A 42,878-nucleotide genomic window follows, 5' to 3' on the forward strand; every position below is an offset into this window, starting at 1 on the left:
ACCGTCATGCGGAAATCTCGGTGCGGCGCAGCACCGGCATATCCGCGACATTGGCCGGCTGCGGCTGCCGGTGATGCGCAACCAGTGCTTCCGGGGCATATCGCGGACGGAAACAGAGCACGCGCTCATGTCCGGTAATCGGGATATCCGGCGGAGCCATGTGATGGCAGGCCGTCTCGGCCTCCCCACAGCGTGGAGCGAAGGCGCAGCCGGCCGGCAGATTCCAGGGCTCCGGCACACTGCCGGGGATGGCGGCCAGCCGTTCGCGCGGCCCGTCCAGTGCCGGCAGCGCGGCCAGCAGCCCGCGGGTATAAGGATGCCGCGGCCGCTCGAACAGATGTGCGGCTGCAGCCGTTTCGACCAGCCGACCGGCATACATGACGCAGACCCGCTCGACATTCTCGGCCACCACGCCGAGATCATGGCTGATCAGCACCATGGCCATGCCGCTGTCGCGACGAATTTCCTGCAGCAGCCGCAGAATCTGCGCCTGCACCGTGGCATCAAGCGCAGTGGTGGGTTCGTCGGCGATCAGCAGATCCGGCTCGCCGGCCAGCGCCATCGCGATCATCACCCGCTGGTTCATGCCGCCGGACATCTCGTGTGGATAATCCTGCAGCCGGCGACGCGCATTGGCGATGCCGACGCGATCAAGCAGCCGACCGGCCTCGGCTTCGCCTGCAGCGCCGGTCAGGCCGCGATGCAGCCGCAGTGCCTCGCCGATCTGGCGGCCGATCCGCATCACCGGATTGAGGCTGGAGGACGGGTCCTGGAAAATCATGGCAACCCGGCGGCCGCGAACCGCATCGAGCTGACGGCCGGCAACGCCGATCAGTTCCATACCGTCCAGTTTCACAGAACCACGGATGCGCGCCCGCCCCGGCAGCAGGCCGAGTGCCGCCAGCCAGGTGACGCTCTTGCCCGAACCGGACTCACCGACCAGGCCGAGAGCCTCGCCAGGCGCAACATCCAGGTCGATTCCATGCAGGGCCCGGGTGACGTGACGGCCCTGATCGAAATCGACCGTCAGCCCGCGCATCTGGACAAGGGGGGTAATTGTCATGCCGCCTCGCTGTCTGGAAAAGAAAGGCCGCGGCGGGATGTCACCATCCCGCCACGTTACAGGCAATCAGCTGATCTTGAAATTATGGTCGCGGAAATCCATGGCAAAAGCCGGCGCTGACTTCCACTGGATATCCTTGCGCTTCGCCGTGAAGGTGGCGTTCTGATGCAGCACCGTGTAGGCGGGGTCTTCGCGCTCGCAGATTTCCAGCATGCGTCTGAACATGGCCTTGCGCCTGCCCATGTCGACCTCGGTTTCCATGGCCACAGACAGCTTGTTCATCTCGTCATTCGACCATTCCTTGGCCTGCTGCTGCTGGCCATTCGGGCCATGCTGGTTGACGATCGAGGAAACCGGATCGGTGAAGGGCGCGCTGTTCGACCAGTCGCGCACCGCACGCTGCCCGTTATTCTCGAAAATCTGCTGCCAGTTTTCCTTCATTTCGATCTGTACGTTCAGGCCAGCCTGGCGCCACATTTCGAGCAGGATCTGCGCGGTTGACACCTGGTTGGTGTAGTAGTTGTTGAGCACGCGGAACGGGATCGGATCGCCCTTATATCCTGCCGCCTTCACCAAATCCTTGGCCTTCTGCGGATTGAATTCCGGTACCGTCCAGCCCTCGACGAACATCGGGCCGTAGAATTCCCACTGCAGGCCGGCTGGCACCCGGGTACGCCCAGCCCACAGGCTGTCGACGATCGCCTGACGGTCGATCGCATGGGTCAGGGCCTGGCGGATGCGCGGATCGATCAGCTGCGGATGGTGTTTGTCGAACACGGTCAGACGGTGATTGGCGATTAGGCCGCCCTGCACTTCGAATTTGGCATTCTTCTCGATGCCCGGGATCTGGTCCGGCGGCATGTCGCAGATGAAGTCGAACTGCCCAGAAAACAGGCCGTTGACGCGGCTGGCAATCTCGGGGACGACCATCATGCGCACGGTCTCGAGCGGCGGCCGACCGCCCCAGTATTCGTCATGGGCTTCGAGAATCAGCTCTTGATCCGGTTTGAATTCGCGCACCTTGTAGGGGCCGGTGGTTATCGGCTTGCGTGCCCAGTCGATCCAGGTCTTGGCTTCCTCGAAGCCGCGGCGTGAAATGATCTCGCTGCCATAGCGGGCAATGCGGCCCTCCATGGTGACATCCGGTGTGCGGTTGACGAAACGCACCGTGTATTTGTCGACTGCCTCGACCTTTTCCAGCGCCGGCCACGAGCGCTTGGCCACGGCCATTACTTCCGGCGGCAGTGCTTTGCCCTCGATACTGTCGCGCACCACCACGTTGGCAAACAGCGTCTTGTTGCTGCTGATGTCGTAATCGGGACCGAACATGCGTTCGCGGCTGAATGTGAAGACAACATCGTCGGCGGTCATTTCGTCGCCGTTGTGGAACTTAACGCCGGGCCGCAGCGTCAGTTCGACGGTCCGCTCGTTGATGCGCTTCCAGGCCGTGGCGAGACCGGGGATCGGCTCCATCTTGCCCTGGCGGTTGCGCATGATCAGACCTTCATAGAGGAAGGAGAAAGTGCGCTCGCCGACATTCGACTGCTCGCGCAGCGGTTCCAGCGAGGCGCTGTTGGAAATCTGCTGCACCGCGATGGTAATGCTCGGCCGCTTGCCGCCCTGGGCGATGGCGAACCGCGGCAGCGCAAGACTGCCGGCGGCGATGCCGGTTCCGATCAGGAAATTTCGGCGATGGATATGCATGGGTCCCCTCCTGGTCTGCAGGCAAGTCTGCGGGTTGGCTGACTGCGGGGAACGCTAGGGCATGCTCCGTGACGCAATGGTGACGCGCACATGACCCGACCATGAACTCTGCCCGGCGACTCGCACGGTAACTGCACCTGTGGCCGAATTGTTGAGGACCGTTTCAGATACGGAATGGCCTTGCATCCCGTGATCCGCACTCCCATGTCCGATATGCAGGGTTGAGGCAGACCAGTCATCAGGAGGCCGCCATGCCACAGGAACAGATCAAACGACCCGGGAAGCCGGCACTTTCCAGGCGACGCGCCAAGATTGCCGAACGCCGGAAGCAGGAGGATCAGCTGAATGCCGCGCTGCGCGATTCATTTCCGGCCAGCGACCCGGTCTCGATCAGCCAGCCGCCGCCCCATGCGCCGGAGGAGGTTGACAAGGCATGACCCGGCGGATCTGAGGGCGCCGCAGAATCTTTTGGGCTCCGCGCCGTTCACTGGCCGGCAGCTGCTCGCCTGCTCTTGAAAACCCGCCTGAACTGACTGCAGAAGCAATCCTTTCCGGACAGCGGCCTCACGCGCCATGGCGGGGAATGCGGGGCTTCCGGGAATGTTATGCGATCCTGCCGGGCCACCGAGACCCCGCTTTGCGGCTGTCGCCGTCAGTATTTCGGCCGCCGCTTCTCGCGGAAGGCCTGCAGCCCCTCGGCCAGATCGCGACTTGCCAGGTGGGTCTGGAATGCCCGCAATTCGGCACGCATGCCGGTCAGGACCGTATCGTCATGCACCGCACGGGCAAGCGCCTTGATGTGTCGCAGCACCGCCGGGCTCTGCCGGGAATAGCCCTGCGCGATCTCCATGGCCCGGTCGCCAAGCCGCTCTGCCGGCACCACTTCATTGACCAGTCCCCAGTCCATGCATTGCCTGGCCTGGAACAGCTCGGCACTGAACAGCATATGCATGGCATGCACGCTATGCATGCGGATCGGCAGCTGGGCCGTTGATCCGGCAGCTGGAACGATGGCGTATTGCGCATGACCGTCGCCGATCCTTGCCGCCTCCGCCGCGATGACGACATCGCAGGCAAGGATCAGCTCCAGCCCCCCGGCCACCGCCACACCATTGACCGCAGCGACGACGGGCATGGGCAGGGCTGCCAGTTTACGCAGTACCCGCTGGTTATAGGCCAGCGTATCGAGCAGCGAGGGCGGGTCGAGCTCCAGCTCCCTGCCGAACTGCAGCAGGTCGCCACCGGCGCAGAAGGCGCGGCCGGCACCTGTAATAATGACGGCCCGCGCCGAATCCTCGGCATGCAGCCGGTCCAGTACGCGATCCAGCGCCTGCATGACCTCGGCCGACAGCGCGTTCATGGCGGCTGGCCGGTTCAGGGTGATGGTGGCGACATGACCCGACCGATTCAGCAGTACCGGGTCGGTGGCCGTCCCGGCCGCCGGCAGCTCGGCCGGCGGCCGTGCGACAACATCGTATTGCTGCGGCAAAGGCTCCAGTGCGGCCTGCAGCGCCCGGACAGCAGCGCCGTCCGAAGTTGTGATCTCGATCCGCACCACCGTGTTCAGCCGCTCGTCCCTGGCCACCGTTATCTGTGGCTGCACGGTGGCCCCGAAGAGCTGCATGACTTCGGCCCGTGCCTTTTCCGCGATGGCGCGGTCGCGCAGGTCTGCCTTGACGATCTTGCCGACCGCCGTGGTCGGCAGGGCGTCGATCCGGAAAATCCGCTTCGGCTTTGCCGGCGGTTCGGCGATCGCCGCGGCAAGATGGCTTTCGAGGGCATCGATATCGAGGGTGGCGCCCTCCGCTGGTACCACGAACAGCACCGGGACCTCGCCGGCATAGGCATCCGGCATCCCGACCGCGGCACTGATCTGTACGCCAGGAAAGATATTGGCAACATCCTCGATATCGGCCGGATTGATGTTGTGGCCGCTGCGGACGATCAGGTCCTTCTCGCGGCCGGTTAGGACAAGGCGCTGGTCCGCGGTCAGATAGCCGACATCCCCGGTGATCAGCCAGCCATCGGCGCTGCGGATACCCCGGTTATGGGCAGGATCGACATAACCCGGGAATACCTGCGGTCCCGTGACCTGGACCACGCCGCTTTCCAGCGGCGCGCAGGACGCACCCGCGCGCGCGGGGTCAAGGCTGGTGATGCGGGTCCGGGCGAAAGGCGCGCGGAAGCCGACACTCCCCTGTACCGGCGTGATGCGTCCGGGATTGAAGGCGATGGCCGCCGCGGTTTCGGTCATCCCGTAGGTTTCATAGAGCGGAATGCCGGTACGGGACTGGAAGCGGTCGCTGACCGCCTTCGGGCAGACGGCCCCGCCGGTCAGTCCCATGCGGACGGATGAGACATCGGCCCCGCCCATGGGAATGTCGGTGATGGCCGCAATCGAGGTCGGCACGCCACCAACAATGGTCACCCCGAAGGCCTCCACGATCTTCCAGTAGGTGGAGATGACGCCCTTGTCACGCAGGCCATAGGGCGACGGCACGATCATATGGCCGCCGGCTGCCAGAACCGACAGCCCCGCCGTGATGGTGCCGCCGACATGGAAGAAGGGAAAGCCATTGATGACGACGTCCCGCTCGTCCAGCCCGTGCACCTGAGCGAAGCTCCAGGCGGCATGGATCTGGTTGCCATGCGTCAGCTGGACAAGCTTCGGGCGGCCGGTGGTGCCGCCGGTATGAAACAGGGCGCAGACCGTATCCCGGCCGGCCGTGCTGGCGAAATCAAGGCCGTCGTCCCGGCATGCCTGCTGCTCGGTCTGGAAATCCAGCAGGCCTGGATCGAGGCCGTCGGCGGCGCCCAGCACCACGATGTTCCGCAGGGTCGGCGTCAGCGCGATGACCTCCTGCGCTTTCCGCCAGATTTCGGCATCCAGCGCCTCTGCCGGAATGACCAGGGTCGCGGCAGCTTCCGAGACCAGCAGATCGGCGATGACCCGCGCGTTCAGCAGGTAGTTGATCGTGCTGGCCACGCCACTGGTCTGCGCCCCCAGCAGTGCCTCGGTCATCCCCTGCAGGATCGGCGTCAGGAAGGCGACCGTGCTTCCGCCCACCCCGGCGCCGGCCTCGGCATTGAGCCGGTGGAAGAAATTGGCCGCGCGGATGATCGCCCTGTACAGATCGGCATGGGACAGCGTCGCCGACCGGCCGGCATAGCCGCCGGCAGGAATAGTCGTCAGGGCCGGCCGGTCCGGATGCTGCTCCGCCGTGGCACAGAACAGGTCGAGCAGGGTTTGCGCCGGGATCAGGTCGTCGTAGGGCTGCGCCTCCAGCGCCTCGATATCCGCAATCGACGTGATGGTCCCGACCGCTCTGGTGGTCTTCATGCGCTGGCTCCAGGGGGCTCAGTGAACCGCTGCATACATGATGGTTTCCTCGTCGGTCTCGCCGCCGGTGAATTCCTCGACGATGCGGCCCTGGCGCGACACCAGAATGCGGTCGGACAGGTGCAGGATCTCCGGCAGGTAGGAGGAGATGACCACCACGGCCATGCCCTCATCGGCCAGGCGGTTGATCAGCTGGTGGATCTCGGCAATGGCGCCGACATCGACGCCCCTGGTCGGCTCATCGAAGATGATCAGCCTGGGCTTCTGTACCAGCGCCTTGCCAACCACCACTTTCTGCTGATTACCGCCGGACAGTTCGATGACCTTGGCATCCGAATTGATCACCCGGATGTTCAGCGTTCTGGTCCAGTCATCGGCGATCTGCCGCATCTCAGCCATGCTGACGATTTTCGACCGACTCTGCCCACCGGCCATGGCGGCGATATACATGTTCTCGGCCACCGACATGGTTTCGAAGAAGCCTTCCAGCTTGCGATCCTCGGTGACGTAGATGATGCCGTCGCGGATGGCGGGGCGCGGCACGCGATAGCGCACCGGGCGGTCATCCAGGCGAACCTGCCCGCCATGGAAAAAATCCCGCTTCATGATACCGGCAATCACCTTGGCGGTTTCGGTGCGGCCCGAACCGATCAGGCCGAAGATGCCGGTGATCTGGCCGGCAAACACCGAGAATGTGTTGTTGCGCACCATGGTGCCCATCGACAGATTCTGCACGCTCAGAACCTTGCGGCCGGCCGGCCGTACATGCTGTCGCCCGCCCCTGCCATAAAGTTCGGCCGACAAGGTGCGGCCGACCATGTCACGCACGATACGGTCGCGATCGAAACTGTCGGTACGGTCGGTGACAACATGCTCGCCGTCGCGCAGGATGGTGATGCGGTCGGAAATCTGCAGCGCCTCTTCCAGCGCATGGGAAATGAAGATGATCGATACGTCGCGTTCCCGCAGCCGTTTGACCAGCGCGAAAAAATGGTGTTTTTCCTCGGGCGTCAGCGTGCCGGTCGGCTCGTCGAAGATGATCACCCGTGCCTTGTGATGCACCGCGCGGGCGATTTCCACCATCTGCTTCTGTCCGGCACCGAGGCTGGAAACCAGCGCGGTCGGATCCACCGGGAAATTCAGCGACTGCAGGAACTGCTGCGCCGCGATATAGATGCCGCGCAGACGATTGAACCAGCGGGCATCACCGAGATACAGGTTCTGCGCCACCGTCAGGGAGGGCACCAGGCTGGTCTCCTGGTAGACCATGGCAATACCCTTGCTCAGCGCATCGGACGGGCTGCTCAGTTCCACCGGCTGCCCGTCGATCAGGATCGCGCCGGCCGTGGGCGCGACAACGCCCGCCAGCATCTTGGTCAGGGTTGATTTGCCGGCCCCATTCTCGCCGAGAAGCGCATGCACCTCACCTTGCTCAAGTGTGAAAGTGACATCCTTCACAGCAGGAACGCCACGATATTCCTTGGTGCCTTGCCGGAGTTCGAGAATTGCCGTCATTGCCGGACCCTGCCTTTACGAATCGAGATCGAGTCTGACCACGACATCGTCGCCGCGCGATGCCGCATAGACTGAATTGCCGATCACGACAGCACCGGTAATGCCATGCGTCGCGCCATCGGCACGGCTCTGGAAGCTGTCACAGGGCAACCCCTGCCCGTCGAGCAGGACGACCATGCCAAAGGACAGGGTCGGCGCCCACGGCTTGAGGATGCCCAGATGCTTGACGCCGCCGCCCTGCAGCGGCTCGTAGAAGGACCGACCGCTGCGCCAGGTGGGCGCGACCCAGTAGGCCGGTTCGATTTCCGCCATCATCCGGCGTCGATAGGCATTCTCGCGCAGGATGAATTCCACCAGCTGGTTGCGCGGAGCGAACATGGTCATGACATAGCCGCCGGGCCGGCCGCCGATATGGCCGGGATAGCCGGGCAGATCGCCCTGCAATTGCCGCCGCACCGCGCCGCTGTCACGGTCCAGCAGGATGATCCGGTGCCGCCAGCTCTCCGAAACGATCAGACCGTCGTCAGACAGGGCGATGCCGGCCGGATAGGCAAGGCCGCCGGCAATGCGGTGATGACGGCCGCTGCGCAGGTCGAGACGCCAGACCGATCCCGATGCATTGCGCTCCATCAGATCGCGCTGCCAGGCGGTCGGCAGGTTCTGCGCCGATCCGTGACAAACATAGAGGGCGCCGTCTTCCTCGGTCAGCGCCGTCGGGCAACGCGCGCCATCCACGGCCGGAAAGACAACTCCATCGAACTCGCCGCCGGCGATAACGATCCGGCCATCCTCGAGGCCCATGGCGATGCCGCCGGCGGCTGGCGCCAGGCAGCTGATAGCCGCACCGGCGCGGTGCAGTATCCGGCTCCGGTCGCCCGCGGCCAGCAGAAGCAACTCGTTGCCGGAGCCTGCCACGAGACCGTCATGGCTGGCGACGATGCCGGACGGCGCCGCCACGGGGATACGCTCCGGTGCGTCGTCGAGCCGTCGGTTCGGCCGCAGCACGCCGTCCAGCGCCGGAACGGTGATCGCGCTGTCGCCGCGACCGAGAAAGGAATCGAGCGCCCGGGTGAAGAAAAACGTCATTTGCCGCCCCAGTAGGATTGCGGGCCGGTCCACTGCGGATCGGCGTCCGGCAATGGCAGCCTGCCGATCCGGTTGTTGAAGATGCCGCCGATATAGAGATGCCCGCGGTGCTCGCGCATCGAGGTGATCATCGGGTGATTTTCGCCGCCGAGATCCCAGAGCACGTCGAGGATGCGGCCGCGTTCATCGAAGCGGACGACGCAGCCGGTGTTGATATTGGGAAACAGCCACTCGTCGGGCGCCACCCGCCGCGCCATCCGCCGCCGGAAGCCCGGCATCTTCAGTGCCAGATCCATGCTGGGCGTGCGCACGCCAACCAGCGCCAACCAGTAGGTGCCATCAGAAGCACGGTTGATATTGTCGGGATGGCCGGGCAGGTCCGGGATCACCGTTTCGACCGTGCCGGCCTTGGGTCCACCAAAATAGTAGCGGCTGACGCTGCAGCTCCAGGTTTCGGCGAACAGGAACGATTCGCCGTCATGGGTCATGCAGATGCCATTCGGAAAATTCAGGTTCCGCAGCACCGTGCGCGTCGTATTCGTGCGCGGGTCGTAGCAGATGATGCGGCCGTTGCCGCGCGACTCGAGACCATCGATCGGCCATTCGTGCATCTCGTAGCGGATCGTCGCCTCGCTGAAGAAAATGCGGCCATCGGGAGCGATGTCCAGATCGTCGGCCAGCCGCAGCCGCGCATCATCAATGATCGAAAATGGCGTGCGGTTGGTCTCGTCGGTCAGCTTGCTGATCTGGCGGTCGGGGCCGATGCGATACAGACCCATACCGCCGATGCAACAGATCAGCGCACCGTCGCGGGCGAAAGCCATGCCGAGTGGCCGGCCACCGACATGGGCGAAGACTTCCTGCCGGCTGTAGTCGGGCGCGAAGAAACGGACGATGTCGCCGGTACGCGTACCGGCATAGATGTGATCGTTCTCATCGAGGATCACATCTTCCGGCCCGTCGACCTGGTTCAGGCCGACCAGCGACACGTCGCGCAGGCGATCGTTCAGCGCATAGGGCGAGGCCGATCCCCGTTCGGTGCCGGGCGGTTCGGGCAGGCTGCGGAAGGCGGGCGAGACATAGACCTTGGCCAGCACCTTGTGGCGGTTCTTCAGCCAGCGCACGTCGATGGCCACGGCAGCCAGCAGGATGATACCGAGGATCAGTGAATTGGCGCCGCTGCCGGCACCTACGCGCACCAGGCCGTTGATGATGATCATCACGGTGATGGCGCCCAGCACGGCTTTGGCTGCCGAGCCGCGGCCGCCGCCGAGGCTGTTGCCGCCGAGCACCGCTGCCGTCAGCACGGTGATCTCCAGACCAATCCCGACATCGGATCCGGCGCCGCCGAGGCGGGCGGCGAACAGGAAACCGGCCAGCGCCGCCAGTGTGCCCGACACCACATAGGTCAGGCAGACGGTGCGGCGGACATGGATCCCGACATTGTGAGCGGAGCGACGCGAGCCGCCGACCGCCATCAGGTGCCAGCCCGGACGGGTGCGGCTGAGCACCACATGCACGACGATGGCGATAACGATGAACAGTGCGAAACTGAACGGTACCTGGGCGATCTTGCCGTCGCCGATGAACTCCCAGAGATCGGAATCGGGGAAACCGGCCGAAATCTGCACCGCGTATTTCAGCAGCAGCATATCGACGATGGAGCGCACGATGATCAGGGTGACCAGAGTGGTGAGGAAGGCGCGCAGCCGCAGGTAGCCGATCAGCAGGCCGTTGACCAGGCCGACGCCGGCACCGACCGCCAAGGTAACCACGAGGGCGGCCCCGACCGGCAGGCCGAAGATGTTCATCATCGCCAGCGCGGTGATATTGGCCAGCGCCAGCACCGAGCCGACGCTGAGATCGATGCCGCCGGCCAGCATGACGATGGTCATGGCCACGACCACCAACCCGAACTCGCCCAGCTGCCGCGTCAGTGCGGTCAGGCTGCCGATGCTGAGGAAATCCGGCACCGCGATACCAAAGCCGGCCAGAACGATGACGAGGATCGAGAACGGGATGGCGTTGTCGATCCATCTTTTCGCGAGGATTTCACCGACGATATGGTCAGGGACCAACCGGTAGCGCCAGTAGGCAAGGGTATCTGTTATCGACATCTGCGGGCCTGAATCTGGGAATCAGAATCCGGACCGGGCGCCGCTTCCGCGCATCCCGGTCCGGAGTGACGCGATTACTTCTTGGCTTCCAGCGTCCAGCAGGCGCCGGGCTTCATATTGTCCTTGGTGATGAAGGTCAGCGGCGAGAACAGCGTCGTCTTCGTTGCGCCGGGCTTCGATTTGTTCTGGAACAGCGACTTGATGATGTTGGCGATATCGCGCGCCTGGTTCGGTACGTCGTAGCTGACCACCTCGCTGTAGACACCCTTATTCAGATTGTCGCAGGCGGCCTGGTTGCCCCCGCCCTGGGTGATCCAGTAGACGTTTTTACCGGATTCGCGGATCGCCGCACCGGTGCCGACATCCATCACATCCCAGAAGCCGACGCCACCGCACAGATCGGGGTGCTGCTGCAGCACAGTGGCCATGATGCTGCGGGCCTTGGTTGCATCCCAGTCGGCCGCCTGGTTGGAGACGACCTTCATTTCCGGATGCTTGGAGAGGACGTTGTTAAGGCCCTTCATCTGGTAGGCGCTGGCCGCGGCGGTCAGCACGCCCTGCATGATGGCGATCTTGCCGTTGCCGCCATTGGCGGGCGAGCATTTCTGCACAAGGCGGTTGGCGATCTGCTCGCCCATGCCGACATAGTCGGCCCCGGCGAAACCGTCGGTCGAATAGCTGGAGCGCATGTTGACCTGGATGACATGGATGCCGGCTTCCTCGGCGCGCTTGAGCAGGCGGGCATAGGATTGCACATCCGGATTATGCACCACCATGGCATCGGGCTTTTCCGCGATCAGCGAGGTGATCGCCTGGGCGCCGGCATCGGTGTTCCAGTTCGGATCGCGGATCTCGAATTTGACACCGAGCGGTTCGAGCGCGGCGCGGATGCCGGCCGCCCAGCCTTCGGTAAGGTCGAAGCCCATGGCAATGGGCACGAAGGCGACGCGCTTGCCCTTGAAGGCGTCGTAATAGGATGCCCGCGCGGGATCGTCGATCCCCTGCGCGGCGGCCGAGGCCCCGGCCGCCACGATCGCGGCGGCAGCGAGCAGCGCTGTAATACCCTTCATGGTTTCCTCCCGTTGGGTTTGTTTATGTACTGACTTCAGATATCGCCCTGCTGCGCGGTCTGTTCGTCCCTGGGATTGATGACGGTGTCAGCGACAATGGCCGCCAGCAGGATCAGGCTCTTGATGACATTCTGGACCGTATACTGCACATCCATGATCGTCATGCCGTTGATCAGAACGCCGATCAGCAGCGTACCCACGATGACGTTGCGGATACCGCCCTTGCCACCGGACAGGCCAATGCCACCCAGCACCACGACGAGGATGACGTCGTAGACGAAGGTGGAATTGGCGACGCGGATGTTCATGCTGGCCACCGATGTGGCGGTGACCAGGCCAGCGACGAAGCCGATCAGCGCGGACAATGCATATTGCATAACGATGATCGGCCGTACCGGAATGCCGGTGATGCGAGCGGCCAGCGGATTGTCGCCGATGGCGCGGATATAGCGGCCGGCGCGGACATAGCGCAGGAACAGCGCGCCGAGGATGCAGGCAGCACCGAAGACCAGCACCGGCACCGGAATGCCGAGGAAAGAGCCGCTGCCGATCCACATGATCGAGCGTGCCGCGTCCGGCAGGTAGACGACATCCAGCGTGATCAGAAAATAACGGCCGAAGCCGTAGATGAAAGTGCCCATCGCCAGTGTGGCGAAGATCGCCGGGATTTCGACATAGGCCACCAGGAAGCCGGTGATGATGCCGCTGAGCAGGCAGAAGCCCAGGCCCAGCAGCAGCGCAACACCCAGCGGCGTGCCGGTGTCGACCAGGTGCAGCGTCCAGGCCAGCGACACCGCCATCACGGCGACCAGTGACAGGTCGATGCCGCGGCCGATGACCACCAGCGCCATGGCGATGCCGAGCACGCCCAGTACCGAGACGCTGCGCACCAACGCCAGGAGATTTTCGGCTGTCAGGAAACCCGGCAGAGATATGGCGAAGGCTGCCGTAAGGACAAGCGCCAGCACCAGCACAATGCGCTCCTGGGTCAGATTCGCCGCACGGAGCATAAGTTGTTTTCCTCCTGACTGATTTGAGCGGCAGGCCGGGCTGCCACTGCGGCCTTCCTATCACTGCCGGGGCAACGGTTCTTTCCCTTGAGCGCAAGATTCTTGCCTATCCGTGCACTGCCGGGCGCGATACCGTTTTCCTGTTGCTCGCTTCGCGGGATTGGCGAAGAATGCAGGCGGTCCACCGTTCAAGTCAGAACGAGAATAAAAAACCGCCGCCGGCTTCACACGGCAGGCCGCCATCCGCCGGATGGCGCGGGAGGAATTCATGGATCTGGTATTCTCGACCGACGCCCTGGATCGGGCCAAGCGCTATGCCGCCTGGCGCGACGCAATCTGCGACGTTTACGTTCACGTCAACGTCAAGGCCGACGATCCGGACAACTACGACGGGTTCATCCGCGAAACCCAGTTCGGTGCTGTCGCGATGACCGAATGCCTGGTGTCGCAGCAGCTGATTTCGCGGCAGAAATCACACCTCTCGAAGCTGGACAAGGATTGCTATTACGTCCAGTTCATCCAGTCCGGCAGCGTCAACGTGCTGCAATCCGGCGACTCGTTCCGCACATCGGCGGGGGTGGGCGCCCTGTTCTGTGCCTCCGAGCCCTATCACCTGGAATGCATGGGCAAGGTGCAGTCCTATTATCTGGAGATTCCGCGCCAGGCCTTCGGCAGCCGTTTCCCGGGCGGCCAGGCACCGCTGGCCGCCACCATGAGCACCGGCCGCGGGCTCGGGCGCATCGCCGTCGAATTCTGCTCGATGCTGGCCAGCCAGGGGACGCCGCTGGACGCCGGCATCCGCGCACGGCTCGGCGAAGAGCTGATGGATATCCTCGCCCTGGCTTTCGATTCCGCCCAGCGGGACGAGCCGATGAGCGAGCGGGTCGTCCAGAAGGCGCGCCTGCGTTCGGTCAAAGCATGGATTGAGGACCACCTGTGCGATCCGGCACTCAGTCCCGAGATGATCGCGAAGAATAACGCCATCTCGCTGCGCTACCTGCATGCGCTGTTTCGCCTGGAAGGCCGGTCGGTGTCAAACTGGATCTGGAACCGGCGGATCGAGCTTGGCCACGACATGCTGCTGCGATCCGACCATGATGCCCGCTCGCTGACGGAAATTGCCTATCGTGTCGGGTTCAGCAGTTCCTCGCATTTCAGCACCATGTTCCGCCGCCGCTTCGGCATCCGCCCGTCGGACGTGATCCGTGGCAAGACCGTCTAGGTGCGGCAACAGATCCGGCTGAGATGATTTTCCTGCCGGGATATAAAGTCCTGCCGGGCGAGCGTCCGGTCAGGCCGCCACCGGCCCGTGCACAACCAGATATCCGTCATGGATGGCCGCCTCGACGGCGAAGACCTCCGATAACAGGGCCGGCGTGAAAACGGCATGTGGCGTTCCCAGGCCGGCCACACTGCCATTCCGCAAGACCAGGACCCGGTCGGCGTAACGCCATGCCAGCCCGAGATCGTGCAGCACCGCGACAACTGCCACGCCGTTATTATGAGCGAGGCCCCGGGTCCGTTGCAGCACCGCATGGGCATGGGAGAGGTCGAGGCTGGCGGTCGGCTCGTCAAGCAGCAGGATCGGTGCCGGCCGGCTGCCGGTATCCAGCTGCGCGATGGTCCGGGCGAGCTGGGTCCGCTGCTGCTCGCCGCCTGACAGGGCGGCATAGCTGCGGCCGACCAGGTGCCGGACGTCGGCCGCGACCAGCGCCGCATCAATGGCCGCGTCATTGACTGTCCTGTCGCGGATGTCCCGCCATGGCGAGCGCCCCAGGGCCACCACATCGCGCACTGGCAGCGGAAAACCGAGCTGGTTGGCCTGCCGCAGCACGGCCCGCCGGCGCGCCAGATCCAGCGGTGTCCAGTCGCGCAGCGCCCGCCCGTCGAGCCAGACCTGCCCGTCCGTCGGCCGGAGATCTCCTGCCAGCAGCGACAGCAGGCTGGTCTTGCCGGCACCATTGGGCCCGACGACCACCAGAAATTCGCCGGGTTCGATGGACAGGGTCACGCCCCGCAGCACCTGGCGGCCGCCGCGCCGAAGCCCGGCTCCCTGCAGATGAAGATTCATCGCCGTCATCGCCCGCGACCTCAGCCGACGAAGCCGCGCCGGTGGCGCAGCAGCAGGCTGATGAAAAACGGCGCCCCGATCAAGCTGGTGATCAGGCCGATCGGCAGTTCCGCCGGCGCCACGACCGTGCGGGCGCCCAGATCGGCTGCGATCAGCAGGCAGGCGCCGGCAATTGCCGACAGGGGCAGCACCCTGTGATGCTGCGGCCCGGTCAGCAGACGAACCAGATGCGGCACCAGCAGACCGACAAAGCCGATGGTGCCGCTGACCGAAACTGCGCCGCCCACCGCCAGTGCCGTGCACAGACAGGCCAGGCGCTTCACATGCTCGACCCGGTAGCCCAGATGCTGCGCCTCGCATTCGCCGAGATTGAGAGCATCCAGGGCACCGGCGAACCACCGCATCGCCAGTAGCGGCGTCGCCACGAAAGGGATCAGCGGCAGGACATTGCCCCATTGGGCGCCGCCGACGCTGCCGAGCGTCCAGAACGAGATATCCCGCAACTGGTTGTCGTCGGCGACAAAAACCATAAAGCCCGTGCCCGACATGGCAATGGCATTGAAGGCAATGCCGGCCAGCAGCAGCATCGGCACCACCGTCTGCCCGTCGACCAGCGCCAGCCGATAGACCAGCAGGATCACGAGCAGTCCCCCGGCAAAAGCACCGACCGGCAGCAGCACCGGCATGAAGGCCGCCGAGACCAGCAGGCCGCCGAACACGATGACGAGCGCCGCGGCAAACGACGATCCGGCCGAGACCCCGATCAGGAACGGATCCGCCAGCGGATTGCGGAACAGGCCCTGCATAATCGCACCGGACATAGCCAATGCCGCGCCGACCAGCGCCGCCATCAGCAGCCGCGGCAGGCGCAGATGCAGGACGATGGCCTCGTGCCGCGGCTCTGCCGCCTGCCCGGTCAGGACCGACAACACTTCACCGACGCTGAGCGGTACCGCGCCGATTGCCAGAGCGGCCAGAGCCAGCAATGCCAACAGGCCAAGGCCGCCACCGATCTGCAGGGCGAAGCCCGGCGGACGCCAGCGGGAGGTCACGGCGAGGCCATAGCTGTTCATTCCCCGGCCGTCCATCGACGCTCTGGCAGCCCGGGCAACACCGCACCGGGATGCAGCAGGACGGCAAGATCGCGCCCGGCATGGGCGATACGCGGGCCAAGACCCAGAAGGTAGAGCGTGTCCATGGTGTGGACACGGCCGTTGCTCACCGCGGCCGTGGGTGCCAGGGCCGGCAACGCTGCAACGCCGGCCATTCCTCCCAGCGCGTCGACGGAATGCCTGGGCAGGATGATGATCTCCGGATCGGCCGCCATGGCCGCCTCAGCTGTCACTGGCTTGTAGCCGGAATAGGCATTGGCGACATTGGTACCGCCGGCAAGCTCCAGCATCAGATCGGCCGCTGTTTCACGGCCAGCTGCCATGATGCGGCCATTCGATGCACTCATCACGAACAGGACGCGCGGCCGGCGCGGCAGTTGCGCAACGGCAGCAGACAGCGCCGCAAGATCGGCCGTTATTGCCAGCGTCATCGCGCCGCCGGCACCGGTCTCGCCAATGGCATCCGCCACCGCCGCAACCTTGCCGGCGATGGCCCCGGCCTCGTGGATCTCGGGTACCAGCACCACGCGCAGGCCGGCACGCCGCAGCTGGCCAACCAGACCCGGCGGGCCGGCCTGGTCGCTGGCCAGCAGCAGCGCGGGGTCCAGCGAGAGGATTCCTTCGGCGCTCAGCGTGCGCAGATAGCCGATCCGGGGGAGACGATCGACGATCGCATGCGGATACAGGCTGGTGGTATCCACGCCGGCAATACGGGACGCGGCGCCCAGCGCAACAACGATCTCGGTCAGCGCCCCGCCAGCGACGACAATGCGACCCGATCCGGCTGCCGCCCGGACCGTCTGCGGCAGCAGGCCTGTCGCCAGCGCCGCCAGCAATGCGCGGCGATTGATCATCGCGCGACGTCCCCGGCGAAGGATTCGGCCAGTTGCCGCCATTCCGCCAGTTCGGGGATTCCGGGCTTGCGCTTGCCGAAGAAGGAGACGGTCAGATCGCCGGTGCGGTCGAATACTTCCAGCGAGGTGACGATGCCCGCTTCACTCGGCTTGCGGACCAGCCAAGTCGACGCGATCGCATCTTCCCGCAGATGCAGGTTGAACATGGGGTCCAGCACGTTGAACCACGGGCCCGTGGCAACCAGCTTCTTCACCGGGCCGGTATGGATCTGAATCATGCCCGGGTTGCCGACAAAGACCATGATGGGCAGTTCGCTCGCCGCCGCCGATTCCAGCATACGCCGGGTGGTATCGCTGCCGACCGGTACCGCGAAATCCCGGCCGGCGAGGCGGAAGGCCTGTTCACGCACCACGCCGAATTTCCGCAGCATCGGGAAGAAGTCGTGGGTATCCTGCAGGGTCGACCACGCGGCGCGGAGGCCGGCGGCATCAATCTCGCTGTCCGGCCGCGGCGCGTTGCGGGTGCCCGCCGGTTTCACCTGGATTCCGCCCGTCCGGTCATCACTGGCATAGGCCTGGCAAAGTGCATCGAAGGCCACCATGTCGGTCCGGTCGGTGGCATAGATCTTGTGCACGGCGGTGCCATCTGCCGCGAAGAATTGCAGGCTGCGACGCGAACCTGCGCCGGTATCTTCGGTCACGGCGAAACCATGCGCCCAGGGTCCGAAGAAAATCCGCAGATCGATGTCTTCGCCGACGATCAGTCCGACATGCCCGTCCAGCGACAACTCGCCATAGGTTCCGTGCCGCTCATGCACGACCATGTCGTTCCGCGTCAGCGCCATTACCGGACCAAGACGGCCGGCATCGCGAATGATGTCCGGCCACGGACCGCGCAGGCGGATCACGCCGCGGCCGAGCCGCGTGGCGACCAGTTCCGCCTCGGACACGCCAAGGCGCTGTGCGGCGTCGCGAATCCGCAGTTTGGGTTCGGCCGCCAGAAGGGCGGACCAGCGGCCGGAGAGCGTCTCCGCCGCTGGGGCAGATATGGGGCTGGTCATGGTGCAGGTCTCTCAGATGATCGGTGTCGTTCGGTTGGGGCTTCAGTCCGGGGCAGGCATTGTCCGGCCGGCGCGGGGCCGGCCGGGACATACTTCAGAATCCTTTCGTGTAGCTGACGGCGATGCGGTAATCGCGACCCTCCTCGTAGAGGCTGGTCATGTGCCGGCGATAGGTCGTATCGAAGATATTCTCGACCCCGGCATCGACCCGGAATCCGGCCAGCCAGTCCTGTACCGGCAGCCACGACATGAAGACGCCGTGTACGACATAGCCGCTGGTCGCCAGCACGGCTCCCTCGACGCCGCCGGTGGTGTCGGTGCCGCTGACCCGGTTCTGATCGGCGACGAATTCGCTGCGCCAGCCGAAGCGCAGGCCGTAATCCTCCAGCTTGCCGCCGATGGTCGCAGTCACCTTGTCGGCCGGGATCGAATCGAGAGGGTTGCCGGTGACGTTGTTGTCGCCGCGAATACGGGATGCACCGAGCCCGAAGAAGGCCTGGCGCATATCGTATTGCAGCTCGGTCTCGAAGCCCTTGATCGTGGCGTCGGCCGTATTGGTGTATTTCGAGGTGGTCGAGGTGACGATCAGCTCGATCAGGTCCTTCGCCTCGGTATGGAAATAGGTGGTATTGAAGCGCAGCTGGTCGCCGGCAGTCGCGATATCGTCGAATTTCAGCCGCACGCCGCCTTCCGCGGTCTTCGCCTTTTCCGGCCGGAGACCGGGGTTTGAAATAAAGTTGTTGCCGAAGAAATGCGTGCCGGCAACGAATGCCTCGGTCATCGACGGGGCACGGAAGGCCTTGCCGTAGGAGGCATACAGGCCGAGCCAGGGCAGCGCCCGCCAGTTCGCCGCCAGCTTGGGCGACAGCGCACTTTCCTCGAAATCGGAGATCGTGCTCGAATCGCGATTGTAGGTATCGTAACGCAGGGCCGGGGTCAGCGTCAGGCCAGGCAGAAGCGACAGCTCGTCCTGCAGATAGTAGCCGACCACCTGCCCTTCGGCTTCGGGGAAGGTCGATCGCTCGGCGGTACCCGTGGCTGTGGTCCGCGCGCCCTTCTGGCTGTCGTTGAAGAAGTCGATGCCGGCCGTTACTGCATGATCGACATCGCCGGTACCGAAGCGGGCGGTGTTGTAGACGTCGAAACCGTTGGTGACGAGGAATGATTCGTCGACCCGCAAGGTAGCCGGGATAATCCGGTTCTCGCGAACGCTTAGTTCGTTGCGGTATACCTTCACCGTCGGGCTGAACAGCGGCATGTCTGGATTTTCATAAGTGTAGTTACCGGCCAGCGTAGTCATCTTGGTATCGCGCTCGACCACCGGATTGCTGGTGGCGTTCGGCGCGGTGTCCGAGTTGGTTGGCTGGGTGCCGCTGCCGTTGAACTGGATGAAACTGAGGCTCAGTTTCTGGTTCTCGTCGGGCCGTATTGTCGCCTTGAACAGTCCGTTGGCTATGTCCTCGGCAGAGTAGTCGAGTTCACGCCCGCCACCCTGCTTCATCGTGCCGCTGTCGCGGTAGGTGAAGTTGGCGAACAGGTCGATCCGGTCATCCAGGCGGGCGAAGCCGCCGACGCTGTATTGCGGTTCGCGCGCTACCGAACTGTAGCCGAGCTTGGTGCGGAAGCCGGCGGTCTGTCCGGGTTGCAGGAAGTCGGAGGCACCCTTCGTTTCCATGGCAATGACGCCGCCGATGGCGCCCGAGCCGTGCAGCGCCGAATTGCTGCCGCGCAGCACTTCCACGCTGCGCAGAAGATCCGGGTCGACGAAGAAGCGGCCCTTGTGACCGGCATCAAAGTTCTGCCGCGCCCCGTCCAGGGTGACCACCACCTGCTGGCCGCCGAAACCACGAATATTGACATCCTGGCCGGCGCGACGCGGACCGCCTTCCATATCGACCCCGGGCAGGCCGCGGAGCAGATCCTCCACCTTCGACGGGCTGCGGCTTTCGATATATTCCCGATCAAGCACGCTGACATTGGCCGGTACGTCGTCGACCGCATGCGCGGTCTTGGTGGCCGTCACCGTCACCGGCGCCAGGATCACCGGCCCCGCTTCATTTTTCTGTCCCGCTGGTGCCGTCCCGGTCGTCACCGGCTTTTCGATCACAACGCTGCGGGTATCGGTGAAACGAAAGGTGGCTCCGGTCCCTGCCAGCAGGCGCGCCAGTGCGTCGCGGGAGGTCAGCCGTCCGGACACGCCGGGGCTGCGCAGACCGGCCAGGCTCGCCTGGTCAACCGACACCTGATAGCCCGCCTGCACCCCGAAGGCCGTCAGCGCACCGGTCAGGGGCTGGGCCGGGATATCGAAAGCGACGACGGCACCCGCCTGGGCAACCACATTGCCCCGGTCCGGCTGAACCTGAGCCTGCGCCAAGGCCGGCACCGCGACGAAAGCCAGCACCGTCGTCAGCAGCAGATACCGCCCAAGCCGCTGGAAATCCTTGTCAAATCCCACGACATCCGCGATTTCCGCCCGATTCAAAGCTGAACCCATTGCCCGTCCCCTGATCCTGTCCAATATGCGAGTGAATATCACTTGCAGTCATGTCCAAGACGTAGGCCGGCGGCGGTCATCTCACGGTTTTTGTTTTTTTCAGGAGGCCGGCGACAGAACGAGCAGAAACGGTGTGTATTGCGTGACCGTGGCACCATAGGTGCCGGCCAGCATGCGCAGGGCGCGGGCGGGATCGCCCATGTCGTAGACGCCGGTCACCCGGCGCTCGGCCAGGGCATCGCTGGGGACCAGGATAAAGCCGCGATACTGGCGGCGCAGCGCGTCCACCACATCGGCGAAGGCCATGTCGCGCACCACGAGCCGGCCGCTGCGCCAGAGTGCGACTTCCGCCGGATCGACACTGTCCCGCGCCATGGTGCCGCTGGCACGATCGACGGTCACGCGCTGTCCCGGCGCCAGCCCGATCTCCGTCATGCCGCCCGGTTCGCGCAGGGCCACCCGAACCGAACCGCTGGCGACCGCAACACGGTAGCTTCGGTCGCTGACGGCAACGTCGAAGGCCGTGCCGGTTACCGTCACCGTCAGCGCGCCGGCTTCCACCACAAAGGGGCGGGCGGCATCCGGCCGCACCTCGAAGAAAGCCTCGCCCCGCAGCAATGACACGCCACGGCGACCATTATCGAACGCCGCATCGATGGCGCTGCCGGCGCCCAGCATGACCGCCGATCCATCCGTCAGTGCTATCCCGCGCTGCTCATGCCGACCGGCGGCATAATCGGCACCCCAGTCCGGCAGCAGTGGAAGCAGCATTGCCGCCAGCGCCAGGCATGCCGCCACAGCAAAGAAGCCCTGGCGGATCCGGTTCCGGCCGCCGCGCTGCTGCATCCCGGTTGGCCGCATGAAATCCGGCGCTGCGGTCATCTGCACGGCCTCTCCGGTCAGCGCCCAGGCCTTCTGCGCCAGTGCCCAGGCATGCGGATGCAGGGGATCGGTTTCCAGCCAGTCCTGCAGTGCATCGCGCAGCTCAGGGTCGCGCGGGCTTTCCTGCAGACGGAAATACCAGTCGGCAGCTGCATCCATGGCCTGGGCAAGGCCATGATCGGCTGGAGCGGCGGGCGGCGGGCGGCTGGTCATGGGCGGCTGGTCACGGGTGCTGGTCACGGATACGGGGCACAGGCTGCGGGTCTCGGATATCTTGCAGAACTGCAAGCATGTGCGCACTCAAGACTGAGACGGAGGCGGCAGACATCCATCTCAGCTTTTTTTGTACTGCCCCAGCGGACGCGAAATCCAGCATTACGTCGTCCGCCGGTGCAGCCGGCGCATCACATGGGTCATCGCCTCGCGGGCCATGCGGTGGGCAGTGGCATGCGACACACCGAGAATGGCGCCGATCTGCTGGAAGGTCATGCCCTCCAGCCGGTGCAGTTCGAAGGCGCGGCGAATATCCGGTGCCAGTTCCGCCAGCGCGGCCCGGACATGGAGCAACTCGTCGCGATGGATCAGTTCATCCTCCGGCGACGGCGCAGCGGCTTCGGGCACGGCAATGACGGCACGGGCGCGGTCACGCCGGGATTCGGCTGCCAGCCGGCGCAGGCCGTCCATCGCCAGGTTGCGGACGATCCGGTAGAGGTACGAGGCCGGCTGCTGCAGGATATCGGCATCGGCCTTCTGCTCGACGAAGCGGATATACGCTTCCTGGACGAGGTCCTCGGCCTGGGCACGGCCGCCGACCAGCGGCGCCGCATAGTCGACCAGCGCCGCCCGGTGCGCCAGGAAGACCCGCAATCTGCCGTTATCCTGCTGCAAACCCGCCCCGCTCCGCCCGGCTGTCATCTTCATGGCGCCACACCCGATGCCGCCACGACGCGCCGAGCGCACTTCCGTTGATCTGAAAACCCAAGAATCTAGCGACCCGTATACCCGGCAACGCGCGGCCGGACGTCGCGGGGGCTGACCCCGAACCGCCGCTTGAAGGCGGTCGCGAAATTGGCGGCACTGGCATAGCCGGCAATATAGGCGGCCTCAGTCACGCTGACTCCGTCCCGTTCCAGCAATCCGCGGGCCCGTTCCAGCCGCCGCGCCCGCACCTGCTCGAAGATCGATGTGCCGTGGACAGCGCGGCATATGCGCTGCAGCGCACTCACGCTCACGCCGACATGGCCGGCGACATCATGCAGGCTGGGCAGGTCCTCGCCCCGGCCCTCGATGAAATCGCAGGCCTCGGCAATGCGCAGCCGGTCGCGACCCGACGGCTGGCGAATGCCGCCGGATACCTCCCGGGCAGCCACCAGGCCGAGGGCCTCGGCAACAATCTCGATTGCGTGACTTTCCGTATGCAGCCGCCGGAGCAGGGCATTGTATGGCGCCGATGCCAGAATCTGCTCCGCCAGCTGGCGGTGGCGCGCCGAAGGTTGCCAGACCAGATGGCCAGTATGCGCCTGCATCAGGCGGTGCAGCGCCGCCGCATCGAAACCATCCGCCTCCGCTCCCTGCTCCATCCAGTCCGGCGGTATGTTGACACAGACCTTGCGGACCCGGTTCCCGGGTATGCCGCGGCGCACGAAACAGTCCGGCTCGGCATAGGACAACAGGAAAGCCTCGCCCCCTGTCTCCGGCCGGTTGCGCCAGCCCGTACCCAGCTTCAGATCCTGCCGGCCGACAGAGATGTCGGCCCGGCCGCAGAGGAAAATGCCGACCGTCAGGCCGGCCTCATGCTCGACCTCGGTGATCAGATTCCGCCTGTCGACGGCATCCGTGGCATGCAGGACCAGACCGGATTTCAGACGCAGCAGGCGGAAATCGCCGTCCAGCACGATATCGTCGCTGGCAACCGATGACGCTGCAGTGCGAATGCCCCGGCCGGTGGCCGCATTGGCGGACAATATGGTGCCGAAAGACACCCCTCCGGCACCGGGCTCTGCCCGGCAACGGCTGCCGCTGCCTGTGTCCATCCTCTCGCCCCTGTGATCCCCGGCTGCGATCCCCGGACTTGCCGCCGGTCCGGCAATCTGGATGTTCCGCAAACGAACTAGACCATGACGCAAAAGCATGCGCCGCCGCAGGCATGTATGTAAAAGCCGACATCCGGACGCTATCCGGCTCCTACATGCGAATGCTTCTCATTTTCTCTATCATAAGAGAAAGAAGCCGTCCAGTGGGGCCGTGGCCCGGCAATCAGACCAAGTCCAACGTCCAGATATTCAAGGGGATAGAAGAATGTCGCACCGGGTTCATGGCCAGACCGCGTCGAAGGTGGCGCTGCTGGGTGTTTCCGTCATTGCCCTGCTCGCCACGGGCGCAGCCTGGGGACAGCAGACCGCGACCACGCTCACCCCCGTGAAGGTCGAAGGCCAGAAGCCGCTCGACCTTGAAAAGAAGGATGTTCTCGATCAGGAGCAGATCGACCGCGAGCAACCGATGTCGCTGAAAGAAGTTTTCCGCGACGAACCGGCGATCACGGTTCCCGGCGGCAGCACGGCCGCGCAGAAAATCTATCTGCACGGCATCGACCAGAACAAGCTGAATGTCACCGTCGACGGCGCGCCCCAGCGCAACAATATCTGGCACCATAACGGCAATACCAGCATCGTCCCGCTGTTCCTGAAGACCGTCGAAGTCGAATCCGGCGTGTCGGCCGCGGATTCCGGACCCGGCGCGCTGGGCGGCAGCATCCGGTTCAGGACCAGGGACGCCCGCGACATGCTGCTGCCCGGCCAGACCACCGGCGGCACGGCGATCCTGGGATATGACACCAACTCCGAAACCTTCCGCACCACCGGCGCCGGCTATACCGCACAGGACGGCTTCGATCTGCTGGGCATCGCCACCCTGGCCCGGGGCAGCAACTACGAGAATGGCAGGGGCACCGACGAGCCGGGCACCGGCACCGGCCTGACCAGCGGCCTGGCAAAACTCGGCTTCGAGGCGCTGAGCGGGCACCACCTGCGGCTTTCCACCGAATATGTCGAGGATGACAGGACCCGCCGCCTGCGCCCGAATATGGGCCTGGTGACCGGCAACCCTACCGGCAGCCTGCTCAACAGCAACCGGGCCACCCGCATGACCACGGTGCTGAGCTACGAGACGGCGGAGCCGACCGATCATGTCGATCCGAAAGTCGACATCTACTACAACCACAACGCCCTGGAACGGCCGAACGACAACAACCGCACCACGGCCCATGGCGCCTTCAACTCGCAGGTCAATTCCTGGGGCGGCAAGCTGCAGAATGCTTTTGTCATTCCCGGTGGCAGCCTGACGGTCGGCATCGACTACAACCGTGACGATGCCGATGTCGAACGCTTCCACTTCTCACCCAATATCAGCGAAAGCATCCGCAATATCGGTGCCTATGCCCAGGCCCGGGTATCCCTCCAGGATGACTGGCGCGTCTCCACCGGTCTGCGCGGCGACAGTCAGCATTACGAGGCGGTCGACAACCAGACCTTCGACAATGCCGGCGTCAGCCCCAACCTGTCGACGGAGTATGACCTGACCGGCCGCATCACCGGCTTCGGCGGCTACAGCTACAATTTCGGCGGCATCGAGATGGCCGAAGTGGCACAGTTCCATGCCGGCAACTACACCTATGATCCGAACCTGAAGCCCAGCCACGCCCACAACATGAAGGCCGGCCTGCGCTACAGCGATGGCGGGCTGGCCCTGGAAGGCACGGTTTTCCGCACCGAGATCAAGAACCCGACGGCCTTCAACTACACCTCGCGCATCCGCATCAATGGTGACGATCTGGTATCGAAGGGCTTCGATCTCGCCGCCGGATACCAGTGGCAGAATGCCTATCTGGGCGCCAAATACACCTATACCGACGTGCGTTACGGCGACCGCATCGCGCTGCCCAGCGACTACAGCAGCGCGGTACCGGTCGGCAACCTGCTGACCCTGCGCGGCCATTACACCTTCGAGGATTACCGCCTGACGCTGGGCGGCTCCAGTGAGATGGCGAGCCGGATCGACGACAGCGCCCTCGCCGCCAACAGCTTCGATGCGGTCAACGGCTATGCGGTGTTCAACCTGTTCACGGAGTGGCAGCCGCTGGCCAGCATGCCGCACTGGAGTCTGCGTCTTGAGGCCAACAACCTGCTCGACGCCGCCTATCTCGCACGGTCGAGCTATCATCAGACCGGCAGTGTAACTCCCGTGCTGGAGCAGGGCCGTTCCTTCTACCTCTCGACCACGGTAAAGTTCTGACACTACCGGTCGCAAACCGGCAGACGGAGGGTTCGTCATGCGTAGATTGCTGTCGGTTTTCTGCCTGCTGCTTGCCGGCCTGCTTCCGCAGGCCGGCAATGCCGCCGAGGTGACGGACCTTGCCGGCCGCACGGTGCGGCTGGACCGGCCGGCGGAGCGGATCCTGCTTGGCGAGGGCCGCTACCTTGCTGCTATCGCGATCCTCGACCGCGATGCCCCGCTGCGGCGGATTGCCGGAATGATGGGGGAATTCCCGCTGCTCGATCCCGGCGGCTACGCGCAATGGACCGCGCAGTTCCCGGCGCTGACCGGCATTCCCCTGGTGGGCAAAGCGGCGCCGGACAGTTTCAGCATCGAGAGTGCCATTGCCCTGAAGCCCGATCTGGCGGTTTTCGGTCTTGCCGGCCATGGCCCCGGTCCGCAGCAGACCGAAACCATTGCTGCGCTGGAGGCGGCAGGGATCCGCGTCGCCTTCATCGATTTCTTCCTCGATCCCGTTGCCCATACCACCCGCAGCATCGCACTGCTCGGCGCGCTGATGGGGCGACAGGCCGAGGCGACCGCCTTTGCCGCCGCCTACGAAACCGAGTTGCGGCGGGTGACGGCGCCGCTCGCCGGCGTGACACGCCGGCCGCGGGTCTTCCTCGAGAACCGCGTCGGCCTGCAGGAAGCCTGCTGCGCCAGCGTCGGCAACGGAGTGATCGGGCGCCTGGTCGAACAGGCGGGCGGACGCAACATGGCGGCCGACCTGATCCCGGGCCAGATCGGCACCGTCAGCCTGGAATACCTGCTGGCCAATCAGCCTGACATCTACCTGGGCACCGCCATCGGCAGCACCTGGACGGCGGAAAAACTGCCGCAACGCATCGCCATGGGCCCCGGCGTGCCTGCCGCGATGGCGCAGGCCAGCCTGCGGCACAGCCTGCAGCGCACCGGCATCGCCGACCTGCAGGCCGTGCGGCAGGGCCGGGCCTATGCTCTCTGGCATCATTTCTTCCATTCGCCCTTCAACGTCGTGGCCCTGCAGGCGATGGCGACCTGGTTCCATCCCGATCTCTTTGCCGGCCTCGACCCGGCCGCAACGCATCGCGACCTGGTCCGCCGCTTCCAGCCGGTACCGCTCGAAGGAACCTACTGGACCACGGCCCGATGACCCTGACCGGCGATCGCCCCTCGCTGTCGGCACAGTATTCCCGCTTCGTCATCCGCCGGACCCTGCTCCTGCTGGCGCTGGCCGCGGCCGTGCTGGCGGCCTTCGCCCTCGACCTCGCGACAGGTCCCTCCGGTCTGTCGCTGGGGAACCTGCTCGCCGCCCTGATGCAGCCGGGAGAGGAAGACCGGGCCGCGGCGGTGATCCTGTGGTCAATCCGCCTGCCCCAGGCCCTGCTGGCGCTGGCCGTCGGCGCGGCGCTGGCACTCGCCGGCGCGGAAATGCAGACGGTGCTGAACAACCAGCTTGCCAGTCCCTTCACGCTCGGCATCACCAATGCCGCCACGCTGGGCGCGGCGCTGGCGATCGTCTTCGTGCCGGTGCTGTCCTGGCTGCCGGTCAACTACGTGGTGCCGCTGTTCGCTTTCCTGCTGGCCATGGGTGCGATCCTGCTGATCCAGGCCCTGTCGCGACTGCACGGCACCGGCGCCGACACCATCGTTCTGTTCGGTATCGCCATGGTGTTCACCATGAATGCATTGCTGTGGCTGGTGCAATATGTCGCCAGTGCCGATGCACTGCAGCAGATCGTGTTCTGGACCATGGGCAGCCTCGGCCGCGCGACGCTGGAAAAGGTCGCCATCGTGGCAGTGGCGGTGGCGGTCTGCCTGCCGCTGTCGCTGCGTGGTGTCTGGGCAATGACGGCCCTGCGCGGCGGCGAGGAGCATGCCCGCAGCTTCGGCATCCGTACCGGGCGCCTGCGCATGCTGGTGCTGCTGCGGGTCGGCATCCTGTCCGCCGCCGCCGTCTCCTTCGTCGGCACGATCGGCTTCATCGGGCTGGTCGGGCCGCACATCGCCCGCCTGGCACTGGGCGAGGATCACCGCTTTTTCCTGCCCGGCGCCGCACTCGCCGGCGCGCTGGTGATGTCGCTGGCCTCCACCGTCAGCAAGGCCCTGGTGCCCGGTCTGGTCCTGCCGGTCGGCATCGTCACCGCCCTGGTCGGAATCCCGCTGTTCATGGCACTGATCCTGTCGCGCCGGAGAGGCATATGAGCAGCGGCCTGCTTGTTCGCGGCCTTGCTGCCGGCTACCGGCGCCGCCGCGTGCTGGGCGACATCGACCTGCCGGCCCTGGCGCCGGGCAGTCTGGCGGCCCTGATCGGCGCCAACGGGGCCGGCAAGTCAACCCTGCTGAAGGCACTGGGCGGATTACTGTCGGCCAGTGGATCGGCACGGCTGGACGATGCCGAACTGTTCGCCATGCCGCACCGGCAGCGCGCACAGATGGTCGGTTATCTGCCGCAGGCCCTGCCGCAGGGCAGTTCGCTGGTCGCCTACGAGGCCGTGCTCAGCGCCCTGCGCGCCATCCGCGACGACCTGCCGAAAGCCGCCGCCGAATACGAGGTCGCCTGGGTATTCGACACCCTCGGCCTCACGCCGCTGGCAATGCGGCGGCTGGACGAACTGTCGGGTGGCCAGCGGCAGATGGTCGGCCTGGCCCAGGCGATCGTGCGGAAGCCCCGCCTCATGCTGCTGGACGAGCCGACCAGCGCGCTGGACCTGCGCTGGCAGCTGACGGTGCTGCAGCAGGTCCGCGACATTGCAGCGGCGGCCGGCAGCATTGCCCTGATCGCCTTGCACGACATCAACCTCGCCCTGCGCTTCTGCGACCAGGTGGTGGTGCTGGGCGGCGGTCAGGTGCTGGCGGCCGGACCGGGCCGCACGGCGCTCAGCCCCGCGATCCTGCGTCGCGCCTTCGGTGTCGACGGGCGGATCGAAACCTGTTCCCTCGGCTTTCCCGTGGTCATCGCCGACCGGGCGATGGCAGCCAGCCTCGACAACCTACGGAGCCCCTCATGATTGCCGTGCGTGCCGTCGTGCAGACCCCACTGGCCAGCCGTTATCTGGTCCAGCTCTGCAAGCATTTCGCCCACAAGATCGCCGTGACCTACGACACGGAACGCGGCCATGCGGATTTCCCCTGGGGCATCTGCGACATGACAGCCGGAGATGCCGCGCTGGACCTGTATTGCGAGGCCCCCAGTGCCGAGGATCTCGAGCGGGTGAAATTCGTGGTGACAGACCATCTGCAGCGCTTCGGCTGGCGCGAGAAGCTCAGCCCCGACTGGCAATCGGAAACGCCGCGCAGCTCCTGAGCCGGGCGGGCAGGATGGATACGAGAGAAAATTGGAAGCGATGGCTGGGGGACTAGGATTCGAACCTAGACAACCAGAGTCAGAGTCTGGGGTCCTACCGTTAGACGATCCCCCAGCAGGGATCGGGGCCGGGTTGTAACGCGCCCGTCCGGGCTTTGCAACCCCTATCCCGGATTTCCCCTAACGCCTGAAAATGCCGAGCATTTCCAGGTGCGGCGACCACCTGAACTGGTCGATCGGGGTCACCCGTTCAAGCCGCCAGCCGGCATCGGCCAGCACCCGGGCATCGCGGGCGAAGGAATTGGCATCGCAGGCCGCCATCACCACCAGCGGCGGCACCGCCGCAGCGCCGGCCGCCACGCCGCCCGGCCCGGCCGCGGCCGCCTCTGCCAGCTGCTGCACCTGGGCTTTCGCCCCTGCCCGCGGCGGATCGAGCAGGATCGCATCGAGCTTCCTGAATTCGGCGCGGGTCAGCGGCTGCCGCTCGAGATCGCGCATCTCGGCGGTCACCCGGCCGGCCAGGCCGGGCGCGGCCTTTGCCGCCGCCTGCAGGGCGGCAATTGCCGGCCGGTCGGCATCGGCGGCCAGCACCGTCTTGCCGGCGACCGCCAGCCTGAGTGCAAAGGCGCCGCAGCCCGAAAACAGGTCGGCCACCCGCTTCGCATCCTGCAGGGCATCGAGGGCAAGATCCGCCATCGCGGCCTCGGCTTCCGCCGTGGCCTGCAGGAACCCGCCCGGCGCCAGGGTCACCGCCGTCCCGCCGAACCGCACCAGCGGCGCCTGCGGTCCCTGAAACAGCATCTCGGGGTCGCTGCGCGGATCGAAGCGCCAGCTGAGCCGGCCGAGGCCGGCCGCCTTGGCGGCACGGCTGAGGGCGATCCGCTCCTGCACCCGCATCTTCAGCTTGCCGGTAATCAGCACATCGGGCCCGGTTTCCGTCTCGGTCACCTTCACGTCCACGGCCCAGCCGTCGCCCAGCACATCGAGCAGCATGCCGCGCAAAGCCGGCAGCAGGGCCAGCAAAGCCGGCCGCAGCACGTTGCAGGCCTCGAGATCGACGATCTTGCGGCTGGCCGCCTCGTGAAACCCCATCAGCACGCCGGCCTTGACGCGGCGGGCGATGAATTCGGCCCGGCGCCGGCTGTGATCCGGCACCGTCACCAGATCGGCCACCGGCGGCGCCGCGAACCCGCGCCGCTGCAGCGCGGCCACCAGGGCATCGCGTTTCCAGGCACGGTAGGGCGCATCGGCCCAGTGCTGCAGGGCACAGCCGCCGCAGGCCTGGAAATGCGGACAGGGCGGCTCGACCCGGTCGGGCCCGGCTTCCTCCAGCACCACGAGCTGCGCCGCGAAACCGTCGCCGCGCGCCTCGCCGACCCGGGCGGCGATGCGGTCGCCAGGCACGGTGAAGGGCACATAGAACCGCTCGCCGTCATGATCGAGCACGCCATGGCCATGCCCCCCCATCCGTGCGATCACGCCTTCGACATCACGCATGCCGGACCCCGTCAGCCATGGCCATATTCCGCCGCTATGAGAAACTCGCGATTGCCTTCGGGACCGAGGATCGGGCTGGGCTCGATACCCAGCACCCGCCAGCCGGGCAGCCCGGCCCACCAGTCGCCGATGCGGGCGCAGACCTCGTCATGCAGGGCCTGATCGCGCACCACACCGCCCTTACCGACCCGCTCGCGGCCGACCTCGAATTGCGGCTTGATCAGCGCCACCGCCCAGGCACCCGGCTGCGCCAGCGCCAGCGCCGCCGGCAGCACGGTCTGCAGGCCGATGAAGCTGGCATCGCAGACCACGGCATCGACAGGATCCGAAATCTGCGCCGCCGTCAGATGCCGGGCATTGGTCTTTTCCAGCACCACGACGCGGGGATCATTGCGCAGCTTCCAGTCGAGCTGGCCCTCGCCAACATCGACGGCATAGACCCTGGCCGCGCCATGCTGCAGCAGCACGTCGGTGAAGCCGCCGGTGGAGGCGCCGACATCGATGGCGATGCGGCCGTCCGCCGGCAGGCTGAAATGTCCGACGGCATGGGCCAGCTTGACGCCGCCGCGGCTGACCCAGGGATGCGGCTTGCCGCGCAGCTCCAGCGGGGCATCGGCAGCGATGCTGTGGCCCGGCTTGTCGAGCCGCCGGTCGCCGGAAAACACCAGCCCGGCCATGATCGCCGCCTGTGCCTTGGCCCGGCTTTCCGCCAGGCCGCGTTCCACCAGCGCCTGGTCGAGGCGGATTTTCGCGGGCTTCATGGCGCCTGCTCCTGCCGGCCCGGCCGCAGCCTGTGCGTCCACCAGCCGAAGCGCCAGACCAGCAGGAATGCCGCCATCGCCAGCCCGACAACCAGGCCGAGCCACACGCCCTGCCCGCGCAGGGCGGTGCTGAAGCCGAACCACAATGCCGCCGGCAGGCCGCACAGCCAGTAGCCGACCGCGGCAAACACCATCGGCACACCGGTATCCTTCAGGCCGCGCAGCGCGCCGTTGGACACGGCCTGGGCACCATCGACCATCTGGAACAGCGCTGCCATGCCGAGATAGGCCACCGCCAGCGGAAACACCGCCGACTGCATGTCGGTCACGAACAGGCCAATCAGCTGCGGCGCGAAGATCCAGAAGATGGCGCCGGAACAGGCGCCGAAGCCGACCGCAATGGCAATGGCCACCCAGCCGGCGCGGATCACGCCGGCCGCATCGCGGGCGCCGGCGGCAAGCCCGACCCGCACGGTGGCTGCCTGCGACAGGCCCATCGGCACCATGAAGGCGATGGTGGCCCATTGCAGGGCGATCTGGTGCGCCGCCACCTCGTCGGCGCCGAGCCGGCCCATCAGCTGCACCGCCAGCGAGAACAGGCCGACTTCCGAGGCGAAAGTCAGGGCGATGGGGCCGCCGATTTTCAGGTAGGCCTGCAGCCGCGGCCACGAACTGCGCCAGGATGACGACCAGATGCGGTAGATGCGGAAACCCGGATCGACGCTGACAAAGATCGCGAAGGCGATGAAAACCGACCAGGTCGCCAGCGCCGAGCCGATGCCGGCCCCGAGGATGCCCAGCGCCGGCAGGCCGAAGGCGCCGAAGGTGAATCCGTAAACCGCCAGCGCATTGAACAGCACGGCCCCGATCATGAAGACCAGCGCCGGGCGCGGCCGGCTGAGGGCCGCGGCAAAGGACCGCAGCACCGAGAACCAGATCGACGGCAGATAGCCGAGGCACAGCAGCCGCAGGAACAGCACGGTATCGGGCACCAGTTCGGGGGGCTGGCCGAACCAGATGAGGAAATCCTCGCTGAACCACAGCAGCGCGATGCTGGCCGCCGCCGCAAAGCCGGTGACGATCAGCCCGTCATGCACGGCCTCGCGCACCCCGCCAAGATCGGCGGCATTGCGGCCGACGCTCTGCGCCACCAGCGCAGCCACCACAATGCCCAGCCCGATCCCCAGCATCCAGAAGAACGAAAACAGCGAGAAGGCCAGCGCCCCCGCGCCCAGCGCATGGTCGGACAGCCGCGCCAGCAGCAGCACGTCGGTGGTATGGATGGCAATCTGGGCCAGCTGGGTGCCGACAATGGGCAGCGCCAGCGTGAGCATGGCCCGCGCTTCTCGGAGGATCATCGGAAATGTCCTGCCTAGGCGCGGGCGGGCAGTTCGGCGGCACGCCCCAGGGCCGAGAGGGCCATGGCGACGATCTGCGGCGCGTTCAGTCCGGCCTCGTCATACTGCTTCGCCGGGCTGTCATGGTCGATGAAGCGGTCGGGCAGCACCAGCGGCCGCACCTTCAGCCCATGATCGAGCAGGCCGTCGAGGCTGAGGAACTGCAGCACCTGGCTGCCGAACCCGCCGACCGACCCTTCTTCGAGGGTGATCAGCACCTCGTGATGGCGGGCCAGCTGGCGCACCAGGTCGGTATCCAGCGGTTTGCAGAACCGCGCATCGGCCACCGTCGCCGGCAGGCCGCGGGCGGCCAGGTCCTCGGCCGCCTTCAGCGCCTCATGCAGATGCGCGCCAAAGGACAGGATCGCAATCGATGCGCCCTCGCGCAGCACGCGGCCTTTTCCGAGCGGCAGAACCTCGCCCCGCTCGGGCAGCACGATTCCGGTGCCTTCGCCGCGCGGATAGCGGAAGGCGCTGGGCCGGTCGTCGATGGCGGCGGCGGTTGCCACCATATGCATCAGCTCGGCCTCGTCGGCGGCGGCCATCAGCACCATGTCGGGCAGGCAGCCGAGATAGGCGATGTCGAAACTGCCGGCGTGGGTCGCGCCGTCGGCGCCGACCAGGCCGGCACGGTCGATGGCGAAGCGCACGGGCAGCTTCTGGATCGCCACGTCATGCACCACCTGGTCATAGGCACGCTGCAGGAAGGTGGAATAGATCGCGCAGAAGGGCTTGAAGCCCTCGCAGGCCATGCCGGCAGCAAAGGTCACCGCATGCTGCTCGGCGATGCCGACATCGAAGGTGCGGTCGGGAAAGCGCCTCCCGAACAGATCGAGCCCGGTACCCGAGGGCATCGCCGCAGTAATCGCGACGATCCTGTCGTCGCGCTCGGCCTCGGCAACCAGGCTCTGGGCGAACACCTTCGTGTAGCTGGGCGGGCCGGCCTTGGGCTTGGCCTGGGCGCCGGTGACGACATCGAATTTGGCAACGCCGTGATACTTGTCGTCGGCCGCCTCGGCCGGGGCATAGCCCTTGCCCTTCTGGGTGACGGCATGGATCAGCACCGGGCCGGGCGGCTCGTTGTCGCGGATATTCTTCAGCACCGGCACCAGATGCTCGAGATTGTGGCCGTCGACCGGGCCGACATAATAGAAACCCAGCTCCTCGAACAGGGTGCCGCCGGTGACCATGCCGCGGGCATATTCCTCGGCCTTCTCGGCGGCCGAAGCCAGGCTGCGCGGCAGGATCTTGTTGCCGAACTGCTTGGCCAGCTGGCGCAGGCCCATATAGGAGCGCGAGGACAGCAGCCGCGACAGATAGGCGCTCATGGCACCCACCGGCGGCGCGATCGACATGTCGTTGTCGTTGAGGACGACGATCAGCCGCGAATCCATCGAACCGGCATTGTTCATCGCCTCGTAGGCCATGCCGGCCGACATGGCGCCGTCGCCGATCACGCAGATGACGTTGTTCTTCTCGCCCTTCAGGTCGCGCGCCACCGCCATGCCGAGGCCGGCCGAAATCGAGGTCGAGGAATGCGCGGCACCGAAGGGATCGTATTCGCTCTCGCTGCGGCGGGTGAAGCCGCTGAGGCCGCCACCCTGGCGCAGCGTGCGGATGCGGTCGCGCCGCCCGGTCAGGATCTTGTGCGGATAGGCCTGATGGCCGACATCCCAGATCAGCTTGTCGTCGGGCGTGGCGAAGACATGATGCAGGGCCACCGTCAGTTCGACCACGCCCAGCCCGGCGCCGAGATGGCCGCCGGTCACCGAGACGGCATCGACCATCTCGCGACGGACCTCGTCGGCAAGCTGTTTGAGCTGGTCGATATCGAACTGCCGGATATCCGCCGGCGTCCGCACCAGATCTAGCAGGGGTGTGCGGTTGCTGATCATCGCTGATCCGATCGTCTCACGAGCGGCGGGTTATAACAAACTCGGCCAAGGCCTGTAAAATGGCCGCGGCCGGACCAAATTCGGCCAGTCTGGCCGTCGCCGCATTGGTTAACGTCTGCGCCCGGGTCCGGGCCTCGTCCGGCCCCAGCAGGCCCACGAAGGTGGCCTTGCCGGCGGCGGCATCCTTGCCGACCGCCTTGCCCAGCTCGGCGGCCGAGCCCTCATGGTCGAGAATATCGTCCGCGATCTGGAAGGCGACCCCCAGATCGGCGGCATAATCGCGCAAAACCGCCCTTTCGTCGGGCCCGGCCTGGCCCAGAATGGCGCCCGCCTCGGCGGCAAAGCGGATCAGGGCCCCGGTCTTCAGGGCCTGCAGCTCGGCGATTTCCGGGTAATTCAGCGGTCGTCCGCCGGCCGCACGCGCCTCGGCGGCCAGATCGATGGCTTGGCCGCCGACCATGCCGCGCGAACCCGCCGCCCGGGCCAGGCCCGCCACCAGATCGGCCTGCACCGCCGGGTCCGGATGGGTAGCCGGGTCGGCCAGCACGGCAAAGGCCAGGGCCTGCAGCCCGTCGCCGGCCAGCACGGCCGCCGCCTCGTCGAAGGCACGGTGGACGGTCGGCCGGCCACGGCGCAGGTCGTCGTCGTCCATGCAGGGCAGGTCGTCATGCACCAGCGAATAGCAATGCAGCATCTCGATGGCGGCACCGGCCCGCAGGCTGCGGCCGCGCGGCACCCCGAACAGGTCGGCCGCCGCCACGGTCAGGAAGGGCCGCAGACGCTTGCCACCGCCAAGACAGGCATAGCGCATCGCCTCGTCCAGCCACGCCGTGCCGCCGGCCGGCTGCGGCAGCAGGGCATCCAGCTCGGCCTCGACGGCCGCCGCAATTTCCTGCATCGCCGCCGCCAGCGCCGGCGACGTTGCCGTGGTCATGGGTGTCAGTCCGCCTTGAAGGGCTGGGTGCCGGCAGCCTGGCCGTCGGCACCGACGACGATCTTCTCGATCTTCTCTTCGGCGGCCTTCAGCTTGGCCTCGCAATGGCGGCGCAGCAGGGCACCGCGGCCATAGAGGGCGATCGATTCCTCAAGATCGACGCGGCCGCTTTCCAGCTTGCCGACGATCTCGTCCAGCGCCTTCAGCGCCGCCTCGAAGCTCATCGCCGCGATGTCGGCGGGAATCGCCTCTGCGCCGCCTTCGGCTGTCTCCCGGGCCTTCGACATGCCGCCTCCGTTTCACAAAGCCGCCACAGTTTACGGGTTGGCTGGTCCCCGAACAACCCGCCCTGCCGCAGATCGCTGCTGCGGGCGGGCCGCCGAAGCAATATCCTGCGGGTCCGGCTTTGCCAACCCGCCGGACGTGACATCATGGGGACCGCCATGCAGACCCGCCGCACGCTTCTCGCCTCCGTTGCCGCCGGCAGCGCCATGCTGCTGCTGGCGCCGGGCATCGCCCGCGCCGCCAACGACCAGGGCCTGATCGACCAGGCCCGCGTCACCGTCGGCGACTTCACCGCCGATTCGCAGTTCACCGACATGCGGCGCCGGCTGGCCCGTGCCAAGGGTGTGCTGATCATTCCGCAGCTGCTGAAGGCCAGCTTCATCATCGGCGGCGAGGGTGGCTCCGGCGTGCTGCTGGCCAGGGGCCAGGCCGGCTGGAGCGAGCCGGCGATCTACACCCTGGGGGCCGGCTCGATCGGCCTGCAGATCGGCGGCGAAGCCTCGGAAGTGATGCTGCTGCTGATGTCGGACAAGGCGGTGGATGCCATCCTGCGCAACGAGTTCAAGCTGGGCGCCGACGCCACCGTGGCGGCCGGCCCCGTGGGCGCCGGCATCGAGGCTGCCACCACCAGCAACCTGGGCGCCGATATCCTGTCCTATTCGCGCAGCAAGGGGCTGGCCGCCGGCGTCGCCATCGAAGGCGCGGTGATCACCGCACGCCACAGCCGCAACACCGCCTATTACGGCAAGGCGGCGCATCCGCGCGCCATCCTCTACGAGAATGCGGTTGCCAATCCGGGCACCCAGCCGCTGCGCCAGGCGCTGGCCGCCGCCGAGATGCCGTGATTTCTGCCGCTACCCTGCGCGGCTATGCCGCCACCACCTATGGCATCGGCGGCAGGGGCGGCACGGCCATCGGCCTGCGCCTCGGCGCCGCCTGCCCGGATGCCGATGCGCTGCTGCGCCGGCTTGGGGCTGCGTCGCTGACCTGCCTGAATGCCTGGAATCCGCTGAGCCGGCCGCGGCCCGTCACCCGCAACATGGCGGCGCATCTGCGGCTGCAGCGCGACCTTGCCGCCCGCGGCCTGCGCGCCCTGCCCCATACCGGCGTGCCCGACAGCCCGCACTGGGCGCCGGAACCGGGCTTTGCCGTGCTGGACCTGGATGAAGAAAAGGCCATAGCGCTGGCTGAGCGCTATGGCCAATTCGGCATCGTGCAGTATCGGCGCGGCGGGGTGGCAGACCTGCTGCTCACCCGCCACGCCAGACGCTAGAGGATCACGCGACCTCGAAGAGGCCGGCGCCGCCCTGGCCGCCACCGATGCACATGGTGACCACCACGTATTTGACACCGCGGCGCTTGCCCTCGATCAGGGCATGGCCGGTCATGCGCGCGCCCGACATGCCGTAGGGATGGCCGATCGAGATGGCGCCGCCATTGACGTTCAGCCGCTCCTGCGGGATGCCGAGCTTGTCGCGGCAGTACAGCACCTGCACGGCGAAAGCCTCGTTCAGCTCCCACAGGCCGATATCGTCCATCTTCAGGCCGAAACGCTGCAGCAGCTTAGGCACGGCATAGACCGGGCCGATGCCCATCTCGTCCGGCTCGCAGCCGGCCACCGCCATGCCGCGGTAATAGCCGAGCGGCTTCAGCCCGCGCTTCTCGGCCAACTTGGCTTCCATCACCACGCTGGCCGAAGCGCCATCCGAGAGCTGGCTGGCATTGCCGGCGGTGATGAAATGGCCGGGACCACGCACCGGCTGCAGCGAGGCAAGCCCCTCGAGATTGGTCTCGGGCCGGTTGCCCTCGTCCTTGGCCAGCGCGACATCCTTGTAGGAGACTTCCTTGGTTTCCTTGTTGACGACCGCCATCTTGGTCGGCATCGGCACGATCTCGTCGTCGAACTTGCCGGCCTGCTGGGCCGCCGCGGTGCGCTTCTGGCTTTCCAGCGCGTATTCGTCCTGCGCCTCACGGCTGATGCCGTAGCGCTTGGCCACGGTCTCGGCGGTGTCGATCATCGCCATGTAGATTTCCGGCTTGTTCTTCATCAGCCATTCGTCGCGGGAGCGGAAGGTGTTCATATGCTCGTTCTGCACCAGCGAGATCGACTCGAGGCCGCCGCCCACCGCGACCGGCACATTGTCGTGGATCACCTGCTTGGCCGCGGTGGCGATCGCCATCAGGCCCGAGCCGCACTGGCGGTCGAGGCTCATGCCGGCAACCGAGACCGGCAGGCCGGCGGCGACGGCGCAGTGCCGCGCGATGTTGCCGCCGGTCGAGCCCTGCTGCAGGGCGGCGCCCATCACCACGTCGTCGACCTCGGCCGGGTCGATGCCGGCGCGCTTGACGGCCTCGCGGATCGCATGGGCGCCGAGGCTGGCGGCGTCGGTGTTGTTGAAGGCGCCGCGATAGGCCTTGCCGATCGGGGTGCGGGCGGTGGAGACGATGACGGCTTCACGCATTTCGGGTTTCCTCCGTTATACCGGTCTGGCCGGCACGCTAGCGCCAAACTTTTTGCGGCGCAAACCTTCCGCAGGGCTGCCGTTACGGCAGGTGACGCCCGCGTAAACCTGCCTGCGTAAACCTGCCGCTTACGCGGCCGGCCAGCGCTTGGCGATTTCCTCCAGCATCACCTCGGTGGCGCCGCCGCCGATCGGGTGGATGCGGGCATCGCGGGCCATGCGCTCGATCTCGCTCTCCCGCAGGTAACCGGCGCCGCCATGGAACTGCAGGCAGTCATACATCACCGCCGTGACCAGCTCGCCGCACAGAGCCTTGACCATCGAGACCTCGCGCACGGCATCGCGGCCCTGATCGCCGAGCCAGGCGGCATGATAGACCAGCTGACGGGCGGCCTCGGTGCGCGCCTCCAGCATGGACAGCCGCTGGCGGATCGCCTGCTTGTCGGCCAGCACGCCGCCGAAAGCCTTGCGGGTGACGACATACTGCCGGGTGATCTCCAGCGCGCGGCGGCATTCGCCCACCGCCATCGCGCCCAGCACCAGCCGCTCGTTCTGGAAGTTGCGCATGATGGCGTAGAAGCCGCGGTTTTCCTCGCCAAGCCGGTTCTCCGCCGGCACCCGGCAGTTGTCGAACACCAGCTCGGCCGTGTCGGAACACAGCCAGCCGTGTTTCCGCAAGGAGCGGCCGACGCTGAAGCCCGGCGTGCCTTTCTCGACGGCGAAGATCGAGATGGCGCGCGAGCCTTTCGCCTCCGGATCGGTCTTGGCGGCGACGAAATACAGGTCGGCATGCACGCCATTGGTGATGAACATCTTGGCTCCGTTCAGCACGTAATGGTCGCCGTCGCGCTTCGCCCGGGTGCGGATCGCCGCCACGTCCGAGCCGGCATCGGGCTCGGTGACGGCCACCGCGGTGATCAGCTCGCCGGCGATCACCTTCGCGAACCAGCGGTCGAGCTGCGCCGGGCTGCCGGCATGGGCCAGATGCGGCGAGGCCATGTCGGTATGCACCAGCACGGTGGCGGAAAAGCCGCCGAAGCCCGAGCGGCCGCATTCCTCGGCGAGAATGGCCGAGGCGATCAGGCCCTGCTCGCTGCCGCCATAGGCTTCCGGATACTTGATGCCGAACAGGCCGAGCGCGCCCATCCGGCGCAGCACGTCGCGCGGCACCATGCCGGCCTCTTCCCAGGCGGCGCCATGGGGCCGCACCTCGTTGTCGATGAAGCGGGCGATCTGCTCACGCAGCGCGGCGTGGTCCCCGCTTTCGTAAATCAGCATCATGGTTCCTCCGGATCATTTTTATTCTCTTTTGCTGTCTTACTTCAGATGCGGCACCAGCCGCTCCAGTGCCTGCGACAGTTTCGGCAGCGAGGCCGCGTAGCACAGCCGGATGCGGCCCTCGCCGGCCGGTCCGAAGGCGATGCCCGGCGCCAGGCCGACCTTGGCCTTCGGCAGCAGGTCGAGGCAGAAGCGCAGCGAATCCTTCAGGCCATCCAGCGCGAAGAAGGCATAGAAGGCGCCTTCCGGTCTGCCGAGCCGCACGCGCGGCAGCGGCGCCAGCGCCTGGTAGACCAGGTCGGCGGCGCGGCCGTAGCGCTCGGCCAGGCTGTCGACATAGGCATCGCCCTCGTTCAGCGCCGCCACCGCGCCCCACTGGGCGAAGGCATTCGAGCAGGAGACGTTGAACTCGGTCATCTTCTCGATGGCCTCGGCAAGATCGGGCCGGGTGACCACCCAGCCGAGCCGCCAGCCGGTCATCGACCAGCTTTTCGAAAACGAATTGATGACGATCACGGCATCGTCGGGTTCGGCCAGGGTGTAGAAGCTGGGCGCGTGGCTGCGGCCCGGCACCCGCGCGGCGCCATAGGCGATGCGGCCATAGACCTCGTCGGACAGGATCCACAGGCCGCGGGCGCGGGCGAAATCGAGGATCGCCTTCAGCTCGGCCTCGCTCGCCACCCAGCCGGTGGGATTGCCCGGGCTGTTCAGCATGATCAGCTTCGTCGTGTCGTCGCAGGCGGCGAACAGCCGGTCGAGATCCAGGGTCCAGCGGCCGTCTTCCTGCTGCTGCAGATAGACATCATGGACCTGCGCGCCCAGCGCCCGGATCGCCTCGCAGCCATTGGGCCAGATCGGGCCGATCACCGCGGCGCTGTCGCCCGCCTCCAGCAGGCATTGCAGGGTGATCATCAGCGCGCTCATGCCCGATGCCGTGGCGACGATGCGGTCCATCGGCACGTCGACGGCATAGGCGCGCTGCAGATAGGCGCGGATCGCCTCGCGCAGCGGCAGGATGCCGCGGTTCGGCGTGTAATAGGTCTCGCCCTTCGCCAGCGCGGCTGCTGCGGCATCGCGGATGAAGGCCGGCGTCGGCTCGTCGCCCTCGCCGGCCCAGAGCGGGATCAGCCCCTCGATGCCCTGGCCGGCATTGTAGACGGCGCGGATGCGCGAGGCCGGCAGGTTCAGGATGGTCGGGCGGATACGGGCTTGCCTCATCGGATCGCGACTCATGGGTGCGGGTTGTCCTGCAGCAGGGTCATCATGCGCGACAGCGCGGTTTCGGTATCGACGGCACCCGACAGCAGGTCGTCGGCAAGGGCATCGATGGTGCTGTCCGGCAGGCCGAGGATGCGGCGGCGCAGCGCATCCAGCGCCAGCGCCTGCAGCAGCCGGCGGGTGCGGGCGCGCGGATCGGGCCGCTTGCGCCGGCCGATGGCGGCGATGGCGTCGGCCAGATCGGCGACGCCGCGGCCGGTGCTGGCCGCGGTCTGCAGCACCGGCACCGGCTTGTCGCCACGTTGCGCAGACATGGCGGCAAGCTGGCGGGCCGAGCGTTCGGCGAAGGGCAGGTCGGCCTTGTTGACCACCAGCACGTCGGCGATCTCGAGGATGCCGGCCTTGATCGCCTGCACGTCGTCGCCCAGGCCCGGCGCGTTCACCACCACGCGCACATCGGCGATCTCGGCCACCTCCACCTCCGACTGGCCGGTGCCGACGGTCTCGACCACCACCACGTCGCGGCCGGCCGCGTCGAACACGTCGATCACCCGCGCGGCGGTGCGCGACAGCCCGCCGAGATGGCCGCGGCTGGCGAGGCTGCGGATGAACACGCCGGCATCGCCGGAATGCCGGGTCATGCGGATGCGGTCGCCGAGGATGGCGCCGCCGGTGAGCGGGCTGGAGGGATCGACGGCAACCACGCCGACGGTCTGGCCGCGCGCCCGCAGCACGTCGATATAGGCCGAGACCAGGGTCGACTTGCCGGCTCCCGGCGCGCCGGTGAAGCCGACCACCAGCGCATGGCCGAGCCGGTCGCGGATCGCCTGCAGCACGGCGCGCGCCGCGGCGGTCTCGTTCTCGACCGCGGTGATCGCCCGGGCCAGGGCCGACCGCTCGCCGGCCAGCAGGGCGGGCAGCCAGTCCGGCGCCGCAGCGGCAGCGGAGCCGGCGGTTGCCGGGCCGGCGGTTCCGGGGCCGGCGGTGGCGGAATCGGCAGGCGGTTTTTGCATTCCGGCACCTTACGCGCTATGTAGTCGCCCGAACAAGCCGGCTCCCCCTGAGCCGTCCCCGGCCCGGATTGTCCCATGCAGAATACCAGCCTCCGCCATGCCCCCGCCGAACCGCGCCGCTACGGCGCCGTCAACTGGATCGGCCTGTGGACCCTGTATGTGAAGGAAGTGCAGCGGTTCGTGAAGGTGATCACCCAGACCGTGCTGGCGCCGGTGGTGACCACCCTGCTGTTCTTCGCCGTCTTCGCGCTGGCGCTGGGCGGCGCGGTGCGCCATGTGGGCGACCTGCCCTTCATCACCTTCCTGGCGCCGGGCCTGATCATGATGGCCACCACCCAGAATGCCTTTGCCAACACCTCCTCCTCGATCATGATCTCGAAGATCCAGGGCAACATCGTCGACATGCTGATGCCGCCGATCTCGGCCGGCGAATTCCTCGTCGCCTATGCCTTTGCCGGGGTGACCCGCGGCCTGGTGGTGGCGGTGGCGGTGGGCGCCGCCATGTGGCCGTTCGCGCAGTTCGACATCGAATCCTGGGCGGCGACCCTGTATTTCGTGCTGGCCGGCTCGCTGGTGCTCAGCCTGGTCGGGATTCTTGCGGGGCTGTGGAGCGAGAAATTCGACCATCTGGCGGCGGTGACCAATTTCGTCGTCACGCCGCTGGCCTTCCTGTCGGGCACCTTCTATTCGGTCGAGCGGCTGCCGCCCTTCTGGTATGGCGTCGCCCATGCCGACCCGTTCTTCTACATGATCGACGGCGTGCGCTTCGGCATGACCGGCCATGCCGACAGCGACCCGGCTCTGGGCGCCCTGGTGCTGGCGGCCACGGCGGCGGCTTTGTGGGCCCTGTGCTACACCCTGCTGCGCCGCGGCTACCGCCTGCAGCCGTAAACAGACCCGGAAACATACGCCGGTATTCGCGGCCCGGTCCGCCCGGCTCCGCCGGAGCCAATTCCGTCCCATTGCGGTTCGCGACGGTTCGTGACGGTTCGTGGCGGTTCATCATGGCTCGCCGGGGTTCGTTACGGTTCGCGGCGGTTCATTCCGGTTCGTCCCGGCTCGCAGCAGTTCATCCCGGTTCATTTCGGCTCACTCCATCTCGTCGTCCCCGCGCAAGCGGGGACCCAGCAGCACCGGCCAGTCTGGGTCCCCGCTTGCGCGG

The 42,878-nt window shown here is 66.5% G+C and carries 37 protein-coding genes and 1 tRNA gene (1 of these 38 only partly in view); 10 read left to right on the forward strand and 28 right to left on the reverse strand.

Going from position 1 to position 42,878, the window contains the following annotated elements; all coding sequences use genetic code 11:
• The 3 genes from ACEQZY_RS16700 to ACEQZY_RS16710 form a co-directional block, all read right to left on the reverse strand.
• Positions 1 to 8, reverse strand: the 5' portion of a protein-coding gene (locus ACEQZY_RS16700) for an oligopeptide/dipeptide ABC transporter ATP-binding protein (RefSeq protein WP_341703155.1). Its footprint begins 991 nt before the window's first position; 8 of the gene's 999 nt are visible here — the first part of the coding sequence; it begins with the start codon at positions 6 to 8; its stop codon lies beyond the left edge, outside the window.
• A complete protein-coding gene (locus ACEQZY_RS16705) occupies positions 5 to 1,063 on the reverse strand; it encodes an ABC transporter ATP-binding protein (RefSeq protein WP_341703156.1) in 1,059 nt (352 codons plus the stop codon). The genes ACEQZY_RS16700 and ACEQZY_RS16705 overlap by 4 nt, the downstream gene beginning before the upstream one ends.
• A gap of 66 nt (positions 1,064 to 1,129) precedes the next feature.
• Positions 1,130 to 2,767 (reverse strand): ABC transporter substrate-binding protein, encoded by a 1,638-nt coding sequence (locus ACEQZY_RS16710; protein ID WP_341703157.1) that lies wholly within the window; start codon positions 2,765 to 2,767, stop codon positions 1,130 to 1,132.
• A gap of 251 nt (positions 2,768 to 3,018) precedes the next feature.
• Here ACEQZY_RS16710 and ACEQZY_RS16715 point away from each other — a divergent pair, with 251 nt between their 5' ends.
• Positions 3,019 to 3,204 carry a hypothetical protein gene (locus ACEQZY_RS16715; protein ID WP_370155922.1) on the forward strand — a complete coding sequence of 62 codons (186 nt, stop codon included), beginning with the start codon at positions 3,019 to 3,021 and terminating at the stop codon, positions 3,202 to 3,204.
• Positions 3,205 to 3,419: 215 nt separating this feature from the next.
• Here ACEQZY_RS16715 and ACEQZY_RS16720 read toward each other — a convergent pair whose 3' ends face one another.
• The 6 genes from ACEQZY_RS16720 to ACEQZY_RS16745 form a co-directional block, all read right to left on the reverse strand.
• Positions 3,420 to 6,107 carry an enoyl-CoA hydratase-related protein gene (locus ACEQZY_RS16720; RefSeq protein ID WP_370155924.1) on the reverse strand — a complete coding sequence of 896 codons (2,688 nt, stop codon included), beginning with the start codon at positions 6,105 to 6,107 and terminating at the stop codon, positions 3,420 to 3,422.
• 18 nt (positions 6,108 to 6,125) lie between these two features.
• A complete protein-coding gene (locus ACEQZY_RS16725) occupies positions 6,126 to 7,622 on the reverse strand; it encodes a sugar ABC transporter ATP-binding protein (protein ID WP_341703160.1) in 1,497 nt (498 codons plus the stop codon).
• A gap of 15 nt (positions 7,623 to 7,637) precedes the next feature.
• Positions 7,638 to 8,708 carry a hypothetical protein gene (locus ACEQZY_RS16730; protein WP_370155926.1) on the reverse strand — a complete coding sequence of 357 codons (1,071 nt, stop codon included), beginning with the start codon at positions 8,706 to 8,708 and terminating at the stop codon, positions 7,638 to 7,640.
• A complete protein-coding gene (locus ACEQZY_RS16735; RefSeq protein WP_341703162.1) occupies positions 8,705 to 10,825 on the reverse strand; it encodes an SMP-30/gluconolactonase/LRE family protein in 2,121 nt (706 codons plus the stop codon). The genes ACEQZY_RS16730 and ACEQZY_RS16735 overlap by 4 nt, the downstream gene beginning before the upstream one ends.
• A 74-nt stretch (positions 10,826 to 10,899) precedes the next feature.
• Positions 10,900 to 11,895, reverse strand: coding sequence for a sugar ABC transporter substrate-binding protein (locus tag ACEQZY_RS16740; protein WP_341703163.1), 996 nt, complete (start codon positions 11,893 to 11,895; stop codon positions 10,900 to 10,902).
• A gap of 35 nt (positions 11,896 to 11,930) precedes the next feature.
• Positions 11,931 to 12,905, reverse strand: coding sequence for an ABC transporter permease (locus ACEQZY_RS16745; protein WP_341703164.1), 975 nt, complete (start codon positions 12,903 to 12,905; stop codon positions 11,931 to 11,933).
• A gap of 268 nt (positions 12,906 to 13,173) precedes the next feature.
• Here ACEQZY_RS16745 and ACEQZY_RS16750 point away from each other — a divergent pair, with 268 nt between their 5' ends.
• A complete protein-coding gene (locus ACEQZY_RS16750) occupies positions 13,174 to 14,127 on the forward strand; it encodes a helix-turn-helix domain-containing protein (RefSeq protein WP_370155930.1) in 954 nt (317 codons plus the stop codon).
• A 69-nt stretch (positions 14,128 to 14,196) separates the two neighbouring features.
• Here ACEQZY_RS16750 and ACEQZY_RS16755 read toward each other — a convergent pair whose 3' ends face one another.
• The 8 genes from ACEQZY_RS16755 to ACEQZY_RS16790 all read right to left on the reverse strand — a co-directional run bounded on the left by ACEQZY_RS16755 (position 14,197) and on the right by ACEQZY_RS16790 (position 23,412).
• A complete protein-coding gene (locus ACEQZY_RS16755; RefSeq protein WP_341703166.1) occupies positions 14,197 to 14,976 on the reverse strand; it encodes a heme ABC transporter ATP-binding protein in 780 nt (259 codons plus the stop codon).
• 20 nt (positions 14,977 to 14,996) lie between these two features.
• Positions 14,997 to 16,049, reverse strand: a complete 1,053-nt coding sequence (locus ACEQZY_RS16760) for a FecCD family ABC transporter permease (protein WP_370155933.1) — start codon at positions 16,047 to 16,049, stop codon at positions 14,997 to 14,999.
• Positions 16,046 to 16,942: an ABC transporter substrate-binding protein gene (locus ACEQZY_RS16765; RefSeq protein WP_341704369.1), complete on the reverse strand. Its 897-nt coding sequence runs from the start codon at positions 16,940 to 16,942 to the stop codon at positions 16,046 to 16,048. The genes ACEQZY_RS16760 and ACEQZY_RS16765 overlap by 4 nt, the downstream gene beginning before the upstream one ends.
• The gene (locus ACEQZY_RS16770) at positions 16,939 to 18,003 is read right to left on the reverse strand and encodes a ChuX/HutX family heme-like substrate-binding protein (RefSeq protein ID WP_341704370.1); all 1,065 of its coding nucleotides are present in this window, start codon (positions 18,001 to 18,003) and stop codon (positions 16,939 to 16,941) included. The genes ACEQZY_RS16765 and ACEQZY_RS16770 overlap by 4 nt, the downstream gene beginning before the upstream one ends.
• Positions 18,004 to 18,097: 94 nt before the next feature.
• Positions 18,098 to 20,458: a TonB-dependent hemoglobin/transferrin/lactoferrin family receptor gene (locus tag ACEQZY_RS16775; RefSeq protein WP_370155935.1), complete on the reverse strand. Its 2,361-nt coding sequence runs from the start codon at positions 20,456 to 20,458 to the stop codon at positions 18,098 to 18,100.
• A gap of 138 nt (positions 20,459 to 20,596) precedes the next feature.
• Entirely contained in the window at positions 20,597 to 21,592 is a 996-nt protein-coding gene (locus ACEQZY_RS16780) for a FecR domain-containing protein (protein WP_370155937.1), read from the reverse strand.
• Between the two features lie 162 nt (positions 21,593 to 21,754).
• Entirely contained in the window at positions 21,755 to 22,246 is a 492-nt protein-coding gene (locus ACEQZY_RS16785; protein ID WP_341704373.1) for a sigma-70 family RNA polymerase sigma factor, read from the reverse strand.
• A 119-nt stretch (positions 22,247 to 22,365) separates the two neighbouring features.
• Positions 22,366 to 23,412 (reverse strand): AraC family transcriptional regulator, encoded by a 1,047-nt coding sequence (locus tag ACEQZY_RS16790; protein WP_341704374.1) that lies wholly within the window; start codon positions 23,410 to 23,412, stop codon positions 22,366 to 22,368.
• 265 nt (positions 23,413 to 23,677) lie between these two features.
• Here ACEQZY_RS16790 and ACEQZY_RS16795 point away from each other — a divergent pair, with 265 nt between their 5' ends.
• From ACEQZY_RS16795 to ACEQZY_RS16815, 5 genes are read left to right on the forward strand one after another with little or no spacing between them, the layout of a single operon-like run.
• Positions 23,678 to 25,669 carry a TonB-dependent receptor domain-containing protein gene (locus tag ACEQZY_RS16795; protein ID WP_370155940.1) on the forward strand — a complete coding sequence of 664 codons (1,992 nt, stop codon included), beginning with the start codon at positions 23,678 to 23,680 and terminating at the stop codon, positions 25,667 to 25,669.
• Positions 25,670 to 25,706: 37 nt separating this feature from the next.
• Entirely contained in the window at positions 25,707 to 26,822 is a 1,116-nt protein-coding gene (locus ACEQZY_RS16800) for an ABC transporter substrate-binding protein (RefSeq protein WP_341704376.1), read from the forward strand.
• A complete protein-coding gene (locus ACEQZY_RS16805) occupies positions 26,819 to 27,874 on the forward strand; it encodes a FecCD family ABC transporter permease (RefSeq protein ID WP_370155942.1) in 1,056 nt (351 codons plus the stop codon). Before ACEQZY_RS16800 ends, ACEQZY_RS16805 begins: the two co-directional genes overlap by 4 nt.
• Complete coding sequence (locus ACEQZY_RS16810) at positions 27,871 to 28,680, forward strand: ABC transporter ATP-binding protein (protein ID WP_341704378.1); 810 nt, start codon at positions 27,871 to 27,873, stop codon at positions 28,678 to 28,680. Before ACEQZY_RS16805 ends, ACEQZY_RS16810 begins: the two co-directional genes overlap by 4 nt.
• Positions 28,677 to 28,976 (forward strand): DUF2218 domain-containing protein, encoded by a 300-nt coding sequence (locus ACEQZY_RS16815; protein ID WP_341704379.1) that lies wholly within the window; start codon positions 28,677 to 28,679, stop codon positions 28,974 to 28,976. Before ACEQZY_RS16810 ends, ACEQZY_RS16815 begins: the two co-directional genes overlap by 4 nt.
• 41 nt (positions 28,977 to 29,017) lie before the next feature.
• Here ACEQZY_RS16815 and ACEQZY_RS16820 read toward each other — a convergent pair.
• From ACEQZY_RS16820 to ACEQZY_RS16850, 7 genes are all read right to left on the reverse strand, one after another.
• A tRNA-Gln gene (locus tag ACEQZY_RS16820) sits at positions 29,018 to 29,091 on the reverse strand.
• A gap of 65 nt (positions 29,092 to 29,156) precedes the next feature.
• Positions 29,157 to 30,473, reverse strand: coding sequence for a class I SAM-dependent RNA methyltransferase (locus tag ACEQZY_RS16825; RefSeq protein ID WP_370155946.1), 1,317 nt, complete (start codon positions 30,471 to 30,473; stop codon positions 29,157 to 29,159).
• 11 nt (positions 30,474 to 30,484) lie between these two features.
• Positions 30,485 to 31,234 (reverse strand): TlyA family RNA methyltransferase, encoded by a 750-nt coding sequence (locus ACEQZY_RS16830; protein WP_370155949.1) that lies wholly within the window; start codon positions 31,232 to 31,234, stop codon positions 30,485 to 30,487.
• A complete protein-coding gene (locus tag ACEQZY_RS16835) occupies positions 31,231 to 32,592 on the reverse strand; it encodes an MATE family efflux transporter (protein WP_370155951.1) in 1,362 nt (453 codons plus the stop codon). The genes ACEQZY_RS16830 and ACEQZY_RS16835 overlap by 4 nt, the downstream gene beginning before the upstream one ends.
• A gap of 14 nt (positions 32,593 to 32,606) precedes the next feature.
• Entirely contained in the window at positions 32,607 to 34,526 is a 1,920-nt protein-coding gene (dxs, locus tag ACEQZY_RS16840; RefSeq protein WP_341704468.1) for a 1-deoxy-D-xylulose-5-phosphate synthase, read from the reverse strand.
• 16 nt (positions 34,527 to 34,542) lie between these two features.
• Positions 34,543 to 35,460: a polyprenyl synthetase family protein gene (locus tag ACEQZY_RS16845; protein ID WP_341704467.1), complete on the reverse strand. Its 918-nt coding sequence runs from the start codon at positions 35,458 to 35,460 to the stop codon at positions 34,543 to 34,545.
• A gap of 5 nt (positions 35,461 to 35,465) precedes the next feature.
• The gene (locus tag ACEQZY_RS16850; protein ID WP_341704466.1) at positions 35,466 to 35,747 is read right to left on the reverse strand and encodes an exodeoxyribonuclease VII small subunit; all 282 of its coding nucleotides are present in this window, start codon (positions 35,745 to 35,747) and stop codon (positions 35,466 to 35,468) included.
• Between the two features lie 144 nt (positions 35,748 to 35,891).
• On the opposite strand from ACEQZY_RS16850, the gene ACEQZY_RS16855 reads away from it, so the two are divergent.
• Together ACEQZY_RS16855 and ACEQZY_RS16860 are read left to right on the forward strand one after the other, a co-directional pair.
• On the forward strand, positions 35,892 to 36,590 hold the full coding sequence (locus tag ACEQZY_RS16855) for a lipid-binding SYLF domain-containing protein (RefSeq protein WP_341704465.1): 699 nt from the start codon (positions 35,892 to 35,894) through the stop codon (positions 36,588 to 36,590).
• The gene (locus ACEQZY_RS16860) at positions 36,587 to 37,018 is read left to right on the forward strand and encodes a DUF3293 domain-containing protein (RefSeq protein WP_341704464.1); all 432 of its coding nucleotides are present in this window, start codon (positions 36,587 to 36,589) and stop codon (positions 37,016 to 37,018) included. Before ACEQZY_RS16855 ends, ACEQZY_RS16860 begins: the two co-directional genes overlap by 4 nt.
• A gap of 4 nt (positions 37,019 to 37,022) precedes the next feature.
• Here the strand turns inward: ACEQZY_RS16860 and ACEQZY_RS16865 are convergent, their stop codons facing one another.
• The 4 genes from ACEQZY_RS16865 to meaB all read right to left on the reverse strand — a co-directional run bounded on the left by ACEQZY_RS16865 (position 37,023) and on the right by meaB (position 41,716).
• Positions 37,023 to 38,207, reverse strand: coding sequence for an acetyl-CoA C-acyltransferase (locus tag ACEQZY_RS16865; protein WP_341704463.1), 1,185 nt, complete (start codon positions 38,205 to 38,207; stop codon positions 37,023 to 37,025).
• 129 nt (positions 38,208 to 38,336) lie between these two features.
• Positions 38,337 to 39,488 carry an acyl-CoA dehydrogenase family protein gene (locus ACEQZY_RS16870; protein WP_370155955.1) on the reverse strand — a complete coding sequence of 384 codons (1,152 nt, stop codon included), beginning with the start codon at positions 39,486 to 39,488 and terminating at the stop codon, positions 38,337 to 38,339.
• Positions 39,489 to 39,524: 36 nt separating this feature from the next.
• The gene (locus ACEQZY_RS16875; RefSeq protein ID WP_370155957.1) at positions 39,525 to 40,703 is read right to left on the reverse strand and encodes a pyridoxal phosphate-dependent aminotransferase; all 1,179 of its coding nucleotides are present in this window, start codon (positions 40,701 to 40,703) and stop codon (positions 39,525 to 39,527) included.
• Between the two features lie 11 nt (positions 40,704 to 40,714).
• The gene (meaB, locus tag ACEQZY_RS16880) at positions 40,715 to 41,716 is read right to left on the reverse strand and encodes a methylmalonyl Co-A mutase-associated GTPase MeaB (protein WP_370155959.1); all 1,002 of its coding nucleotides are present in this window, start codon (positions 41,714 to 41,716) and stop codon (positions 40,715 to 40,717) included.
• 75 nt (positions 41,717 to 41,791) lie between these two features.
• Here meaB and ACEQZY_RS16885 point away from each other — a divergent pair, with 75 nt between their 5' ends.
• Positions 41,792 to 42,607, forward strand: coding sequence for an ABC transporter permease (locus tag ACEQZY_RS16885; protein WP_370155961.1), 816 nt, complete (start codon positions 41,792 to 41,794; stop codon positions 42,605 to 42,607).
• The last annotated feature ends 271 nt before the right edge of the window (positions 42,608 to 42,878 follow it).

This window comes from Ferrovibrio sp., from assembly GCF_964218355.1.
Classification (GTDB): domain Bacteria; phylum Pseudomonadota; class Alphaproteobacteria; order Ferrovibrionales; family Ferrovibrionaceae; genus Ferrovibrio.

Bases quoted from the DNA above. Each gene is read 5' to 3' on its own strand.
- ACEQZY_RS16760 (WP_370155933.1), bottom strand. From the start codon at position 16,049: ATGAACAGCTATGGCCTCGCCGTGACCTCCCGCTGGCGTCCGCCGGGC.
- ACEQZY_RS16755 (WP_341703166.1), bottom strand. From the start codon at position 14,976: ATGAATCTTCATCTGCAGGGAGCCGGGCTTCGGCGCGGCGGCCGCCAG.
- ACEQZY_RS16740 (WP_341703163.1), bottom strand. From the start codon at position 11,895: ATGAAGGGTATTACAGCGCTGCTCGCTGCCGCCGCGATCGTGGCGGCC.
- ACEQZY_RS16805 (WP_370155942.1), top strand. From the start codon at position 26,819: ATGACCCTGACCGGCGATCGCCCCTCGCTGTCGGCACAGTATTCCCGC.
- ACEQZY_RS16795 (WP_370155940.1), top strand. From the start codon at position 23,678: ATGTCGCACCGGGTTCATGGCCAGACCGCGTCGAAGGTGGCGCTGCTG.
- ACEQZY_RS16735 (WP_341703162.1), bottom strand. From the start codon at position 10,825: ATGTCGATAACAGATACCCTTGCCTACTGGCGCTACCGGTTGGTCCCT.
- ACEQZY_RS16730 (WP_370155926.1), bottom strand. From the start codon at position 8,708: ATGACGTTTTTCTTCACCCGGGCGCTCGATTCCTTTCTCGGTCGCGGC.
- ACEQZY_RS16850 (WP_341704466.1), bottom strand. From the start codon at position 35,747: ATGTCGAAGGCCCGGGAGACAGCCGAAGGCGGCGCAGAGGCGATTCCC.
- ACEQZY_RS16780 (WP_370155937.1), bottom strand. From the start codon at position 21,592: ATGACCAGCCGCCCGCCGCCCGCCGCTCCAGCCGATCATGGCCTTGCC.
- ACEQZY_RS16835 (WP_370155951.1), bottom strand. From the start codon at position 32,592: ATGATCCTCCGAGAAGCGCGGGCCATGCTCACGCTGGCGCTGCCCATT.
- ACEQZY_RS16720 (WP_370155924.1), bottom strand. From the start codon at position 6,107: ATGAAGACCACCAGAGCGGTCGGGACCATCACGTCGATTGCGGATATC.
- ACEQZY_RS16870 (WP_370155955.1), bottom strand. From the start codon at position 39,488: ATGATGCTGATTTACGAAAGCGGGGACCACGCCGCGCTGCGTGAGCAG.
- ACEQZY_RS16845 (WP_341704467.1), bottom strand. From the start codon at position 35,460: ATGACCACGGCAACGTCGCCGGCGCTGGCGGCGGCGATGCAGGAAATT.
- ACEQZY_RS16865 (WP_341704463.1), bottom strand. From the start codon at position 38,207: ATGCGTGAAGCCGTCATCGTCTCCACCGCCCGCACCCCGATCGGCAAG.
- ACEQZY_RS16770 (WP_341704370.1), bottom strand. From the start codon at position 18,003: ATGACCAGCCCCATATCTGCCCCAGCGGCGGAGACGCTCTCCGGCCGC.
- ACEQZY_RS16800 (WP_341704376.1), top strand. From the start codon at position 25,707: ATGCGTAGATTGCTGTCGGTTTTCTGCCTGCTGCTTGCCGGCCTGCTT.
- dxs (WP_341704468.1), bottom strand. From the start codon at position 34,526: ATGATCAGCAACCGCACACCCCTGCTAGATCTGGTGCGGACGCCGGCG.
- ACEQZY_RS16750 (WP_370155930.1), top strand. From the start codon at position 13,174: ATGGATCTGGTATTCTCGACCGACGCCCTGGATCGGGCCAAGCGCTAT.
- ACEQZY_RS16765 (WP_341704369.1), bottom strand. From the start codon at position 16,942: ATGATCAATCGCCGCGCATTGCTGGCGGCGCTGGCGACAGGCCTGCTG.
- ACEQZY_RS16790 (WP_341704374.1), bottom strand. From the start codon at position 23,412: ATGGACACAGGCAGCGGCAGCCGTTGCCGGGCAGAGCCCGGTGCCGGA.
- meaB (WP_370155959.1), bottom strand. From the start codon at position 41,716: ATGCAAAAACCGCCTGCCGATTCCGCCACCGCCGGCCCCGGAACCGCC.
- ACEQZY_RS16710 (WP_341703157.1), bottom strand. From the start codon at position 2,767: ATGCATATCCATCGCCGAAATTTCCTGATCGGAACCGGCATCGCCGCC.
- ACEQZY_RS16715 (WP_370155922.1), top strand. From the start codon at position 3,019: ATGCCACAGGAACAGATCAAACGACCCGGGAAGCCGGCACTTTCCAGG.
- ACEQZY_RS16705 (WP_341703156.1), bottom strand. From the start codon at position 1,063: ATGACAATTACCCCCCTTGTCCAGATGCGCGGGCTGACGGTCGATTTC.
- ACEQZY_RS16810 (WP_341704378.1), top strand. From the start codon at position 27,871: ATGAGCAGCGGCCTGCTTGTTCGCGGCCTTGCTGCCGGCTACCGGCGC.
- ACEQZY_RS16875 (WP_370155957.1), bottom strand. From the start codon at position 40,703: ATGAGGCAAGCCCGTATCCGCCCGACCATCCTGAACCTGCCGGCCTCG.
- ACEQZY_RS16855 (WP_341704465.1), top strand. From the start codon at position 35,892: ATGGGGACCGCCATGCAGACCCGCCGCACGCTTCTCGCCTCCGTTGCC.
- ACEQZY_RS16725 (WP_341703160.1), bottom strand. From the start codon at position 7,622: ATGACGGCAATTCTCGAACTCCGGCAAGGCACCAAGGAATATCGTGGC.
- ACEQZY_RS16815 (WP_341704379.1), top strand. From the start codon at position 28,677: ATGATTGCCGTGCGTGCCGTCGTGCAGACCCCACTGGCCAGCCGTTAT.
- ACEQZY_RS16825 (WP_370155946.1), bottom strand. From the start codon at position 30,473: ATGCGTGATGTCGAAGGCGTGATCGCACGGATGGGGGGGCATGGCCAT.
- ACEQZY_RS16745 (WP_341703164.1), bottom strand. From the start codon at position 12,905: ATGCTCCGTGCGGCGAATCTGACCCAGGAGCGCATTGTGCTGGTGCTG.
- ACEQZY_RS16830 (WP_370155949.1), bottom strand. From the start codon at position 31,234: ATGAAGCCCGCGAAAATCCGCCTCGACCAGGCGCTGGTGGAACGCGGC.
- ACEQZY_RS16885 (WP_370155961.1), top strand. From the start codon at position 41,792: ATGCAGAATACCAGCCTCCGCCATGCCCCCGCCGAACCGCGCCGCTAC.